The sequence below is a fragment of the Paraburkholderia sp. MM5496-R1 genome (assembly GCF_050436205.1).
GTDB lineage: Bacteria > Pseudomonadota > Gammaproteobacteria > Burkholderiales > Burkholderiaceae > Paraburkholderia > Paraburkholderia tuberum.
Genome location: NZ_JBNDLT010000002.1, coordinates 1143969 through 1201639, shown reverse-complemented (window position 1 = coordinate 1201639; position 57671 = coordinate 1143969). Strand labels below are relative to the sequence as shown.

At 62.1% G+C, this 57671-nt stretch carries 38 protein-coding genes and 4 pseudogenes (2 of these 42 cut by a window edge); 27 read left to right on the top strand and 15 right to left on the bottom strand.

Annotated elements, in window-relative coordinates; all coding sequences use genetic code 11:
- On the bottom strand, positions 1 to 1202 hold the 5' portion of the coding sequence (locus OKW38_RS12400; protein WP_090804014.1) for a putative bifunctional diguanylate cyclase/phosphodiesterase. It extends 613 nt beyond the left edge of the window; the window shows 1202 of its 1815 coding nt (coding positions 1-1202); its start codon is at positions 1200 to 1202; its stop codon lies off the left edge, out of view.
- A 353-nt stretch (positions 1203 to 1555) separates the two neighbouring features.
- Between OKW38_RS12400 and OKW38_RS12395 the strand changes: the two genes are divergently transcribed.
- The 3 genes from OKW38_RS12395 to OKW38_RS12385 all read left to right on the top strand — a co-directional run bounded on the left by OKW38_RS12395 (position 1556) and on the right by OKW38_RS12385 (position 4124).
- Positions 1556 to 2857, top strand: a complete 1302-nt coding sequence (locus OKW38_RS12395; RefSeq protein ID WP_429361708.1) for an EAL and HDOD domain-containing protein — start codon at positions 1556 to 1558, stop codon at positions 2855 to 2857.
- Positions 2858 to 3028: 171 nt separating this feature from the next.
- Positions 3029 to 3592 (top strand): peroxiredoxin, encoded by a 564-nt coding sequence (locus OKW38_RS12390; RefSeq protein WP_090805681.1) that lies wholly within the window; start codon positions 3029 to 3031, stop codon positions 3590 to 3592.
- Between the two features lie 67 nt (positions 3593 to 3659).
- Entirely contained in the window at positions 3660 to 4124 is a 465-nt protein-coding gene (locus OKW38_RS12385) for a hypothetical protein (protein ID WP_429361706.1), read from the top strand.
- 17 nt (positions 4125 to 4141) lie between these two features.
- On the opposite strand, the pseudogene OKW38_RS12380 reads toward OKW38_RS12385, so the two are convergent.
- From OKW38_RS12380 to OKW38_RS12360, 5 genes and pseudogenes are all read right to left on the bottom strand, one after another.
- A pseudogene (locus OKW38_RS12380) lies at positions 4142 to 7469 on the bottom strand (efflux RND transporter permease subunit).
- A 3-nt stretch (positions 7470 to 7472) separates the two neighbouring features.
- Positions 7473 to 10607 (bottom strand): MdtB/MuxB family multidrug efflux RND transporter permease subunit, encoded by a 3135-nt coding sequence (locus OKW38_RS12375; RefSeq protein WP_429361704.1) that lies wholly within the window; start codon positions 10605 to 10607, stop codon positions 7473 to 7475.
- A 23-nt stretch (positions 10608 to 10630) separates the two neighbouring features.
- Positions 10631 to 11998, bottom strand: coding sequence for an MdtA/MuxA family multidrug efflux RND transporter periplasmic adaptor subunit (locus OKW38_RS12370; protein WP_429361702.1), 1368 nt, complete (start codon positions 11996 to 11998; stop codon positions 10631 to 10633).
- Positions 11999 to 12430: 432 nt separating this feature from the next.
- Complete coding sequence (locus OKW38_RS12365) at positions 12431 to 13276, bottom strand: IclR family transcriptional regulator (RefSeq protein ID WP_090804023.1); 846 nt, start codon at positions 13274 to 13276, stop codon at positions 12431 to 12433.
- A 543-nt stretch (positions 13277 to 13819) separates the two neighbouring features.
- Positions 13820 to 15205, bottom strand: coding sequence for a hypothetical protein (locus tag OKW38_RS12360; protein WP_429361700.1), 1386 nt, complete (start codon positions 15203 to 15205; stop codon positions 13820 to 13822).
- 1129 nt (positions 15206 to 16334) lie between these two features.
- Between OKW38_RS12360 and OKW38_RS12355 the strand changes: the two genes are divergently transcribed.
- Positions 16335 to 17084, top strand: coding sequence for a peptidase S11 (locus OKW38_RS12355; RefSeq protein ID WP_429361698.1), 750 nt, complete (start codon positions 16335 to 16337; stop codon positions 17082 to 17084).
- A gap of 390 nt (positions 17085 to 17474) precedes the next feature.
- A pseudogene (locus OKW38_RS12350) lies at positions 17475 to 17697 on the top strand (putative Na+/H+ antiporter); the annotation flags it as partial.
- 71 nt (positions 17698 to 17768) lie between these two features.
- Here the strand turns inward: OKW38_RS12350 and OKW38_RS12345 are convergent.
- Both OKW38_RS12345 and OKW38_RS12340 read right to left on the bottom strand, forming a co-directional pair.
- On the bottom strand, positions 17769 to 18176 hold the full coding sequence (locus OKW38_RS12345) for a BspC domain-containing protein (RefSeq protein ID WP_429361696.1): 408 nt from the start codon (positions 18174 to 18176) through the stop codon (positions 17769 to 17771).
- A gap of 235 nt (positions 18177 to 18411) precedes the next feature.
- A protein-coding gene (locus OKW38_RS12340; RefSeq protein WP_429359704.1) for an IS3 family transposase occupies positions 18412 to 19595 on the bottom strand; the annotation gives its coding sequence in 2 pieces (ribosomal slippage) (positions 18412 to 19340 and positions 19340 to 19595; 1185 coding nt in all).
- A 471-nt stretch (positions 19596 to 20066) separates the two neighbouring features.
- Between OKW38_RS12340 and OKW38_RS12335 the strand changes: the two genes are divergently transcribed.
- A complete protein-coding gene (locus OKW38_RS12335) occupies positions 20067 to 21671 on the top strand; it encodes a peptidoglycan D,D-transpeptidase FtsI family protein (protein WP_429361694.1) in 1605 nt (534 codons plus the stop codon).
- Between the two features lie 94 nt (positions 21672 to 21765).
- Here the strand turns inward: OKW38_RS12335 and OKW38_RS12330 are convergent, their stop codons facing one another.
- The 3 genes from OKW38_RS12330 to otsA form a co-directional block, all read right to left on the bottom strand.
- Entirely contained in the window at positions 21766 to 23010 is a 1245-nt protein-coding gene (locus OKW38_RS12330; protein WP_090804028.1) for a cation:proton antiporter, read from the bottom strand.
- A gap of 256 nt (positions 23011 to 23266) precedes the next feature.
- Positions 23267 to 24391 carry a mechanosensitive ion channel family protein gene (locus OKW38_RS12325; protein WP_429361692.1) on the bottom strand — a complete coding sequence of 375 codons (1125 nt, stop codon included), beginning with the start codon at positions 24389 to 24391 and terminating at the stop codon, positions 23267 to 23269.
- 705 nt (positions 24392 to 25096) lie between these two features.
- Positions 25097 to 26530 carry an alpha,alpha-trehalose-phosphate synthase (UDP-forming) gene (otsA, locus tag OKW38_RS12320; protein WP_429361690.1) on the bottom strand — a complete coding sequence of 478 codons (1434 nt, stop codon included), beginning with the start codon at positions 26528 to 26530 and terminating at the stop codon, positions 25097 to 25099.
- Between the two features lie 835 nt (positions 26531 to 27365).
- Between otsA and OKW38_RS12315 the strand changes: the two genes are divergently transcribed.
- Positions 27366 to 27794 carry a hypothetical protein gene (locus tag OKW38_RS12315; protein ID WP_429361688.1) on the top strand — a complete coding sequence of 143 codons (429 nt, stop codon included), beginning with the start codon at positions 27366 to 27368 and terminating at the stop codon, positions 27792 to 27794.
- Between the two features lie 216 nt (positions 27795 to 28010).
- On the opposite strand, the pseudogene OKW38_RS12310 reads toward OKW38_RS12315, so the two are convergent.
- Positions 28011 to 28253: pseudogene (locus OKW38_RS12310) on the bottom strand (transposase); the annotation flags it as partial.
- Positions 28254 to 28590: 337 nt separating this feature from the next.
- On the opposite strand from OKW38_RS12310, the gene OKW38_RS12305 reads away from it, so the two are divergent.
- The 9 genes from OKW38_RS12305 (at position 28591) to OKW38_RS12265 (ending at position 41421) form a co-directional block, all read left to right on the top strand.
- The gene (locus OKW38_RS12305) at positions 28591 to 28908 is read left to right on the top strand and encodes a hypothetical protein (RefSeq protein WP_429336218.1); all 318 of its coding nucleotides are present in this window, start codon (positions 28591 to 28593) and stop codon (positions 28906 to 28908) included.
- Between the two features lie 267 nt (positions 28909 to 29175).
- Complete coding sequence (locus OKW38_RS12300) at positions 29176 to 30687, top strand: ATP-binding protein (protein WP_429361686.1); 1512 nt, start codon at positions 29176 to 29178, stop codon at positions 30685 to 30687.
- Positions 30688 to 30952: 265 nt separating this feature from the next.
- A complete protein-coding gene (locus OKW38_RS12295; protein WP_429361684.1) occupies positions 30953 to 31951 on the top strand; it encodes an efflux RND transporter periplasmic adaptor subunit in 999 nt (332 codons plus the stop codon).
- Positions 31952 to 31963: 12 nt separating this feature from the next.
- Positions 31964 to 35038, top strand: coding sequence for an efflux RND transporter permease subunit (locus OKW38_RS12290; protein WP_429361682.1), 3075 nt, complete (start codon positions 31964 to 31966; stop codon positions 35036 to 35038).
- A complete protein-coding gene (locus tag OKW38_RS12285; protein ID WP_429361680.1) occupies positions 35035 to 38187 on the top strand; it encodes an efflux RND transporter permease subunit in 3153 nt (1050 codons plus the stop codon). The genes OKW38_RS12290 and OKW38_RS12285 overlap by 4 nt, the downstream gene beginning before the upstream one ends.
- Entirely contained in the window at positions 38184 to 39602 is a 1419-nt protein-coding gene (locus tag OKW38_RS12280; protein WP_429361678.1) for an efflux transporter outer membrane subunit, read from the top strand. The genes OKW38_RS12285 and OKW38_RS12280 overlap by 4 nt, the downstream gene beginning before the upstream one ends.
- Before the next feature lie 421 nt (positions 39603 to 40023).
- The gene (locus OKW38_RS12275; RefSeq protein WP_429363725.1) at positions 40024 to 40485 is read left to right on the top strand and encodes a MipA/OmpV family protein; all 462 of its coding nucleotides are present in this window, start codon (positions 40024 to 40026) and stop codon (positions 40483 to 40485) included.
- Positions 40486 to 40604: 119 nt separating this feature from the next.
- Positions 40605 to 41051: a glycine zipper domain-containing protein gene (locus OKW38_RS12270; protein WP_090804059.1), complete on the top strand. Its 447-nt coding sequence runs from the start codon at positions 40605 to 40607 to the stop codon at positions 41049 to 41051.
- A 118-nt stretch (positions 41052 to 41169) separates the two neighbouring features.
- Positions 41170 to 41421, top strand: a complete 252-nt coding sequence (locus OKW38_RS12265; RefSeq protein WP_184062163.1) for an EF-hand domain-containing protein — start codon at positions 41170 to 41172, stop codon at positions 41419 to 41421.
- Positions 41422 to 41957: 536 nt separating this feature from the next.
- Here OKW38_RS12265 and OKW38_RS12260 read toward each other — a convergent pair.
- Positions 41958 to 42704: a response regulator gene (locus OKW38_RS12260; protein ID WP_429336223.1), complete on the bottom strand. Its 747-nt coding sequence runs from the start codon at positions 42702 to 42704 to the stop codon at positions 41958 to 41960.
- A gap of 731 nt (positions 42705 to 43435) precedes the next feature.
- Between OKW38_RS12260 and OKW38_RS12255 the strand changes: the two genes are divergently transcribed.
- On the top strand, positions 43436 to 44182 hold the full coding sequence (locus tag OKW38_RS12255; RefSeq protein WP_429361676.1) for a response regulator: 747 nt from the start codon (positions 43436 to 43438) through the stop codon (positions 44180 to 44182).
- A 223-nt stretch (positions 44183 to 44405) separates the two neighbouring features.
- Here OKW38_RS12255 and OKW38_RS12250 read toward each other — a convergent pair whose 3' ends face one another.
- On the bottom strand, positions 44406 to 45365 hold the full coding sequence (locus OKW38_RS12250; RefSeq protein WP_429363723.1) for a response regulator: 960 nt from the start codon (positions 45363 to 45365) through the stop codon (positions 44406 to 44408).
- A 10-nt stretch (positions 45366 to 45375) separates the two neighbouring features.
- Positions 45376 to 48804 carry a hybrid sensor histidine kinase/response regulator gene (locus OKW38_RS12245; protein WP_429361674.1) on the bottom strand — a complete coding sequence of 1143 codons (3429 nt, stop codon included), beginning with the start codon at positions 48802 to 48804 and terminating at the stop codon, positions 45376 to 45378.
- 181 nt (positions 48805 to 48985) lie between these two features.
- Here OKW38_RS12245 and urtA point away from each other — a divergent pair, with 181 nt between their 5' ends.
- The 10 genes and pseudogenes from urtA to OKW38_RS12195 all read left to right on the top strand — a co-directional run.
- Positions 48986 to 50260 carry an urea ABC transporter substrate-binding protein gene (gene urtA, locus OKW38_RS12240; protein ID WP_090804068.1) on the top strand — a complete coding sequence of 425 codons (1275 nt, stop codon included), beginning with the start codon at positions 48986 to 48988 and terminating at the stop codon, positions 50258 to 50260.
- A 55-nt stretch (positions 50261 to 50315) separates the two neighbouring features.
- On the top strand, positions 50316 to 51233 hold the full coding sequence (gene urtB, locus OKW38_RS12235; RefSeq protein WP_090804070.1) for an urea ABC transporter permease subunit UrtB: 918 nt from the start codon (positions 50316 to 50318) through the stop codon (positions 51231 to 51233).
- Between the two features lie 53 nt (positions 51234 to 51286).
- Positions 51287 to 52453, top strand: a complete 1167-nt coding sequence (urtC, locus tag OKW38_RS12230) for an urea ABC transporter permease subunit UrtC (protein WP_184039859.1) — start codon at positions 51287 to 51289, stop codon at positions 52451 to 52453.
- 3 nt (positions 52454 to 52456) lie between these two features.
- The gene (urtD, locus tag OKW38_RS12225) at positions 52457 to 53200 is read left to right on the top strand and encodes an urea ABC transporter ATP-binding protein UrtD (protein WP_090804072.1); all 744 of its coding nucleotides are present in this window, start codon (positions 52457 to 52459) and stop codon (positions 53198 to 53200) included.
- Positions 53201 to 53220: 20 nt separating this feature from the next.
- Positions 53221 to 53910, top strand: coding sequence for an urea ABC transporter ATP-binding subunit UrtE (gene urtE / locus OKW38_RS12220; RefSeq protein ID WP_187619074.1), 690 nt, complete (start codon positions 53221 to 53223; stop codon positions 53908 to 53910).
- Positions 53911 to 53962: 52 nt separating this feature from the next.
- Positions 53963 to 55201: a formamidase gene (gene fmdA / locus OKW38_RS12215; protein WP_090804075.1), complete on the top strand. Its 1239-nt coding sequence runs from the start codon at positions 53963 to 53965 to the stop codon at positions 55199 to 55201.
- A gap of 25 nt (positions 55202 to 55226) precedes the next feature.
- The gene (locus OKW38_RS12210; protein ID WP_090804077.1) at positions 55227 to 55562 is read left to right on the top strand and encodes an FmdB family zinc ribbon protein; all 336 of its coding nucleotides are present in this window, start codon (positions 55227 to 55229) and stop codon (positions 55560 to 55562) included.
- Between the two features lie 72 nt (positions 55563 to 55634).
- Positions 55635 to 56660: an aliphatic amidase gene (locus OKW38_RS12205; RefSeq protein WP_184039871.1), complete on the top strand. Its 1026-nt coding sequence runs from the start codon at positions 55635 to 55637 to the stop codon at positions 56658 to 56660.
- Positions 56661 to 56750: 90 nt separating this feature from the next.
- Positions 56751 to 57045, top strand: a pseudogene (locus OKW38_RS12200) (DDE-type integrase/transposase/recombinase); the annotation flags it as partial.
- 422 nt (positions 57046 to 57467) lie between these two features.
- Positions 57468 to 57671, top strand: the 5' end (the start) of a protein-coding gene (locus OKW38_RS12195; protein ID WP_429361672.1) for an acyltransferase family protein. The gene runs 1053 nt beyond the window's last position; only the first 204 of its 1257 coding nucleotides appear in the window; the start codon lies at positions 57468 to 57470; the stop codon falls past the right edge of the window.

Below are 57671 nucleotides of genomic sequence, written 5' to 3'. Positions count from 1 at the left end.
GCGAGCGGAATGAACATCGACGGCGGCACGAGGCCATGCACCGGATGCGTCCAGCGAATCAACGCCTCGACACCGACCACGCCCCGCGTGCGGCTGCTCGTGATCGGCTGGAAGTGTAGGGAAAACTCGCCGTTGCGTACGCCGTCGTAGAGGTCGGCCTCGAGCTTGAGGCGCTCGGCGTCGGCCGGGTTGTCGTCGGGTACGTAGAACGCCAGCGTGTTGCCGCCCGCGGCCTTCGCCTGCAACAGCGCGTGGTCGGCCCAGCGCAGCAGGTGCGTGTCGTGGCCGCCGGTGTCGTTGGCGTGGCGCACGTCCGGGTACAGCGCGATGCCGATGCTGGCCGACAGGTGCACCTGCTGACCCTTGAACACGTACGGCTGCTGGATCGCGGTCAACAGACGCCGCGCCAGCGCTTCGGCGGCCGCCGCCGCGTCGGTGCGGCTCGCGGCAGGCTTCACGAGGATCGCGAACTCGTCGCTGGCGACGCGCGCGATCGTTTCGTTCGGGCTCGTCATGTTCAACAGCCGCCGCGACGTGTCGCGCAGCATCTCGTCGCCGGCGTCGTAGCCGAGTGCGCGGTTCACGCGCTGATAGTCGTCGAGATCGAGCAGCAAGAGCGCGACCGGCGTGCCGTGCGCGTCGGCCTTCTGTTGCGCGTCGAGCAACGCGTGCAGCAAGCCCGACTGGTTCGGCAGGCTGGTCAGCCGGTCCAGATGCAGCGCCTGGGTCAGGCGCTCTTCGGTGGCGCGCCACGACGACACGTCGAAGCCGGCGATCGCGTAGCCGTCGACGCCGTCGTGGCTGCTGCGCACGACCCGCAGCTCGACCGTGATCGGATAGGTCAGCGACTTGACGAGCCCGAGCGTCGCTTTCTCGATGTTGCCCGAGGCCGCCGCGAGCTTGAGCAGCGCGTCGAGGCGCGGCACGTCGGCGGGCGCGACCAGATCGTGCAGCGTCGCGGTTTTCAGGTATTCGCGGTGATAGCCGATGAAGCGCAGGCTCGCGTCGGACACGTAGATGAAGCGCAGCGCATCGTCGACGTGCGCGAGCAGATCGACCGCGCCGACCACCTGTTCCAGTGGGGGCGGGCGGTTCGCGCTGCTCGGCTGGTCGTCGTCCTCGCGCCGGCCGAACGCCCACAGCCGGTCGATGACCGTGCGCAAGGAGCCCCGGCGGGGCGCGGTGATCGTGTTCGCTTCCATGTTTGTCGCTGGCAACCTGGGTTCGTCCGCAGGCGGGGCTGCTTGTCCGCCGCTCCGGGCGGCCAGGAGATAGCAGGCCGCCCCATCAGAACGAGATAACGACGCATGCGGGGAAATCTTTAGCGGCCCGTGGAGAAAAACATCTGGTAAGGAGAAGCCCGGCGCCGTCGCCGGGACGATTCGGTTAAAGTGACGTCGCCTCGCGGCCGTTAATACGGCGAATCCCCTTTATTTGGCGACGCTGATGACGTCGCGCTGCATAGACTTTCCGAACCTTGCACTGATGATCCATGTCCGAACGCCCCGTCGTCAGGTCCGCCAGAGCCCCACGGCCCGTCCCGCGGGACGTCGAGGTGCGTGATGTCCTCGCCGGCGCGTCGGCCGGCTATCGTGAGCACGGGGAGCTGGACGCTGCCCCACAGTACGTCTATGTCGGCCGCCAGCCGATTCTCGATCGCCATGGCGCGCTTCACGCCTACGAGCTGCTGTTCCGTGCCGGAACGTACAACTACGCCGAAATCAGCGACGACACGCAGGCCACCGCGCAGGTGGTCGCGCGCACGATCGGCGGAATCGGCGTACCCGCCGTGCTCGGCCAGCATCGCGGCTTCGTCAATATCGATCGCGCGCTGCTCTTTAGCGACATCGTCCATCTGATGCCGCCCGAGCGCTTCGTGCTCGAAATCCTCGAAACCGTGCGCTACGACGCCTCGCTCGCGCGTCGTCTCGGCGAGTTGCGCGGCGCCGGCTTCCAGGTCGCGCTCGACGACGTGCACGATCTGTCCGACGAGCTGAGCGCGATGCTGCCGTACGCCGACATCGTCAAGATCGATTTCGTGCAGACGCCGCGCCGCGCCGTCGCGCAGCTCGCGTCGACGCTGCGCGGCCACGGCAAGACGCTGCTCGCCGAGAAGGTCGAGACGCGCGAGGACTTCGCGCTCGCCCACGAGCTCGGTTTCGATCTGTTCCAGGGCTACTTCTTCGCGCGGCCGCAGGTGCTGGCCGCGCCGCGCAACCGCTCGCTGCGTCCGGGCCTGCTGCGGCTGCTCGCGCTGCTGTCGCGCGACGCCGGCATCGTCGAGCTCGAGGCGGAGCTGAAGGTCAATCCGGGCGTGGTCGTGCAACTGCTGCGGCTCGTCAATTCGAGTGCATTCGGCCTCGGGCGCAACATCGCGTCGCTGCGCGAGGCGATCATCGCGACCGGCACGCGGCAGATCGCACGCTGGGCGCAACTGCTGCTGTACTCGGACACCGGCGAGTTGCCGTGGCGCGCCGATCCGCTCGTGCAACTGGCGGCGACGCGCTCGCGCTTCATGGAACTCGCCGCGAACTGGCTGCGTCCGGCCGACGGCGAATTCGCCGACGCCGCGTTCATGACCGGGATTTTTTCGCTCGTGCACATCGTGCTCGACAGCACGCCTGACGCGGTGCTCGAGAAACTCGGCCTGGCGCCGCAGATTCGCGACGCGATCGTCGCGCGCAAGGGCGAACTGGGCGCGCTGCTGCTGATCGCCGAGGTCGCGGGCGAGGGCGGCGACGCGGCGCCGGTCGCGACGGCGGCGGGCTTACACGCGCTGACGCCCGACGTGCTGTCGGAGCTGAACCTGTCGGCGGCGGCGTGGTTCGGCGCGCACGTGGCGGAATTGGGCGTTTGATGCGTCGAGCTCGCGCGCCGCACCCTTTCGATTCGCTTGTGATCCGGGCGACGACCCACGCCGCGTGCGCATCCGTGGTCCAATAGAAAGTTCAGCGACGGCCTGTGACGTCGGCCGAAGCTGTCTCCGATGGACCCGATCAATTGCGTGCGCTCACGCGTGGAGGAGCAGATGAAGACAAAACACATACCGGCGGTACTGGCCGCCGTCATGGCGTTCGGATTCGCAATGCATTCGCCGCTCGCCTCGGCAACCCTGAAGCCCGGCGATACGGCGCCGATGTTTACCGCCGAGGCCTCGCTCGGCGGCAAGACCTACACGTATTCGCTCGCCGACGAACTGAAGAAGGGCCCGGTCGTGCTGTACTTCTATCCGGCCGCGTTCACGAAGGGCTGCACGATCGAGGCGCACGATTTCGCCGATGCGGTCGACCAATACAAGAAGTACGGCGCGACGGTGATCGGCGTGTCGCACGACAACATCGATACGCTGACGAAGTTTTCGGTCAGCGAATGCCGCAGCAAATTCCCGGTCGCGGCCGACGCCGACGCGAAGGTGATCAATGCGTACGACGCGGCCATGCCGTTCAAGGCCGGCATGGCGAATCGCGTGTCGTACGTGATCTCGCCCGACGGCAAGATCATCTACGAGTACACGAGCCTGTCGCCCGACAAGCATGTCGAGAACACGCTGAACGCGCTCAAGGAGTGGTCGGCCGCGCATAAGGCGCAGTGAGGGGCCGAACGCGCCGTCGCGTTTGCCCGCGCTAGCCGACTAAAACCATTTGCCGGATGAGCTTGCGATGCCGATTGTCGTTGCGTTGATTGCGCTGATCGCGCTGGGGTACGGCGCGGTGCGTGCCTTTTATGCGCTGCAGGCCGCTTTCGGGCTGGCGGTGGCGGAGGGTGTGGCTGTGCTGGTTGCGTTGCTGATCGCCGGTGCGCTCGCGTACTGGCGGCAGCGGCGCCGCGAAGTCGCGCCGAACGTGCGCGACGGTGACTGGACGCACGAATTGAAGGGCAGTTGGGGCTCGGTGCGGCTCGCGGCGGCCAAGCGGCTCTGCGAGATTCGCGTCGGCGACCAGCAAGGCGCGTATATCTTCGCCGATCTGCTCGGCGCCGAAGCACAGGACCGCGACGCACAGGCGCGGCTCGCGCTGAAGGTCAAGGACTCGCGGCACGGCGAGTGGCTCGTGCCGATGTCGAACGAGCGGGCGGCGCGCCGATGGCAGCGGATTTTCTCGCTGGCCATCGAGCAGAAGCTGTGAGCGCCACCTTCACTACGTCATGACGACGTCGGCGCCGCGCCACCCGCGCGGCGTGCCTTTCTCGCCTCCCAGCGCACGCGGATGCGATCCATGTACAGATAGACGACCGGCGTCGTATAGAGCGTCAGCATCTGGCTGACGATCAGCCCGCCGACGATCGAAATACCGAGCGGCGCGCGCATCTCCGCGCCTTCGCCGCTGCCGAACGCGAGCGGCAACGCGCCGAGCAGCGCGGCGAAGGTGGTCATCATGATCGGCCGGAAGCGCAGCAGACAGGCCTGGTAGATCGCGTCGCGCGACGACATTCCCTTGCGCGACGCGTCGATCGCGAAGTCCACCATCATGATCGCGTTCTTCTTCACGATGCCGATCAGCAGGATCACACCGATCAGCGCGATGATGCTGAACTCGGTCTTGAACAGCAGCAGCGCGAGCAACGCGCCCACGCCCGCGGACGGCAGCGTCGACAGGATCGTCAGCGGGTGGATATAGCTCTCGTACAGGATGCCGAGCACGATGTACACCGCCGCGAGCGCGGCGAGGATCAGGATCGGCTGGTCGGACATCGACTGCTGGAACGCCTGCGCGGTGCCCTGGAAGCTGCCGTGAATGGTGGCGGGCATGCCGATCTCGGCCATCGTGTCGTAGATCGTCTGCGTGGCGGTGGACAGCGACACGCCCGGGGGCAGGTTGAACGAGATCGTCGAGGCGACGAACTGGCTCTGGTGATTGACCGATAGCGGCGTGGTGCCCGGCCCGAAGCTCGCGATCGCCGACAGCGGCACCATCGTCTCCTTCGCGGTCGACACCGCCGAGCCCGACGACGCGCTCGACTTGCCGCTCGCCGCGATGGAGTTGATGGCCTGATTGCGCGCGGAGTCGGCTGCGATGCTGGCCGCGCTCGTCGCGGTGGTGGCGGCCATGCCGCCGGTTGCCGCGCTCGTCGTGGTCGACGTGCTGGTCGCTCTGGACGTCACGGTGCCGGCCGGCGCGTTGGTGGTCTGCGCGCCGCTCGCGCTGCCGCCCGACGTGCTGACGAAAATCTGCTTCAGCATCTCCGGGCTCTGCCAGTATTGCGGCGCGACTTCCATCACGACGTGATACTGGTTCAGCGGGTTGTAGATCGTCGACACCTGGCGCTGGCCGAACGCGTCATACAGCGTGTTGTCGATCTGCGCGGGCTTGATGCCGAGGCGCGATGCCGTGGCGCGGTCGATCGTCACCATCGCTTCGAGACCGCCTTGCTGCTGGTCGGAGTTCACGTCCGCGAGCTCCTTGCGTGCCTGCAGCGCCTCGGTGAGCTTCGGCCCCCACTTGTACAGATCGGGAGTCGAGTCGGCGAGCAGCGTGAACTGATACTGCGCGTTCGACTGCCGGCCGCCCACGCGAATGTCCTGCACCGCCTGCAGGAACGTGCGCGCGCCGGCCACGTCGCCGAGCGGCGCGCGCAGCTGCTGGATCACCTGGTCGGCGGAGAGTTTGCGCTCGCTTTTCGGCTTCAGCGACACGAACATGAAGCCCGAGTTGGTCTGCCGGCCGCCGGTAAAAGCCGACCACGCTGTCGACCGCGGGGTTCTTGCCGACGATCGCCATCATCTCCGAGAACTTGCCTTTCATCGCCTGGAACGACGTGCTCTGGTCGGCCTGGATGCCGCCGATCAGGCGCCCGGTGTCCTGCTGCGGGAAAAAGCCCTTCGGCACGATGATGTAGAGCGCGATGTTCAGCGCGATGGTCAGCAGCAGGACAAGGACGATCAGCAGCGGATGCCGCAGCGCCCAGCCGAGCGTGCGCTCGTAGCCGCGCTGCATCGATGAGAAACCGCGTTCGAGCCAGCGGCCGAAGCGGCTTTCCTGCTCTTTCTCGTGCGGCTCGCGCAGCAGGCGCGAGCACATCATCGGCGTGAGCGTCAGCGATACGACCAGCGACACCGCGATCGCGAGCGACAGCGTCAGCGCGAACTCGCGGAACAGCCGCCCGACGATGCCGCCCATCAGCAGGATCGGCAGGAACACGGCGACCAGCGAGATGCTGATCGACATCACCGTGAAGCCGACCTCGCGCGCGCCGATGAACGCGGCCTTCATGCGCGGCACGCCGTCTTCGATGTGGCGCGAGATGTTTTCGAGCACGACGATCGCGTCGTCGACGACGAAGCCGGTCGCGATGGTCAACGCCATCAGCGACAGATTGTCGATCGAGAAGCCCATCAAGTACATCGCGCCGAACGTGCCGACGATCGAGATCGGCACGGCCACGCTCGGAATCAGCGTGGCGCGCCAGTTGCGCAGGAACAGGAACACCACCATCACGACGAGCGTGACCGCGATCACGAGCGTGCGCTCGGTGTCCCTCAACGACGCGCGGATCGTCGTCGAGCGGTCCGAGGTCGGCGCGATGTCGACGTCGGCGGGCAGCGACGCGTGCAGTTGCGGCAGCATCGCCTTCACGCGGTCGACGGTCTCGATGATGTTCGCGCCCGGCTGCCGGTACAGGATCACGAGCACCGAGCGCTTGCCATTGAAGAGACCGAGGTTGCGCAGATCTTCGACCGAATCGACGACTTCGCCCATGTCGGAGAGTTTGACCGGCGCGCCGTTGCGATAGGCAATGACGAGGTCCTTGTATTGCGACGCCTTGCTCGCCTGGTCGTTGGTGTACAGCTGTACGCGGTTCTCGCCGAACTCGATCGAGCCCTTCGGGCTGTTCGCATTGGCCGCGGCGAGCGCCGCGCGCACGTCCTCGAGGCCGATGCCGTAATGCGACAGCGCGTGCGGCAGCAACTCGACGCGCACGGCCGGATTCGCCGAACCGCTGACATCCACTTCGCCAACCCCCTGCACCTGCGACAACGACTGCTGCAGCACCGTCGCGGCCGAATCGTAGAGCTGGCCCGCCGTCAGCGTGCTCGACGTCAGCGCGAGAATCAGGATCGGCGCGTCGGCCGGGTTGACCTTGTGGTAGGTCGGGTTGCTGCGCAGGCTCGCGGGCAGGTCGGCGCGCGCCGCGTTGATCGCCGCCTGCACGTCGCGCGCGGCGCCGTCGATGTTGCGGTTCAGGCCGAACTGCAGCGTGATGCGCGTCGAGCCGACCGAGCTCTGCGACGTCATCTCGGTGACGTCGGCGATCGAGCCGAGATGCCGCTCGAGCGGACTCGCGACGCTCGTCGCGACGGTCTCCGGGCTTGCGCCCGGCAGCGTCGCCTGCACCGAGATGGTCGGGAAGTCGACCTGCGGCAGCGGCGCGACCGGCAGCTTCGTGAACGCGAATACCCCCGACAACGCGATGCCGATCGCCAGCAGCGTGGTGGCGACCGGACGGGAGATAAACGGACGCGACAGGTTCATCGCTCAGTTCCCTGCATCGGTGGCGGGCGGCGTGGCGCTACCGGACGAATCGCCGCGGTTAAAGCGCTCGCGCAGCCGGCGGCCGAGCGAATCGAACGCGAGGTAGATCACCGGCGTCGTGAACAGGGTCAGCAGCTGGCTCACGATCAGGCCGCCGGCGATCGCGATACCGAGCGGCCGGCGCAGCTCCGAGCCCGCGCCGGTGCCGAGCATCAGCGGCAGCGCGCCGAGCAGCGCGGCGAGCGTGGTCATCAGGATCGGCCGGAAGCGCAGCAGACACGCCTGGTAGATCGCCTCGCGCGGCGGCTTGCCTTCCTCGCGCTCGGCATAGAGCGCGAAGTCGATCATCATGATCGCGTTCTTCTTCACGATACCGATCAGCAGCACGATGCCGATGATGCCGATGATGTCGAGATCGTGGCCGGTGATCAGCAGCGCGAGCAGCGCGCCGACGCCGGCCGACGGCAGCGTCGACAGAATCGTGATCGGATGGATGAAGCTCTCGTACAGCACGCCGAGCACGATGTACATCGTGACGATCGCCGCGAGGATCAGGAACAGCTCGTTGGCGAGCGACGCCTGGAACGCGAGCGCCGCGCCCTGGAAGCGCGTCTGGAACGACGCGGGCAGACCGACGTCCTTCTCGGCCTGCTGGATCGCCTTGACCGCCGCGCCGAGCGACGAACCCGGCGCGAGGTTGAACGACACCGTGGTGGCCGGGAACTGGCTCAGGTGCGTGACCAGCAGCGGCGCGGGTTGCTCGATGAACTTCGCGATCGACGACAGCGGCACCTGTCCGCCCGTCGACGTGGAAGAGGGCAGGTAGATCGAGTTCAGCGACGTGGTGTAGTGCTGCATCGTCGGCTGCGCTTCGAGAATCACGCGGTACTGGTTCGACTGCGTGAAGATCGTCGAAATGATGCGCTGGCCGAACGCGTCGTACAACGCGTTGTCGATCGTGGCCGGTGTGATGCCGAAGCGCGCGGCGGTCGCGCGGTCGATATCGATGAATACCGAGCGGCCGTTGTCCTGCAGATCGGTCGCGACGTCCGCGAGCTCGGGCGACTGCTTCAACCGGTCGACCAGCTTCGGCACCCACGTCGTGAATTCGCTGATGTTCGGATCGGTCAGCATGAACTGATACTGCGTCGGGCTGACGGTCGAGTCGATCGTCAGGTCCTGCACCGGCTGCATGTAGAGCGACGCGCCCGGAATATGCGCGACGTCTTTCTGCAACTGGCGGATCACCTCGCTCGCGGTATTGCTGCGGTCGTCGCGCGGCTTCAGGTTGATCAGCATGCGGCCGCTGTTCAGCGTGATGTTGCTGCCGTCCACGCCGATGAACGAGGTCAGGCTTTCGACGTCCGGGTTCTTCAGGATCTGGTCGGCGAGCGCCTGCTGACGCTCGGCCATCGATGCGAACGACACCGACTGCGGCATCTGCGTGATCGCCTGGATCACACCGGTGTCCTGCACCGGGAAGAAGCCCTTCGGCACGAACACGTACAGCAGGCCGGTCAGCACCAGCGTGAGCACCGCGACGACCAGCGTGGAGCGCTGACGGTTCAGCACCCACGTGAGCGCGACCGCGTAGCGCGCGATCACCCAGTCGATGAAGCGGTGCGCCTTCGCCTCGAAACGGTGACTGTCGTGCGGCGGCGTGTGGCGCAACAGCTTCGCGCACATCATCGGCACGAGCGTCAGCGAGACGACCGCGGAGATGACGATCGTCACCGCGAGCGTGATCGCGAATTCGTGGAACAGGCGCCCGACCACGTCGCCCATGAAGAGCAGCGGAATCAGCACCGCGATCAGCGAGACCGTCAGCGAAATGATCGTGAAGCCGATCTGCTTCGAGCCCTTCAGCGCGGCTTCGAGCGCCGTGTCGCCTTCCTCGACGTAGCGCGCGATGTTCTCGATCATCACGATCGCGTCGTCGACGACGAAGCCGGTGGCGATGGTCAGCGCCATCAGCGACAGGTTGTCGAGCGAGAAGCCGCACAGATACATCACCGCGAGCGTGCCGATCAGCGACAGCGGCACCGACAGGCTCGGAATGATCGTCGCGTAGATGTTGGCGAGGAACAGGTACATCACCAGCACGACCAGCACGACCGACATCGCCAGTTCGAACTGCACGTCGCGCACCGACGCGCGGATCGTCGTGGTGCGGTCGGTGACGACCTCGACGTCGAGCGCGGCGGGCAGCGACTGCTGCAACTGCGGCAGCAGCGCCTTGATGCTGTCGACCACCTGGATCACGTTCGCGCCTGGCTGGCGCTGCACGTTCAGGATGATCGCGGGCGTGTTGTCGACCCACGCGCCGAGCTTCGTATTCTCCGGTCCCGCCACGATGCTCGCGACGTCGGTCAGCATCACCGGACGGCCGCTCTTGTACGCGACCACGGCGCTCTTGTATTCGTCGGCGTCGGTCAACTGGTCGTTCGAGTTGATCGTGTAGTTGCGCGTCGGACCGTCGAAATTGCCCTTCGGCGTGTTGACGTTCAGGTTCGAGACGGTGGTGCGCAGGTCGTCGAGATTCAGGCCGTACGCGGCGAGCGCGCGCGGGTTCGCCTGAATGCGGATCGCCGGGCGCTGGCCGCCCGACAGGCTCACGAGACCCACCCCGGCGACCTGCGAAATCTTCTGCGCGAGACGCGTGTCGGCGAGATCCTGCACCTGCGTGAGCGGCAGTGTCTTCGACGTGATCGCGAGCGTGATGATCGGCGCGTCGGCCGGGTTGACCTTCGCGTAGATCGGTGGCGCGGGCAGGTCGGACGGCAGCAGGTTGCCCGCTGCGTTGATCGCCGCCTGGACCTCCTGCTCGGCGATGTCGAGCGGCAGGTCGAGGCTGAACTGCAGCGTGATGATCGACGAGCCGGCCGAGCTTTGCGACGACATCTGGTTCAGCGACGGCATCTGCCCGAACTGCCTCTCGAGCGGCGCCGTCACGGACGACGTCATCACGTCCGGGCTCGCGCCCGGATAGAAGGTCTGCACCTGGATCGTCGGATAGTCGACCTCGGGCAGCGCGGACAGCGGCAGAAAGCGCAGCGCGACGAGGCCGACCAGCATGATCGCCGCCATCAGCAGCGCGGTGCCGACAGGACGCAGAATAAAAGCGCGGGATGGATTCATGCGGTAAGTGCCGTGCCTTTACTTTATTGCGATGCTTGCGCCGCGTGCCGGCCGCGATGCGCGTGCGCGTGCGCGCCGGATGCGGCCGATGCGCCGGACGCGCCACGCGGCCGCTCGGCCGGAATCGTGATCTTCGCGCCTTCGCGCAGCCGGTCCGAACCGTCGATCACGACGCGCTCGCCGACCGCGAGGCCCGACTGGATGCTGGTGCGCTCGCCGTCGACCGGGCCGACCTTGACCTGGCGCACGGTGACCGTGTTGTCGGGCCTCACGACGTACACGAAGGTACCCATCGAGCCGTTGAGCACCGCCGAGGTCGGCACGATCACCGCGTTCCTGATCGTATCGACGAGCAGGCGAGTGTTGACGAACTGGTTCGGGAACAGGCCGTTGTCCTTGTTCTCGAAGATCGCGCGCAGTTTGATCGTGCCGGTGGTCGTGTCGATCTGATTGTCCATCGTCTTTAGCGAGCCGACTTCGAGCGGATGCGTGTTGCTGCGGTCGTACGCGGTGGCCGACAGCGACTCGCCGTTCTGCATGTGCTGGATGATCTGCTGCAGATTGTCTTCGGAAGTCGTGAACACCACGCTGATCGGATCGAGCTGCGTAATCACGACGATGCCGTTGGTGAGGCCCGAGGTCACGTAGTTGCCCGGGTCGACCTGACGCAGACCGACGCGTCCCGACACCGGCGCGGTGATGCGCGCGTACACGAGGTCGAGCTTGAAGCTGTCGACGTTGGCCTGGTCGGACTTCACCGTGCCTTCGTATTGCCGCACCAGCGACGCCTGCGTGTCGACCTGCTGGCTCGCGATCGAGTCCTGCGCGAGCAGCGTCTGATAGCGCTTCAGATCGAGACGCGCGGTGGCGAGCAGCGCCTCGTCGCGCACCAGCGTGCCCTCGGCGTTGCGCAGCGAAATTTCGTACGGGCGCGGGTCGATCTGGGCCAGTACGTCGCCCTTCTTGACCATCTGGCCTTCCTTGAAATAGACGTCCTGCAGCACGCCGCTCAGTTGCGGCAGCACGGTGACGGTGGCGAGCGGCGTGACCGTGCCGAGCGCGGTCAGCACGACCGGCATCTCGCCCTGCGTCGCGGCGGCGACGTGCACCGGCTGCGCCATGTTGGCCATCGCGTTCGGACCGCCGCGGCCGAAGCGGCCGCTGCGCGCGCCGCTCGCCGCCCCCGGCGCGCTCGCACCGCTGCCGGGCCCGCCCCACGGATGCCAGCGCCACAGCACGACGCCGAACACGACCAGCGCCGCGACGATCAGCGCGACGGTGCGGCCGCGGTGGCGTTTCACCGCGCCGGGCGCGCTCGATTGCGCGCCGTTCGCGGACGGCTGGGGAGCGGCAGGGCGTTCGGTTTCCGGGTGCTTTTGTTGTTCGTCCATTGGTTCGGTCGGGTGGCTGGCTTGATGATGTGAGCCGCCGATGCGGTCGCCGCCATCGAAGGGCGGTGGGCCGGCACATGGGCGGCATGTCAGGCGGTCGTGGCGGCGGGCGCCGCGCAATGTTCAGCGCGATGCTACCCGAGGCGCGGGACAGGGATGTTAACGCAATGCGGAATCATCACGGCTGGACGCGGCCGGTTCGACGAGGCTCACGGCTCGCGGCGCGCGGTCCCGCAACGGGATGCGTGATCGTACGTTGCGGCGTCTGTAACAGTCCAGCCGCGTATTTTTCGGTTGATTACGAAGGTTACAGCATGTCGGCGCATCGTCGGGCGAGGGCGGGCCGCCGTCGCCACTCTCGCAGATCACGGGCGGCTGGCGCCGCGTTCGATCCGCGCGGGGCGCCGTTTGGCGCCCGTTGCCGCCGACGGCTTATTCGTCGAGCCGGCGCCCCGGCGTGCCGCCGATCTCCAGGACGATCTTGTCGATGCATTCGAGCAGCGCGGGCGCGGCGCGCGCGATCAGCCAGTCGCGCGGACATTGGTCGGCCGAGCCGCCGCAATTGACTGCGTAGCGCTCGCCCGACGGCCCGACGAAGCCGAGCGCGATCGCGTTCAGCCCGTTGTACCACTCGCCGGTGGCGATTGCGAAGCCGCGCTCGAGGGTGTCCTGGATCGCGCTTGCGAGACGGCTGCCGATATAGCCCCAATCGTCACCTTCGGCCGTCTGCAGGCCGACCAGCAGACGGTCGCGGTCCGGTTGCGCGAGCGCCGCGAGGTACGCCCGGCCGACGGCGGTGCGCGTCAAGCTCATGCGCGAGCCGATTTCGAGTCGCGACACGAGCACCGCCGAACGCGGCCGGATCGCGTCGATGACGACCATGTCGTAGCGGTCGCGCACCGCCAGATGCACCGACAACGCGGTGCGTTCCGCGAGTTCGATCAGAAACGGCCGCGCGCGCGAGCGGATGTCGAAGTTGCGCAGAAAGCCGTTGCTCAGTTCGAGCACCGACGAAGTCAGCACGAAGCGCTCGCTGTCGGGTAGTCGCAGCAGAAAACCTGTGCCCACGAGCGTCGCGGTGATGCGCGACACGGTGGGCTTCGGGATGCCGGTCAACTCGGCGAGTTCGCGATTGCTGAGTGGTGCGTGTGCGGCGGCGACGGCGCGCAGTACGGTCAGGCCGCGCGCGAGCGCGGTGACTTCATCGCCCGGGCCGTCTCGGTCTTTGCTGGCGGTGACCTTGGCGGCGACGGGTTGGTTGGGAGTGGATCGGTTCATGCGTTTTTTTGGAACAGCATTTCAAATTGTTCGTGCGACAACCTGTTGATGGCCGCTCACAGAGGCAGGGACATCTCCAAACCGGGGCACCCATTCATGCATTTTTAAGAAAAATCATTGTATCGGAAGAAATTGCCGATCGATGGCCGACTACATCTTTTTGCTTGACTTAGTCAGCATAACCATAAAAAATGGAACCGCATTTCGAAAGTCGCTTGTCTCCGCTGCATTTTGGTGCGCGCGAGCGGAAAAATCCCGAAATCCAGGATCGATTGCCCGTCCAATGCGCTTGCGCCTTTCGAATGACCTTCTCTCAGGTTCTAGCACGGCCCTCGGAATGGCTAGAACTTTTTAAGGCGTCACGGCAACGTGACGCTTTTTTTTTGTTGTTACGGGTGCACAACAAAGTTTGCGGGAAGTGAGGGAGAGCGGTCCAGATGCAACAAAGTCTGCGGCGACGCGTATTCTTATTGTGCAATGCGCCAATTTTAATGGTCACAGATTGGAGCTCTGCCTCGGCGATGCAAACCGGAGCACTTTGTCTCAACGCCGAGATTCACGAGCGCGAATGCGGATTTCCACGAGTGGTTCAACCAAGTCATACGCTTGGGGCGACTCAATTGCGCTATCGCGCAATTGCTTGAGAACTCCAGAGGTAAAGGTCCGTGCAGAGGTGGCGGTTCGTGTCGCTGCCTTCAGGGTCAGCCATCCGTAAGTGACGGCATAGTCATCGGGGCTGCGAAGTATCTCGGATTTTATCCAAGACTGCCCTAACGCAGTCCAATTGGGACGGTGGCGATGCGCGCGAGCGGCATTTTGGAGTGACAAAAGTTTGCCACCGAGCTCAGAATCATCTCCTGTACTATTTCCAATAAGCGCTTCGATGTCATCCCAGAATCCCGCTGGGAGTTCCGGTTCTACATCGTCGTCCATATAGTTTCCATTAATTTTTGACGCGGCGAAAGCGGCGCGGAGGAACGCGTTCGCGTGGCCTTGTGTAGTTGCGAGAAGAATATCTCGATGGGGAAAGAGGTTGCCGCACGGCCAAGTATGGGCATAGTCGTCCCATTCTTGACCACTGACGGGATACGACTCGTTGAACAGCGCTGAAGCATCGATCGGGAATCCATACTCGGTTGATTTGAGTGCATTGAGCAAACCATCGCACAGCTCGGCAACTCGTTCCGGGGCGAAACTGCAGGCGGCCGCAAGTGCTGCATGAACAACGCGCGCGCTATTTTCGCCGTCGAGCGTAGTGCCGCTCAGAATTGCATCGTAGCCAGATAAATCGGGAGCATCAGCAGAGCCAACTGCGATATCGCACCGCGCGAGGTCGATATTCAGAAGTAGGTTCTGTGATGGGCGTGCGCTCTGACGCTCTCTCTTTTCCAGTTGGCGGAGGTAATCGATTGCCTCGTCGAATTTTCGCACTTCAGCAGCCACACAAGCAGATTCCCATTGGAACCTCGGGATTAGGTCGCTACTGTTCCAACCGCGCAACAATGCGTATCGTTCCTCTGCCGGAGAGTCGGAGCGTCGCAACTCGTTAAGAACTTCTAGGCGAATGCGCTGACTGGTCGGGTGAAGAGAAAGCAGCCTCTCGATTTCTCGGCGCCTCTGTTCGCGATTTTCAGCGTCTCCAGGCCACAAACCACGTCCGCGTGCCTCGTCAGCCAAAAGCGGTACGGAATCAGTCGTCGTAACGGCCTTAAGGCGCGGCCAAATCGCCTCCATGTGTGCACTACGATTTTTGTCACCATAGCGAGTACGAATCAACTCGCTCAGAAGGCCTACACCATCTGCGTCAAGTTCTTCGCCAAGCGACATGAGGCGATTGAATGCCTCTTCGTCGTGGCCAAGCATCCATTCACAGTACGCTACCTTCGATGCGATCCTCGGCTCAGATGCATCGAGCTTGTAATAACCCAAGGCAGCCTGTTCATACTGATGTTCTACCGGGCGGCGATGCACAGCCTCTTCGGCTACATCGACCTACGGCTTATGCGGTGGGCTCGACGAAAGTACAGGAGGCTGCGGCAGCGCAAGCGATGTAGTGCGGAATGGCTACGCAAGATGAATTTCGCCCACCCCAGGTTGTTTGTCCACTGGCGTGTCGTAGGGGTATCGGTTGGATAACGGGAGCCGAATGAGTCGAGAGGCTCACATTCGGTTCTGCGAGAGGCTCGGGGTGCAACTCCCCGGGTCTACTCACCTCATCACAGCAACGAACGGACGCTCGTCGTGAACGCACACTAGAGGAAACTGCTCAAGCCACGATTGGCACGGCGCGCTCGACCTTGGAAGGGGGTCTCAGCCAGCCACGATGATCCCGCCGGTCTCGGGTGGGCATCCTTTTGTTTTCGGAGTGTCCTATATTCGCGGCAGGTGATCCCGATCACCAACCTCGCTGCCGCGGCGGGCCGTCCGGGCCGGTTGCGGAACGCGCACGCTGCCCATTACTGAGTTCTCACGCTTGACCCCGGGCTTCGCTTTCGCGGTGCCGACCCTGTGAATCGATTGACGTTTTAAGTTTCGCTTAAGTTTCGATCTCTACGGTTACCCCTCCGAAGACACGGTCGCCCCGAAGGCATGCGGACAGATGTTAGGCAAGCGCACCGACAGCGGTATCCGAACAAGCCCGAGCTTCGCGACGCGTGCGTAGCGCGAATGAGCGTGGCGGGCCTGGCCATGCAAAGTTGGCATCGGGTCCGGCCTCTCTTCATTCGTGACGGCACGCGAGCCGAGTCGCCGTCGTTCAATATCACCGCTTCCCGCCGTTCCTTCATGAGTTTTCCCACATTCGAAGTGCCGGCAGCACGCACCGGCAAACTCCTTTTTTTCCGTTCGACCCCTTGCGTCCACGCGACGGATGCGCCGGCGCTTTGCTCGTCGCCACTCCCGCTGCCACGGACCGGGCGCGCCCGGCTCGCGCAGCAGGCAATACGTCCGGCAGATGTTTCGTGAGCGTCGGGACATGCGTGCGTGCATCCTGATCCTGGTTTTGTTCTCCTTATTCGCCGGTCCGGCGATGGCGCGCGCCCGTCATATCAAACGCGTCGTGGCGAAACCCGCGGTGCTCGCGCGCGCTGCGATGGTCGTCGATCTGACGACCGGGCGCGCGCTGTATATGAAGCATGCGGATCAGCGCCTCCCGATTGCGTCGTTGACCAAACTTGTGACCGCAATGGTGGTGATCGACTCGAAACGCTCGCTGGTCAAGCCGTCACGCATCACGGACGCCGATGTCGACCGCTTGAAGTGGTCGCGCTCGCGCCTGCCGGTCGGCTCGCTGCTGCTGCGTCGAACGATGCTGCATATCGCGCTGATGTCGTCGGAGAATCGCGCGGCATTTGCGCTGAGCCGTGATTATTCGGGCGGACGTGCCGGCTTTGTCAAAGCGATGAATCTCAAGGCGCGGCGTCTGCATATGACTCACAGCCATTTCGTCGATCCGACCGGACTGTCGCCGCAGAACGTATCGAGCGCGCGCGATCTGGTGAAACTCGCAAGCGCCGCGTACCGGTATCCGAAGATACAAGCGTATTCGACGTCCCATAGGCAAGTCGTTCTTGGCGGCGACGGCCCGCTGATGTATCACAACACCGATCCGCTCGTGCATCGCGCGTCATGGCACGTTGCGCTGCAGAAAACAGGCTTTACGAACGAGGCCGGTCATTGCGTGATCGTGATGACGCCGGTGAGCGGACACATGATGGTGATCGTGCTGCTCGGCGCTCCGAATCCGCACGCGCACTTTCAGGACGCGATCGAGCTGCGGCGCTGGATCCGAACCATGCGCCACCGCTGAGCGCGCAACGCGCTGGGGCGTTGCGTCCGTCGCCGAGGTTGCGTTTCGCAACGCCCACCGTTGACTGATTTGCGCGGTTTTGCGCGGGCGGCCTCAAAGCTCGGGTCGGCGATCGAACCGTTATTCCAGCGGTGTGTCAATGAAACAAGTTTCGCGAGCTAGCGACGGCAGGTGGATTTTGCCGCACGCCCGGATTGCGATGTTGTTGAAGGATCGAACGCTGGTCGCTGACTATGTTAGGTGCCTGACGTTCGCAGCTTCGCGGTATCCGAATCTTCGATCGACCACGTGACGTTATCGGCTTCCCGCCGAGTGATGGCTAATTTGACAGAGCGTCAAGGAAAGAATGCGAGTGTCGGCTAGGACAACGGGCACGAGATCGGCGGCAGGCTATCGCATGAAGCCAGATATCTGCTGGTTGCAGGCGCGGTGATCGGGGGGAGGGCTAACGGTCATCGCCAACGCACCCAGTCCGGCCGAGATCATCCTTGTGCGACGGGGATTTTCTGACGAATCCGTCAGTGCCCTCTGGCTGCTGGCCAGCCCCATTCTTCCGACTGCTACGGCGTGTGTAGCATTCGTTTTTCTGCAGACGCCTTGCCAATCGCGCTGACGCGCTCGGACAAGCATGACTACCAGTAAAGTCGTTAAAAGCTTCGAGTGCAACGGCAGCCAGCGTGCGCTTTATGGGCGTCGCTCTCTAGGCCTAAGTGAAAAGGAAACGACGTGCTTCTTCCAGACACCACAGGAAGCCGTGACGGGAATCCACACATACTTTTGTCGAAGCTTGGCGACTGCAGGCATATCTACCGTTGAATCGAGTGTTGCCGATTGCCCTGATTCTTGCGCGCCTCTCCAGGGCAATACTTTTGCGTGTAACGCATTGCCCGCCGAGACGATAATTGAATCGTAGCGCTGCCCGGTTCGAACCCATTGGTCGAACGCCGCGATGCAATTTACGACCGCTTCGCGAACATGGATGCGTCTGAGAAAGGCGTAGTCGGCTAGTGGTGAGGGTTTCGGTTGCGCATGAGCCAGGTGATAGGTCCAGCAACATACGACGAGAAAAAAAAGACTGGTGATAACCTTCATTCGGTAGCAAGCCCGCAGGGGGCACTTATCAATAGGGCAACAAACCGCGAGTATACACGCAGCCTTAAACCGGCTTTCTGCACGCTTTGCCCGAAGCGGGGATGCCCACGACAATTACGCAGCAGTGCTGCGAGTCGGGATTGCCGGAGCGGAGCGATACTCGCATCACCGCCGAACGAGAAGGAACTGGATGCTTGACCTTGCCCCTGTTTCGCGAATCCCATAGCTGAGAGATTTATGCGGCTCGCCCCTGTTGAGCGGCGAACCAGTTTTTCTCGAACGTCATGGGGCTGACGTAATCGAGCGTCGAGTGTAGCCGGCGCGAATTATAAAAGCCAAGCCAGTCGACGATTTCATCCATTGCCGCACGCCGGGTCGCAAAGTGCCGGCCATGCAGGCGTGCAACTTTCAACGAACCCCACAGGCTTTCGGTCGGTGCATTGTCCCAGCAGTCGCCGCGCCGACTCATCGACGAGCGCATGCCGTAGGCCTTCAGCGTGTCCTGGAACAGCCCGCTGCAATACTGGCTACCCCGGTCGCTATGGACGATGACGCCAGCCTCTGGACGGCGCCGGAACCACGCCATACGCAGCGCATCGGTGACCAGTTCCGCTTTCATGTGTGGCTGCATCGACCAGCCCACCACCTGCCTGCTGAACAGGTCAATGATGACCGCCAGATAAACCCAGCCTTCAGCCGTCGCACAGTACGTGATGTCGCTCGTCCAGACCTGGTTCGGCGCCGTTGCTGTGAAGTTACGCTCCAACAAGTTCGGCGCCACCGGCAGGTTGTGATTCGAGTTCGTCGTCGCGATGTACTTGCGCTTGTGTCGGGCACGGATGCCATGCTGCGCCATCAGCTTGCGAACACGCTCCTTGCCCACGCGCACGCCGCGCGCAACGAGCTCTTTCCACATGCGCGGCCAGCCATATTCGCCCTTGACCTGCACGTGAATTGCCTTGATGTGCGCGAGCAGGGCATCGTTGCTGATACGGCATCTGTGCGGCTTGTCATCACCGCTGCGCTGCTGACGCTGATGATATCCACTGGGACTGATTCCCAGTACTTCGCACAGCATCGAGACTGGCCAGTGGCGTCGATTCCGGTCGATGAACGCGCACTTCACATCAATTCCCTTGCGAAGTACGCCGCCGCTTTTTTTGTGATGTCGAGCTCCATCTTCAGGCGAGACACTTCCGCCCTCAACCGCGCCAGTTCCATCTGCTCGGGACTGACCGGCTTCGCCCCGGCTCCGACCAGTTTGCCTTCCCTGTCCGCCTTGACCCAGTTGTGAAGGGTCTGCTGCACCACGCCCAGCGTCGCCGACACCGCAGCCAAACTCTGGCCGTTCTTTACCAGTCGGACCGCTTCCAGTTTAAATTCGAGCGTGTACTGCGCCCGCTTTGCCTTGACCGTCATCGTTTCCTCTCCTTGCTTGAGCTTACACACTCAGCAAGGGATTCGTTTTTCGGGGGCAAGCTCAGCTTGCCGCGGCATTTGGATGCGCCATGCTCACATCGTGCTCACGAACGCATGATGTGTTTGAAGGTGCACCCATTTACTCGGGCGCGACTGAGCTGGACGACAGATCACATCTATATGTCGTTTGTGAAAGGCTGTGTGCGGTAGAGATCGAGCGCAGAGGGGCTCGTGCTAGTATTTCGGAGATCCTAGGCTCCGATGCTTCCTCGTACTGCCCATGTTGGCGGTCGTTCCCGTCCAGGTGGCGAAGGTCATTTCCTCTGAAATCACTCAATGCGTTTCCGCTCCAGGTCCATCAATTTTTCTCCAATTTCGACTAGACCACACGCGCTGCCGCGTTGGCGTTCGCACGCGCTGGGAGCGGCTTTCTCATTGGGGTTTCTCGTCCTCGCTGCGCGAGCGGCGTGGGTGCAGGGGATCAACGATAGGTTTTATCAGAAGCAGGGGGAACTTCGACAGGTGCGCGAGTTCAGCATTCATGCGACGCGTGGACGCATTCTCGACCGCGACGGGAGAGCGCTGGCGGTCAGCCTTCCGACGCGCACGTTATGGCTGGATGCGGACGGTGCGGACACGGTCTCGTCCGACCAGGCATCTGCACTGGGTAAGTTGCTCGACATTGACGCGGACTGGATCGGCGCAATGGCGGCGTCCCACAAATCATTTGTCTACCTCAAGCGGCAGGTGCCCCTGGATGTTGCGCAGCGGGCGATGCTTCTCGATGTGCCGGGCGTTTATGCCCAACCAGATTACCGTCGCTACTATCCGGAAGGCAGCATTGTGGCGCATGTCACCGGTTTCGCTGGCGTCGACGGTAATGGTCTGGAGGGCATTGAAAAAGTCGATAATCGCCTACTGACCGGTGGCAATGGCAGGCGCCGCGTGCTGCGAAACGCTCAAGGGCGGGTCATCGATACGCTTGCGCTGCAACGTCCCATCGCCGGCAAGGACGTGACGCTCACCATCGATGAGCCCGTCCAGTACGCAACCTTCAAAGCCTTGCGTGATGCCGTTGAGCGCACCGATGCACATTCAGGCTCGGCGATCGTTCTGAACGCACACACTGGCGAGATTCTCGCAATGGCAAACTGGCCGAGTTTCGATCCAAACACCCGCCGCAGAAGAACGGGCGAGGCGATGCGCAACCGCGCTGTCACCGATGTGTTCGAGCCGGGCTCGGTCATGAAGCCCCTGACGATCGCACTGGCGTTGCAACGCAATGAGGTATCGCCTCGCTCCGTGGTACCGACCAACGGTGGAAGGCTGCGACTCGACGGGGCCGTGATTCACGACGACAAGAACTTCGGCACTTTGACGGTTAGCGGCGTCGTGCAGAAGTCAAGCAACGTGGGCACGACAAAAATCGCGCTGCTGATGAAGCCACACGACATGTGGAACAACTTCCATGCTGTCGGGCTGGGTCGGGCGCCGCGCGCGGGGTTGCCGGGCGCGGCAACCGGCACGCTGCGTCCTTACCAGAACTGGCGGCGGATCGAGCAGGCAACGATGTCGTATGGCTACGGTCTGTCCGCGTCGTTGCTGCAACTGGCGCAAATGTACACGGTGTTCGGCAATGAAGGTCTGTTTGTACCCGCTACGATTCATCCGCGACATGGTATGCCGGCGCATGGTCGACGCGTTTATTCGCCACGCGTCGCGGCGGAAGTGCTCACCATGCTTGAGTCCGTGGTGTCCGAGGACGGTACAGCACCACAGGCAGCCGTACCGGGCTATACGGCCGCAGGCAAGACCGGAACCGCATATCGTTGGACCGCGCGCGGCTACGACCGCAGTCAGTATCGGGCGTCGTTCGTTGGGATTGTCCCGGCACAACATCCGAGGGTGATCATCGCGGTGTCGATCGACCGGCCCCACGTGGGCTCGCATTTCGGCGGCGCAGTCGCAGGACCTGCCTTCTCGGATATCGCGGCGAAGACCATGAATCTTCTGGGCGTGACGCCTGATGATCCTGGCGCACAATTTGTGCATGACAATCCAGGGCCGGTCACATAGACGATATGCTCGAGATCGCGTCTCACGCGCTGTCGTTAGCGGTCGACGCCTGGCAATCCTTTTGTCGTAACTGGCCACCGCATACGGACCGTTTTCATTCTTCCTTGACGCCTGCTGCCCGACGGATAATCCAGCCAACCGTGAGCCCCTGACCCAGGATCGACGAAACGACCACACAGTACGTCAACGCGAGGACGATGTCGCGCCCCGGTCCAGGCTGAATCGATAGTGCCAGTGCGACGGAAATGCCACCACGCAGCCCGCCCCATGTAAGCACGCTCCACGCTCCTTTCGGTAGCCGGGACGCCCGCCCAAGCAGCATGACAGGCAGTCCCACCGACACCAGCCGCGCGAGCAGTGCGACCAGTGCCGCACCGGCGCCAGCGAGTAGTATCCTGCCGGGGAACTCGACGAGCAGAACCTCCATGCCGATCAATACAAAAAGAACGGCATTCAGAATCTCATCGATCAACTCCCAGAACATGTCCACGTATCGCCGGGTCGTCTCGGACATCGCGTCGGCGCGGCCGCGGTTGCCGATCATCACGCCCGCAACCACCATGGCGAGTGGCCCGGAGACATGCAGATGATTAGCGAGCGCGTAGCCGCCGATCACCGATGCGAGCGTCATCAGGACTTCGACTTGGTAATGGTCGACGCTTTTGAGCAGCCGATATGTCAGATAGCCTACGACGCCGCCGAATAGCAGGCCGCCGCCGGCTTCCAGGATAAATGCAGCCAACCCCGTCTGGACGGATGGAGTGACGCCCGTGCTGGCCATCGTGAGCAGCAGAGAGAAAAGCACGACCCCGACGCCGTCGTTGAAGAGCGACTCTCCAGTAATGACCACCTTCAGGCCTTCGGGCGCGCCTGCGGACTTCAGGATGCCCATCACCGCGACGGGGTCCGTCGGCGAAATCAGGGCGCCGAACAGCAGGCAGAAGGGCAGCGCGAGTTCGACTCCGCAAAGGGGGAGCAGTTTCCACATCGCGAATCCGATCAGCAGCGTGGAGGTCGCCGTACTGAGCACAGCCAGACTGATGATCTGGGTCCGGAAAGCCTTCAGCTTGCGTAAATCCACATGCATCGCGCCGGCGAACAGCAAAAGCGACAGCATGCCTTGCAGAAGCACCTCACTGAAATTGATCGAGTTGACGAGATGCTCTTCTGCAACGCGCAGACCGTGCGCGACGCCAAGCTTGTCCAGTCCAACGATCGCAAGGGAGAGTCCGAGCGCCGTTACCATGACGCCGATCGTCGTCGGAAGCCTCAGAAAGCGGTGATTCACATACGCCAGTAGCGCGGTGACGACCAGACAGATAGCAATGATGTCGAGCATGCGGCGTGGTGGGGGATGAAGGTTCTGGGCTGGATTGAGCGGACCGGCGGCGCTGGATCAGGTGATCGGATTCGCACGGGAAATCTATGTTGAATTTTTTGCATCCGGACCCCAGCCGTGCTTTGGAAAACGGGAGTATGCGCGGTTGCCAAACAGGTCATCCGGCAGACGCGTGGGGCAGCCAGGCGCCTGAAATCCTGTCCCAGGCATAAACCCGAACACGCTCAGGAACGGCCCGGGCGGTATTCGGAAGCGTTTATTGTGCCTCTCGAGTAGCCAATTCCGCGTGCGGTGCGAACGATGACCTCTTTGCACCGTCCTCCGCCTGTTGCTTGCTCACGACGTGGAGCGTGCGCGTCGGGAAAGCGAATTCAATACCCCGTCTACCAAATTGCGTCATCAACTCGAGATTGATTCCCTGCTGTATGTCCATGTACAGGTTATAGGCGGGATCGGTGACGTAATACACGACTTCGAAATCGAGCGAGCTGTCGCCGAACCCCTTGAAATGCGCACGATCAAAGCGGGTCTTTCCGGCGGATTCGACTGCCTTCTGTACCATGGCAGGAACGGCGCGCAATTGCTCGGGACTCGCATCGTATGTCACCCTGAAATTGAACAGAATGCGCCGCTCGGCCATTCGCTTGTAGTTGTGAATCGTGTTTTTCAGCAGTTCGGTATTGCTGCAAACGATCTGTTCTCCACTCAGACTCCGGATGCGCGTGGTCTTGAGTCCGATGTGCTCGATGCTCCCGGCAATCTCATCGAAGACGATGAAGTCGCCAATCTCGAATGGCTTGTCGAGTCCGATGGCCAGCGATGCGAAAAGATCACTCAGAATGCTTTGTACCGCGAGTGCGACGGCAACACCACCCACACCCAGGCTCGCGACAAACGCGGTGATGTTCACGCCCATGTTGGCGAGCACCGCCAGCATAAGAACGGACCACAGCAGCGCGCGCAACGTCCACGACAGCATGGTTGTGATGACCGGATTGTGGGCGAGCGTCTCTGTCGCTTCCCGCCGCCTCTCGGTCCATAGCGTCACGCCACGGTTTATCCACAGGGCCAGTTGAAAACCGATGATGAGAAACCAGAGATGGCCAAGACGGGCGTCCCACCTGTCCGGCAATGTCAGAAACTTCGTGCCGACCAGCGCTGCTGCCGCGAGTAGCGTAAGCCGGTGCGTGCCTTCAATGACCTGAACCAGCATATCGTCGAGACGGGTTGACGTTCGTTGGGACAGCATCGAAAGGCGCGTGATGGCGAACTTCAGCAGATAGATCAACGCCAGGTAGCTGACGATGGTCGCGATCGCCGCATAGACCCACTCGCTGGCAGAGATACCCAGAAACGCGTTCAGGTCGAGCCACTTTTTCATCGATTTTCCTCCCCAATTGAATCCGCGTGACGGAACTTATAGACGTGAGCGGTGTAAGCGCTCGTACCGGTCTGTCAGGCCTCCAGGAAGATAGTTCCCCAATCAGCTCGAGTCGGTGGCATGGATGCGCATTCCCCGTTGACTCGATCTGGCGCGGCCCGGGCGCTCGTCCGGCTCACCTCTTTAGAAATCCAGTGTCGTGCATTTCCTGAGAAACTCGATGCATTCAGGCTGGTTTGGCCAGCACGACGAAGCCGTTGTACTCGTCAAGCTGCTCTCGCCGCTCAGCCATGTCGGTCTCCATCGTCAAGTATGCGGAACCGCCGTGCGCGGCTCAGTCCCAGTTTTCGTCGCACCATTTGATAGCCCACGCTTTCGCGCAAGATATGGCATCGGCCTCGTCGGCGAACGAATCGATATCACCTGAATCATGCGTTTCGACGCGGTCTTCCGCGTCGCCCGGTCCGCGACTGATTCTGGCTCTCGCAACGTAACGACCATCGTTAGCGCGGTGCGCCCGGCAATCGATGTGAAATGTTCCATATTCGTACTGCATCGCGGCACCTCAACATTCGTTTGTTACATCAGTTGTCACGCAATCAGTCTGCATGTGCTCTTCAGCGGGGCTGCAACGCGATGTCGCGTGGGTACTCGAGCCGATTGCGTCGTCGGCGTAGGGCGGCACGATGCGCCAATCGCCGTCGGTTAGCTCGCGCGATCGGCTGAATGTCCCAGCACCGGTTCACGGTCGTCACTGCGCTCTGCAGCCGAGAGATCCCTCAGAAAACTCGAACTCCACCAGTGCACATCGAACTGGCGGATCCGCCCCATCAATGCTGCGTGACGACTGATCCGTTCTTCGATTGACATCGTCAGCGCACGCTGAATGACCTGCGCTGTCCCGTGCGTATCGTACGGATTCACAAGAAGAGCTTCTTTCAATTGTTCCGCTGCGCCGGCAAATCGGGAGAGAACCAGCACGCCCGGATCGCCTGGGTCCTGCGCGGCGATAAACTCCTTGGCGACCAGGTTCATCCCATCGCGCAGTGGCGTGACAAGCGCGACGCGGCTTGCGCGATATAGTCCCGGTAGCCGCTTACGGGCGACGTTGCGATGAATATAACGAACCGGCATCCAGTCAAGTTCGCCGAAGTCACCGTTTATCGCGCCGCAGAGGCTGTCCATCTCGCGGCGCAGATCGTCATAGGCACCCACGTCTTCCCGGCTCGGGGACGCGATCTGGATGAGTGTTGCACTGTTGCGGTTCTCGGGGTAGTTCGCGAGAAGCTCACGAAACGCGTGCACGCGCTGCGGTAGACCCTTTGAGTAATCCAGCCTGTCGACGCCGAGAAGCAGGCGGCGTCGGGAGTACTCCTGTCGCATACGATCGAACATTTCGACACCCTCCCGGTCCTGCGCGAGAGCGGCGAACTCATCGACGTCGATTCCTATCGGATACGCCCCGACCCGCAACGTGCGATTGAAGGCCCGAAGCTGTGCGCCGGGTAGCGCGTCAGCACCGGCTTCGGACTCTACGTAGTGCGTAAAATGCGTTACATCCGCTTCGCTCTGGAAGCCGGCCAGATCGTAGGCGAATAGTGAACGCATGAGCCATTCGTGCTCTGGAATGGCCGCCATGATGAGAGGCGGTGGCATCGGGACATGCAGAAAGAATCCGATCCGGTTGCCGCACCCCATCGCTCTGAGTTCGGCAGCAAGGGGGATCAGGTGATAGTCATGGACCCAGATGATGTCGTCGGGCCTGAGCAACGGTAGCAGCTTTCGCGCGAACAGCTGGTTGACCCGCCGGTACCCTGCTGCGAATCGTACATCAAAATTCGCAAGGTCCAGCCGGTAGTGGAATACCGGCCATAAAACATCGTTCGCGTATCCCAGATAGTAGCTATCGTAATCCTGCTGGTTCAGGTCAAGCGTCGCCAGTTGTATGTTCCCGATTGTTTGCAGTCTGACGCTGGTCTCGCTGTCAGATTCGGGTGGCGCGTCGCGAATCTTGCCGCTCCAGCCAAACCACATCCCACCTGTCTGTTGCAGACTCTCTTTTACCGCTACAGCGAGACCTCCCGCTGCGGCCTTCCGGAGGTCAGCAGTGCGATTCGAAACAACAACAAGACGGCTCACTCAATCCCCCGGTTGGATACCGCAGCGCAAGGCAAAAGCGTGAGCGTGTTACCAGCAGGTCCGATTTGCCCAGCGCTACCGCTTGTCGCGAGGACAAAACCGCCTTTACCAAGCGTCCGTTCTTTACTACAGTGTGTAAGCAATCGTAACACAGTAGTGTTAGCGCTATTCAAAGCCGCAAAGTTCACTTCACGCTTGGCAAACGGCGAATTACTCGAATCAACCTTCGCAATATCGCCCTGATTGCAGAGCGGGACATCGAGAGAAATTTTGCACTGTATCAATTGTCGTTGCAAACGCTTATCGAGCGGCTGCGGCAACCTCGCATCATGACTTTGCCGCTGGCGGTACGGTGGCAGGTTCTTTTCGATCGCATGGCAACCCGGGGGATCGCTTGGAACCGTTCTGGTCGTCGATCGCTCGGGTCGCGTTTTGCTCGACTCGGATGATGCGACGCCTGAACAGGTAAGTGTGGCGAGTCAAAAATATTTCATCGTTCAACGAGACGATCCGCACGCGGGCTTTTATATCAGTGATCCCTATTCTTCCCCATTGCGTTTGGGCACGCCCAGCATAGCCCTGAGCAAGCGGATATCCGAGTCAGACGGATCGTTCGGTGGAATCGTCGTCCTGGTCGTCAGTCTCGACTACTTTCGCGCCTTGCTGCTTCGCTAATCGGGAAGGATGGCGTCGCGATCATGCGTCAACCTCTCGGTAATGGGATCCTTGGGAAGGACATCAGCCAGTCCCATACATTTCGGCGATTCATCTCGGCAGAGCGTCGTTCGCCAAGTCACGTAGCCCGCGCGAGTGATCGCTGGATATTTCGGTCTTCATGGAGAGTTACTCCCTTCGCGTTCAGTTTTGCGCTCGCCGACGAAGCCAGCATGACAGCCACTCCGGCGATCTCATCGACGTCGCCGAAGGCCCAGAAGCGCGCCTGGCGCGCCCCGGACTGCGGAGTACTCCATGCGCCCTCAGCTTTTCAGCATCCGTATTACCCAGCTTCTCGACATATGTTTTGGGGCTAGCCGATAGTCACTGCCGAAAAGACCCGTTAATTCCAGGCTCATGCGTGAAAGACACAACCGAATCTCCCTCATCGCGCGCTGACCATGTTTATTTCAGCGTGCGCGAACAGCGCGTTCGCGATGGCCGCGAGATGGTGGCGCTCGACGAAGCCTTTCACGAGGCGTTGGTCGTCGCCGCCGGCAACGCCGAGTTGAGCGCCGAATGCGTGGCTTCCGAGCCCCAGAGAAATTGATTAGGCATCGGATCGAAGCAACGCATTCAGATCCCGTCGACGTCGACCGAGCTTTCGTCGTGCGCGAGCAACTGGCTGTCCGGCAGGCGCAAGGGCACGAGGCTGTCAGCGAGTTCAGGCTGATCTGCGTGTTGACCGCCAGCTCGAGTTCGCCATCATGCCTCACACGCGCGCGAATGGACGAACGGGACGAACGGCCCAGCTGAGCCGCTTACGAGTCAATTGCCCGATCTTCGCGTGCAACACCTTCACATCGACCGGGGGCTTGGCCGATGTCTGGCCCGTCTCGAACACTTCGGCAACACGCTCTTGCAGTTGCTTCTTCCAGTCCGTGATCCGGTTCGGATGCACATCAAACTGCTGGGCCAGCTCGGCCAGCGTCTTGTCGCCCTTGAGCGCCGCGAGTGCCACCTTTGCCTTGAACGCCGGTGAGTGTGTCCGTCGGTTGCGTTTCGTCATCTTCTGGGTCCTTGTTGCCGGCCATGATGACCGACTCACGTCCCGGCTTTTCCACTTACCGACCTGTCCGAATTCTCTCGGCGCCACTTCTGGCGCCGCCATGCGATCAGCAGCAGTAGCTGTGAAGTTCGAAAAGAACTCCATATCCTCGTCCCAACAGGGGCGGATAGGTGTCGTAGTGCTACATGAGCAATCAATCATCGTCATGCACCCGCCAGTGCCAAAGTGACATCTTTTGACACACCTTTCCAACAGATTTGAGGTCGCGATCTCTGTACATTCTCTTCTCTCGGCGCGCGATCCACTTCGTGCGCCCTCTATGTAAAGGAGGATGCTCATGAAAATTCGAACGTTTGCCATGCTGGTGGGTGGGGCTTTGCTCACATCCATGACTGCTTCCGCATTCGCCGGCGTGGTCGTCGGTGTCGCCGTGCCGGCCCCCGTCGCTGTCGTTCCGGCGACACCTGTCTATGCGCCGCCGACCGTGGTCGTGCAAAACGGTTACGCAGCCGCCGCCGTGCCGGCGGCAGTCGCACCGGTTGTGACGGTTGCGCCAGCGCCCCCACCTCCCATGGCGGTCGTCGTCATGCCGCGTCGCGTCTGGATGCCTGGTCACTGGGTAGGTGGGGTTTGGGTGGCCGGTCACTGGTCGTGAAATCTCTGCGCCGAACCCGTCTCGTGCAATACATCACCCCGGTCCATCAAAGCAGCAAAGCCATGTTGCACATCGCTTCGGCGCCAACGCTGCTCGCCGCGGTCTAATGGTTGCCGACTTTGTGCTGCTGGGCGTCCTCGGTGCACTTACGGTTGGAGGGTGCATGAGGCTGAATGGACGTGCACCCAAACGATTGTCCCCCGCAGCGATAATTCACCATCGTTTAACAGCTTGGCATAGCAGTGCACAGTGCCGTATGCGGCGCTAATGAACCTGGCGGAGCTCGCGCGACGCTATGGCAATTCGTCCGCCATCCTTTGGGACGCGCTGTACGGCATGACCGCGCAAGTGGATGAGTGCCTTTCCCGGGCAAGGATGCAGAGGACCCACACTGCGATCCCGGGACCGGTCAATCGAATGCAAAAGGCATCTGACTGTTTTACGTATACCTGCGTAGCAGGTCATCGAGAGAGCGAGATGAAAGGAAGCGGTATGTCGGTATGGCGGGGTTCCCTTTTCGCGCGCAACGTATTGCTGTTGATTGTACTGATGCTGACAAGTCAGATCCTGGTCTTTGCCGTCTATCTGAACTTTATCCAGAAGCCAAGAGTTGACGATGGCGCAGCGCTCGTGGCATCGCAGATCCGGATCCTGGACCGGCTGTTGTCAGTCCTGCCGGACGACGAGCGAAACCGGCAACTGCTCGAAATGAACGGAGCGCCCCAAGGTGAACTGCCGCCGCCACAGGCTCGCGACGGGTTGCCTCCCGACTACATGGCGCACCGCTTTTTCGGTCGACTGGCATCGGAACTTGCCCCGGACGAACAGCTTCGCTGGGAGCGCGACGGGCACCGGATCTGGGTGCGTCTCCATGTGCAGGACGTGCGGTACTGGGTGGCGCTGCGTGGAACGTCGGCCATGAGCAGTACGCTGCCTTGGGCGCTGATCGGCCTGTTGTTAAGTGCGGCCACCCTTCCTGCTCTTGGGGCCTATCTGATCCACCGGCCGGTCGAACAGGCGCTGCGCCGGCTGGCGCGCGCTGCCGGCACCATCGAGCGTGGCGTTTGGCCCGAAGCGGTTCCCGTGAGCGGCCCGCGCGAGCTGGCAACAGTAGCGGAGGCGTTCAACCGGATGGCGTCGACGCTCGAAGATCTCGAAGCGACGCGCGCCGAAATGCTTGCGGGCATATCGCATGATATCCGCACGCCGCTGACCAAGCTGCGCATGGCCATCTTCGCGCCGGAGTCATTCGAGGCCCCGGTCGCCAGTGCGGAACGCTTTGTCGAGGAGATCGACACGATCGTCCAGCAGTTTATCGATTTCGCCCGTGGGTGGGATAGCGAACCGGCGACGCACGGCGATCTGAACGCGCTGATCGAACAGCTCGCCGCCGACTATGCAGGTCTCGGTCGCACGTTCGAACTGTCGCTCGCGGAATTGCCACCTGTTGCGTTCCGACCGGTCGGCATGCAGCGCCTGTTGATGAATCTGATGCAGAACGCGGTCGTGTACGGTCAGGTCGGGCTCGCAGTCCGGACTACCGTGGACGCGCGAAGTGTCACGATTGCGGTTGAGGATCGGGGGCCGGGCCTGCCTCAAGAGCTTCTGTCGTTAATAAAGCAACCATTCCGGCGCGGCTCAGAGGCGGATCGAAAGGGCGGGAGCGGCCTCGGCCTCGCGATAGCGGAGCACGTCGCACAGCAGCATGGCGGCACGCTCGATCTCTTCCAGAATGCGCCGTCCGGACTCAAGGCCGTGGTGCAAATTCCCATTCCTTAATGGGCGCTTGTCGGCGCGATGACTGCGCCGTCGTCGCGGTGTCGCACGGCCTTCGACTTAATGTGATGCTCGAGCACCGCCCAAAGGGTCTGGCAGGGCAGCGTGAGCATTTGATGAGATGGCCATTTTTCATGGTTGTGTGATGAAAAACCTTACAAGATACTTTGCGCTACTTAGTATATTCATGGCCGGCGTCGTGGCCGTTGGGTGGTTCCACCAGGCTCACGGTCACCGTCAGACGGCTGTCGCACCAGATCCGATCCCCGTGAGCGCGGTTGCGGCTTCGGTTACCGATGTTCCTGTCTATATCGACTCGCTTGGCACCGTGACACCGACACGGACCGTCACGGTCACCACGCAGGTCAACGGGATACTGCGTTCCGTCGATTTCAGCGAGGGGCAGACGATCAGGAAAGGACAGGTGATTGCACGCATCGATTCGCGGGCGCTCGAAGCGCAGTTGCTGCAGGTACAGGGTACGCTGCGTCATGACCAGGCTGTACTCGCAAACGCGAAACTGGACCTGCAACGTTATCAGCAGCTGATCAAAGCGGGCTCGATTACGCAGCAGACGCTCGATACGCAAGTTGCTACCGTCCAGGAGGACGAAGGCACCGTGCTGGCGGACACGGGCAACGTGAACAATCTGCAGGTTCAGGTCGGCTATTGCACCATCACGTCTCCCGTAGATGGCGTGGTGGGCCTGCGCCTCGTCGACCCCGGCAACTACGTGAGCAGCACCAGCACGACCGGTATCGCGGTCGTTACGCAACTGCAGCCGGCGACCGTGATCTACTCGGTGCCGGAAGACGACCTGGGACGGATCCGGCGGGCGATGTCGCACGGGGAGGTTCAGGTGCTGGCCTATGACCGCGACGGCAAATCGTTGCTGGCGAAGGGCTCGCTGCTTGCGGTCGACAACCTCGTCAATACGAGCGCCGGCACGATCAACGTCAAGGCCGTCTTCCCCGATTCCGGCAGCGCGCTGTTCCCGAACGAATTTGTGAATGTGCGGATGCAGGTCGACACGCTGCAGCGGATTCCGGTCGTGCCGACTTCGGCAATCCAGCATGGCGCGAACGGCGATTTCGTTTTCGTGATCGGCGGCGCAGGCGCAGTGGCATTGCGCAACGTGAAGACCGGACCGGTAAAAGGCGACGACACGGCGATTCTCGATGGCGGGGTGAAGGAAGGAGAGCGGGTCGCGACCGACGGTGCAGACAGGCTTGATACCGGCTCGCTCGTGAAAGTCGTGGCGCACTGAGCGGAGCCGACGATGAACGCTTCACGAATCTTTATCGAGCGACCCATTGCGACCGCGCTGTTGATGATCGCGTTGTTTCTGGCCGGGGTGCTGGGATACATCCTGCTGCCTGTTTCGGCGCTACCGGAAATCGACTATCCGACGATCCAGGTCTACACGCAGTATCCCGGCGCAAGCCCGGATGTGGTCAGTTCGTCCATCACCTCGCCGCTCGAAAGACAGCTCGGCCAGATGTCGGGGCTGAAGGCGATGAACTCGACGAGTTCGAACGGCACATCGGTGATCACGTTGCAGTTTGATCTGTCGTTCTCGCTCGACGTCGCCGAGCAGGAAGTGCAGGCCGCGATCAATGCGTCGTCGAGCTTTCTGCCGGCTAATCTGCCGTATCCGCCTGTCTACAGCAAGGTCAACCCTGCCGACCCCCCGGTGCTCACGCTGTCGCTGACATCCGACGTGCTGCCGCTGACGAAGATCGAGGACCTGGCCGATACCCGGCTTGCGCAGAAGATCTCGCAGATTTCAGGCGTGGGCCTCGTCACGATCAGCGGCGGTCAGCGGCCGGCCGTGCGGGTGCAGACCGATACCGCCGCGCTCAACGCACTCGGCATGTCGATCGACGACGTGCGTACCGCGCTCGGCAGTGCCAACGTTGACCAGGCGAAGGGCAGTCTCGACGGAAAATACCAGTCGTATTCGATCGGCGCGAACGACCAGCTGCAATCGGCGGCGGACTATCGCGACCTGATCATCGCGTACCGGCAAGGCGCACCGGTTCGGCTGGCGCAGATCGCCAGGTCGATCGACAGCGCCGAGAATTTGCAACAGGCGGCGTGGACCAACAGCACGCCGTCTATCGTGCTGAACATCCAGCGGCAGCCGGGCGCCAACGTGATCGATGTGGTCGATAGCGTGCAGAAGCTGTTGCCGCAACTGCGGGCGAGCTTGCCCGCATCGGTGAAGGTCGCCGTGCTGACGGATCGCACGAAGACGATCCGCGCGTCGGTTGCCGACGTCGAAACGGAGCTGGCAATCGCCGTGGCGCTCGTCGTGATGGTGATCTTCGTATTCCTGCGCAATGTGCCGGCTACCGTGATTCCCGCAGTCACCGTGCCGCTTTCGCTCGTTGGCACGCTCGCGGTCGCGTACGGGCTCGGCTTTTCGCTGAATAACCTCACGTTGATGTCGCTGACTGTCGCGACAGGCTTTGTCGTCGACGACGCGATCGTAATGATCGAGAACATTACGCGCTACATCGAGGCTGGGCAAACGCCCCTGAGGGCCGCGATCAAGGGTGCGAAGGAGATCGGCTTTACGATCGTCTCGTTGTCCGTGTCGCTGATTGCGGTGATGATCCCGTTGCTGTTCATGGGCGACGTGGTCGGGCGCCTGTTCCGCGAGTTCGCGCTGACGCTGTCGGTCGCGATCGTCCTGTCGGCGTTGGTGTCGCTGACGCTTACGCCGATGATGTGCTCGCGCATGTTAAAAGCGCAGCCACACCCGCATCGGGTCGATTTTTTCGACCGGCTCAACAGCAGGTACATACGCGGTCTCGACTGGGTGTTGTCGCATCGGCGCCTGACGATCGCATCGGTGGTGTTGACGGCCACGCTGACGTTCGTCGTGCTGATGCTGATGCCGAAGGGCTTCTTTCCCGAGCAGGACACAGGTCTGATCGAAGGTGTCGTGCAGGCCGCGCCGACCATTTCGTTCCAGCGCATGATCGGCCAACAGCAGCAGGTCGTCGACCGGATCGCACGCGATCCGGCAGTCGCAAGTCTCTCGTCGTTCGTCGGCATCGACCAGACGAGACCGACGATCAATCAGGGCACCCTGTTGATCAATCTGAAGGACAAGGGCGAGCGAGCGCGCATCGACGAGGTGATTCGCCGACTGACCGATGACACCGCAGGCCTCGCGGGCGTGCGCCTGTTTCTGCATCCGGTGCAGGATCTGACGCTCGACGACACCGTCTCGACGACGAGCTACCGGCTCGGCGTGCAGTCGACCGATCCGGCGCTGCTCACTCGCTGGACTGGCGAGCTGGTTGGCGCGTTGCGCGGCGATCCGGCGTTTGCCGACGTGCAGAGCGAGGCGATGCAGTCAGGCAATCAGGTGCAACTCACGTTCGACCGCGATACCGCGTCGCGCCTTGGCATCACGCCGCAGGCGATCGACGATGTGCTGTACGACGCGTTTGGTCAGCGCCAGGTGTCGACGATCTACACGCAGTTGAACCAGTACCACGTGGTGCTGGTCGCGAGAAACAACGCCGACGACCTTGCGCATCTGCTTTCAGGACTCTATGTCGATACGTCGTCGGGCAGCCTCGCGCCGCTCGCGTCGATGGCGACGATGAAGGTGATGCCCGCGCCGTTGCGGATTGATCGCAAGGGCCAGTTCCCGTATGCGGACGTGTCGTTCAATCTCGCTCCCGGATACAGCCTCGGCACGGCGATCGCCCGTCTTGAGCGGGTCAAGGAGCAGATAGGGTTGCCGCAGTCCGTCCAGGTGTCGCTGGAAGGATCGGCCGCGACCTTTCAGTCGTCGCTGGCGAGCGAAGGGTACCTGGTCGCCGCTGCCGTGATCGTGGTCTATCTGATGCTCGGCATCCTGTATGAGAGCTTCATTCATCCGGTCACGATCCTGTCCACGCTCCCTTCGGCGGCGCTTGGCGCACTGCTGGCGCTGCTGATGACCGGAACCCAGTTCGACATCATGGGCCTGATCGGAATCGTGCTGCTGATCGGCATCGTGATGAAAAACGCGATCATGATGATCGACTTCGCGCTGGACGGGCAGCGCAACCACGGCCTGTCCGCACACGCTGCGATCCGGCGTGCGGCTGAACAGCGCTTCCGTCCCATCCTGATGACGACGATGGCGTCGCTGTTCGGCGCGCTGCCGCTCGCGTTGGGCTCCGGCATGGGCTCCGAGTTGAGGCATCCACTTGGCATCGCGATTATCGGCGGCCTATGCGTCAGCCAGTTGCTGACCTTGTTCTCGACGCCGGTGATCTATCTGGCGATGCATCGTCTGGAAAGACGCTTTGCCGCGGACGAGCCGATCGTATCGGAGTATGTGCAATGAACCTGTCTGGCCCATTCGTCAGGCGGCCCATCGCGACGACGTTGCTGGCGGTCGCCCTTGCGTTGTTCGGTATCCTGGCATTCAGGCTGCTGCCGGTTGCGCCGCTGCCCGAAATCGACTTTCCTACGATCCTGGTGCAGGGGCAACTGCCCGGCGCCGATCCGACGACGGTGGCCACCTCGGTCACGACGCCGCTCGAGCGGCAGTTCGGCCATATTGCGGGCCTCGCTCAGATGACGTCGGTCAGCTCGCGCGGGCAAACGCAGATCACGTTGCAGTTCGACCTGAGCCGGAATATCGACGGCGCGGCACGCGACGTGCAGGCCGCGATCAACGCGGCGAAAACCAACCTGTCGCCCAACATGGACGGCAGCCCGACGTATCGCAAGGTCAATCCCGCGGATTCGCCCATCCTCGTGATCAGTCTGACCTCCGACACGGCCACGCCAGCCCAGCTTTACGACGCGGCGTCGACGGTGCTGCAACAGAAGCTGATGCAGACAACCGGCGTGGGCAACGTGGTGGTGGGCGGCGCCGCGCTGCCGGCGGTGCGGGTTGAACTGAATCCAGATCGGGTGAGCCACTACGGCATCAGTCTGGAGCAGATCCGCAGCACGATCGGGAATGCGAATGTCGATTTGCCCAAGGGATCGATGTCGGCGAGCGGGCAGAACTATTCGATCGGCGCGAACGACATGCTGTATTCGCCCGCCGACTACGGACGGCTGATCGTCAGGCAGAACAACGGCAACATCGTGCGTGTGTCGGACCTCGGCTATGTACGTCAGGATGTCGAGCAGCTTGAGAACTACGGCCTGTCGAACGGCAAGCCGGCCGTGTTGCTGGTCCTCTATAAGGAACCGGGCGCGAACGTGATCGACGCCGTCGACAACGTGAAGGCCGAACTCCCGGCGCTCGAAGCGGCGATCCCGTCGTCCATCAAGCTGGCGATTTCGGTTGACCGTACGAAGACGATCCGTGGCTCGCTGCTCGACGTCGAAATGACGCTGCTTGTATCCATCGTGCTCGTGACGGCCGTCACGTTCGCGTTCTTCCGCAGCTGGCGCGCGACGCTCATTCCGGCGATCGTCGTACCGCTGTCGCTGCTGGGTACGTTCGGGGTCATGTACGTCCTTGGCTACAGCTTGAACAACCTCTCGCTGATGGCCTTGACCATTTCGACCGGTTTCGTGGTCGACGATGCAATCGTCGTCGTCGAAAACATCATGCGGCATCTGGCGCGCGGCAAGAGGCCCATCGAGGCGGCACTCGCAGGGGCGCAGGAAGTGGGCTTCACGGTGTTTTCGATCAGCGTTTCGCTGATCGCGGTATTCGTCCCGCTGCTGTTCATGGGTGGCCTGATGGGCCGGCTGCTGCGTGAGTTCTCGGTGTCGCTTTCCGTAGCGATCGTGATGTCGATGCTGATTTCGCTCACGGTCACGCCGATGCTGACGAGCATTTTCCTGCGCGCAGGACAGCAAGCCGGGAACGGCGACGAGCATCACGAGAGCGGATTTTCTCGCCTGTACGGCACGTCGTTGCGCTGGGTCATCCGGCATCCGCTATTGATGGGTGGCGTGACGGTGCTGGTGTTCGTGCTGAACCTCTGGCTGTTCACCGTGGTTCCGAAAGGCTTCTTCCCGGAGGAAGACACGGGGCTGCTGCTTGGCACGCTGCAGGCGTCGCAAAGCATCTCCTGGCACGAGATGCAGCATCAGTTCCAGATGGTCAACAAGGCGGTGCAGGAGAATCCGAACGTCGCGTTCGTGGGTGGCTTCGTGGGGGGAGCGAACGCGCTCGACAACGCACTGCTGTTCGTCACGCTCAAGCCCCTGGGTGAGCGTCGCGCGACGGCCGATCAGGTGATCGCTCAGGTGCGCCGACGGCTTGCCGATATGCCGGGGACACAGCTCTATCTGCAGTCGTTGCAGGACCTCGCGGCCGGTGGCCGACAGAGCGCCGCGCAGTACCAGTACACCCTTACTGCGGACGACCAGGCGACACTCGATCAATGGGTGCCGAAGTTAGTCGCGCAGATGCATAAGATGCCGGCGCTGGCCGACATCAACACCGACCAGCAGGACAAGAGCATGCAGGTCGGCATCGACGTCGACCGCGACTGCGCCGCGCGAATGGGCGTGAGCTTCAAAGATATCGACGAGGCGCTTTATGACGCGTTCGGCGAACGGCAGGTCTCGGCCATCTACGGGAGCGCGAATCAATATCACGTCGTGATGGAGGTGGCACCCGAGTACTGGACAAGTCCTTCGGTACTGAAGGACATCCATGTTCCGGCGAGCCCGACGCTCGCCACGAGCGGCGCGTCGACGACCGCCGCCGGGGGGGCAACCGGCGCAAGCGCCGCTACGCCGTCGGCCGCGGCCCAGGCGAACGGTTCAGCGCTGGTGCCGCTCGCCGCGATGGCCCGGTTCTCGACCGGCCCCAGCGCCATTTCGATCAATCACCAGGCTACGTTCCCCGCCATTACCGTATCGTTCAATCTGCGCCCCGGTGCATCGATCGGACCCGTGACGCAGCAGATCAGTCAGGCCGTCGCTGCGCTCAGAATGCCGGCGAGTATCTCCGGCGCGTTCGCGGGCACGGCAGCAGCGTTTCGTGAGTCGATGGCGAGCGAGCCGCTGCTGATCCTCGCCGCGCTGTTGTCGGTGTACGTCGTGCTCGGCATGCTGTACGAGAATCTGGTTCATCCTTTGACGATTCTCTCGACGCTGCCTTCTGCGGGCGTCGGCGCTTTGATCGCGCTGCTGCTCACTCACACGGAGCTGTCGATCATCGCGTTGATCGGCGTGCTGATGCTGATCGGCATCGTGAAGAAGAACGCGATCATGATGATCGACTTCGCGATTGCCGAAGGGCGTCAGCATGCACTGCCGCCGGAGGAGGCGATCGTGCGCGCGGGCCTGATCCGTTTCCGTCCGATCATGATGACGACGGTCGCCGCAATTTTCGGCGCGCTGCCGCTCGTGCTGGGGTCAGGCTACGGATCCGAATTCCGCAAGCCGCTCGGTATCTCGATCATCGGCGGTCTGGTGTTCAGCCAGGCCATCACGCTCTATACCACCCCTGTCATCTATCTCTGGCTCGATCGGGCGTCGCAGCGGTTGCGGCGCCGAAGGAAACACGCATGAAATCGCCCATCGGATACCGGTCGGCCGTGTCGGTCGGCATGCGCTGCTGCGCCTGTGCGCTCGGCGCCACGCTTTGGCTTTCGGGCTGCGCGGTCGGCCTGGACTATCACCAGCCGGCCGTAGCGATTCCAACGCAGTTCAAGGAAGCGGGCACACAGTGGCGACTTGCGGCGCCCAACCCGCAGGCATCGCTCTCAACCCGGTGGTGGGACGCGTACGACGATCCCGAGCTGTCCCGGCTCGTCGACGCAGCGCTGCAGTCGAATCAGTCGATTGCAGGCGCGGCGGCCGCCTATCGGCTCGCGCAGGCCACCGTCGCTGCAGACCGGGCGAGCTTGTTTCCGACGCTCGGTGTCGACGCGTCGGCCTCGCACAGCTCGAGCACGACGGCGGAATACGCGAAGGCCTACGCGAGTTGGGAAGTCGATCTGTGGGGCGGCGTGCGCCGGCAGATCGAGTCGGGCAAGGCGAACGCGCAGAGCGCGGATGCGACGCTTGCCGGCGAGCGCTTGTCGATTGCCGCGACGCTGGCGACCGACTATTTCGACATCCGCCAGCTCGATATCGACATCGACCTGTTGCGGCAGCAGGAGGCGGTCAACGGGCGGATTCTCGCGATCACGCGCGCAGCGCTGGCACAGGGGACCGCGTCGCAAGTCGATCTGCTGTATGCGCAGGACACGCAGGAGGCGGTTGTCGCGAACCTGCAAATTTCACAGACCTCGCGCGAGCAGGACGAGCACGCAATCGCGGCGCTCACGGGTGTGCCGCCGGCTTCGTTGTCGATTGCACCGCGGCTCGACTATGTGTTTCGCGAGCCCGAGGTGCCATCTGTGCTGCCGTCTGCGTTGCTGGAAAGACGGCCTGACGTGGTCAGCGCGGAACGCACCGCTGCTGCTGCGAACGCGCTTATTGGGGTAGAGAAGGCCGCATTCTTTCCCGACCTCGATCTACGGGCACAGGGTCTCGTGCAACACAACACCTTCGCGACGCTGTTCTCATTGCCGACCCGGATGTGGTCGCTCGGTCCCTCACTTGCCGCCACGCTGTTTGACGGTGGTGCCCGCGTGGCCGCCGTGCACAAGGCGCAGGCGACCTATGACGAAGACGTCGCATCTTACCGCGAAGCCGTGCTCACGGCGTTCCAGAACGTGGAAGACAGCCTGTCGTCGCTGAACCATCTGCGCCAGCAGGAGCACGCGTTTGCCGACATTTACCAGCGCAACCGGCAGTTGCTGGAGAGCGTCGCCGCGCAACTGACGGCCGGAACCGCGAGCGAGCAGTCCGATTTGACTCAGCAAGTGACGCTACTGACGGCCAGACAGAACCTGAACGACACGCAGGGGGCACTGGTGAAAAGCGGCGTTGGGCTGGTGAAGAACCTCGGCGGCGGCTGGATGTCGTCGAAGAGTTAGGCTCGATCCCATGATGGCGGGCGCGCCGTTGTGACGTCGTCCGCCGATCTGCGCGGTCCAGAGTCCGGTAGCGCCCACGACCGTTTTTCAAAGTCCGTGTCTCGAACTGCGTGCAAGGCCCTGTTATGTCCACTCGTGCGGTATCGCTTCCCCGCGACGTGGCTTGACATGACATGCAACACATTTCCAACAACATGTAGCGCAGAGGTTCTCTACATTGGCGGCTGTGTCATGCGGGGTTCGCCAGTGGGGCGAATCCATCACATGGAGAGTGTGCAGTGAAATTTAAAATCGTTCTCGTGTCTGCTGCCAGTGCGGTAATTTCTATGGCTGTCGGCAAGGCGCCTGCGGGGTCCCTGGCGATTGATATCAGCGTGGGCGTTGCGGTTCGCCGGACAACCATCGATAGATGGGCTTGAACATGCATGACTATCGCTTTGTCGCCGCGGTTCTCAAGCGAGGCCGCGCACGACGGTGGCTGGGCGCGCTCGCCGTCATCGCCACTGAGTGCCTGCCTTACTCACCAGCGTTGGCGCAGTCGTCGCCGGACGATAGCGTGGGCATCAACGTGACCGCATTGCCCCACTATGAAGGCAGCAAGTCCTATCGTGTGCTGCCGTTGCCCATGCTGTCGCTGTTGAACGGGGCAATCTTCGTGCAGGGGCTCACGGGCGGCGTCGCCTACCCGTTGGGGCCGAGTGTTGCGGTGGGCCCGCTGATCGGCGTTCAGCTGGGCCGCAACCAGGACTATGCAGCGGTGCTCAACGGCATCGGAGATATCGCAACGTCCTTCGACTTCGGTGCGTTCGCGCGCTGGCACTATTTGGATCGGTGGGCGCTGCTTACCACTTCTGAGCGCTTACTTCGCGCCGCATCATCGTGAGAGCACTATCAATGAACCAGAATCTGACATCGACTCGTATCGCGCCACTGCTTGTCAGCCTCGCTGTTGGGTTGGGCATGGCGGGGTGTGCGGTTACGCCGCCGAGTGCGCCTACCGTCATGGCGGTCCCAGCGAACGGCAAGACCCTCAACCAGTTCCAGCAGGACGACTATAGCTGCCGCACCTACGCGACGCAGGTCGTGAATCCGGCGGCGGTCTCGCATCAGGCGGCAACCTCCGGACTTGCTGCTACCGCCGTCGGCACGGCTGGAGGCGCTGCGGCCGGGGCTCTGATCGGCGCCGGGGCAGGCAACGCCGGTGCCGGCGCCGCAATCGGTGCGGGTGCCGGACTGCTGCTCGGCAGCATGACGGGCTCGGCGCAGCACAATCAGACCGAAGCGTCGTTGCAGCAGCAATACGACAACGCGTACGCGCAATGCATCACGGCAAAGGGAGATACGATCGAAACACCTCGTCCGGCAGCGATCGTCGTGCCTGTACGCCCCGTGCCGCCCCGCGCCGTAATCTATGGCGCCCCCCCACCTTACTACTACGCACCGTACTGATTTCGCTCATATGGTCGTGGCATGGCTTGACCTGGAATTCTGCCGGCTGGAAATCTTCGGTGGAGCTTTGTCCCCTGGCTATTCCGTGCACGCCATTCATTTCTTAACGGAGTCTTTGATGAAACGTTTATTCATTATTCTGGCTGCAACGTTCGCCGTGTCGTCTGCGTTCGCGCAGAGCAGCATGCAGCAGATGTTGGAAGCGCGCTTTACTGCCGCGAATGCAACTCATGACGGCAAGCTCACGAAAGAACAGGCGGAGGCAGGTATGCCGCGCGTCGCAGCCCATTTCGATGAGATCGATACTACGCATCAAGGGTACGTGACGCTTGAGCAGATCGAGCAGTTCGCTGCGCAGCATCGGCAGTAAGCGCTTGCAAGGCAAGCTTCAATACCCTCGGGTGGTTTAACCGTGTATTGAATATGTCCCATCGGGTCGCCTCATCACGTCGAAAGATGGGGCTGCTGCGCGCTCCGGAGCGGCTGTGTAGTCGTTCCGGTGGGTCGTCCAATAATGGCCCGGCCACTGGTTGTAGTCCCTCGACCGCCACTGATCGTCGGCCCCGCGTACTATTGACCTGAGTCTATTCGAGTCCGCCCCGTGGGCGGGCGGGATGCATAGCGGCCGCTTTGTATCCTGTCCGAAGCTCGCCGCAGGGACGATGCGCAACTGCGTCCAGTTCACGGATAGCGACCAGGATATAACGGCCGCTCAAAAATCGTGTATATCTGAGTGAGTCAGTGAGCCGGCGCTCGACTTATCTTCGATTACCCTTGCCATGGCGTTCGCGGTGGTCACCACTTGGCCGCTGCTACCGTATAGTAGTTTGGCGACTGGTCGCGCTCGAAGCAATAAGCGCATATTCCGCGAAAGGCGCAACAGCAGCATGAGGGCAACCAGAGACCTCAGTTATGCGAATGGTGAGTCGATGTGCCGGCAGCATGCTCTTCGAGGTCCGGCACGAAGATGTATCCGCACCCGCGAACGGTCTGGATGAATCGTGGTGTCGACGGGTCAGTTTCCACGATGCGGCGCAGACGATAGACCTGAACGTCGATGCCGCGATCGGCGGACTCGGATTCCGCGCCATGAAGTGACTTGAGCAGACGCCGGCGGGTGAGTGTGCACATGGGAGAATTAACGAAAATCTGCAGCAGCGCAAACTCACTGGCAGATAAGGTAAGAGACGTCTCTCCGCTATTCAGAGTGCGCGACTGAAAGTCCAGCGTGAACGCGCCGAATGTGTAAGGTTGCCGTCGTTGGGGAATGCCCGCATCGGGTACGGCGCGCTGGCGCCGCAGCACTGACTGAATCCGTGCTACCAGCTCACGCGGGTTAAACGGTTTGCGGAGATAGTCATCGGCACCCAATTCAAGGCCAGCGATGCGGTCCTCTTCGTTGGCGCGGGCGGTGAGCATCAAGACTGGAATGTCGTCGCCTGATGCGCGCAACCTACGTAGTGCCGTCAAGCCGTCGACGCCCGGCATCATAAGATCGAGCACTATCAGGTCCGGGCGTTCGTGTTTGAGCCGGTGTTCGAGCGAACGCGCGTCATGTAGCACTGACACGTCGAAACCCCACCTTACCAGGTAGCGGCGAGTCGCATCACACAATTCGGCGTCGTCGTCGATTAGAAGAATCTGAGCTGACATAGGAAGAGAATAACGCTCACAAACGAGTGATGACCGGGGCCGCGACTAACCGCAATGCGAGCGCATCGCAGAAGCTGCAGCACACGATCGATCGAAGAAATGTAGGCGAATTTCATAACGCCAGGTGTTAGCAAATCATGTCAGGAAATGTCATCGACGGGGCCTGTTTTTCTGTCCGCAAACGCACGGGTGCACTCGCTTTCTCGCTGACCACGAGCGACCGCTGTAATATGAGCAGTCAGGATGGCATGCCCGGTACATACGGGCGGCGCCGGGCGGTCGTGGGCTTTCGCCAGTCAGTGTTGTGGCCAGCACAATCGATGACATCTTTTGACATACCTCTCCAACACATCCAGTGCGGAAATCCTTGTATATTCCGTTCGTCGAACCATACGGAACTTCTTGTGGCATGCAGATGCGCGCGAAGGCGTTAGGCGTGAGCGAGTTGCAAGTCGGTTTTCTTGCTAAAGAAGGTATTGACCATCGCTACGGAACTGCATGCCGCACTGGCACTGTCTGAGGTGCAACGTATCGCCGCAGACATCAAGCGGATTGGTAAGCAGTGCAGGCGCAACTGCAGGCTGGCAGGCCGCCCGGCGCAGCCCGCTTCGACGAGATTGTCGCCGCCCACCGAGGCACGTGACGGCTGTAGCAAAGCCAAGCGGTTCGCCGCGTAGCATCGGAAACAGGAACTAAAAGACAGGCGTTATTAGAGGTGTCTGCTTAATCACATGTCAGATGATCTGCCAACCGGTCGCATCATCGTGCTTGACGATGATGTTGAAATCCGCAATATGCTGCAACGCTTTCTGACGGCACAAGGTTTCTCGGTGCGCGCGGTGAAGACAGGCATTGAGTTGGACGTTTTGATCGAGCGCTACCCGTTCGACCTGTTGATTCTCGATATCATGATGCCAGGCGAAGACGGCCTGTCCATCTGCCGTCGGTTGCGTGCTCGGAGAGAGACAATCCCCATCCTCATGCTAACAGCGCGTGGCGATCCCGCGGACAAGGTCGTAGGTTTGGAGATTGGCGCCGACGACTATCTCGCGAAACCGTTTCTGCCGAGCGAGCTGATAGCGCGGGTTCGGGCGATGTTACGTCGGCAGCAGTTTCAGGTGCGCCTGCAAAACGTGCGGGGCGAGATGCTGCTCGCAGGCGAGTCGCAATGCTTGCGGTTCGGCGCCTTCAGGCTGGACGTTCGGCGTAGAGAATTGATGTCGGACGAAGCGGGCATCGTCGAACTCGGCCCGGCTGAAATGCGTCTCCTGTGTGCGCTTGCGGAGACGCCAAACCGTCCCGTAAGCCGCGCAAATCTGATAGAGCGCGCGCGTGGGTCTCAATATGAGGCGAGTGCCCGCAGCGTTGACGTGCAAGTTCTTCGCTTACGACAGGTGATTGAGACAGAGGCAAGCTCGCCCCGACATATCCGCACGGTGTGGGGCCTCGGCTACATGCTCGTTGCAACCTCAAACTAAAGCGTCACCTGTTGGACGCTCGAAAGTGACATTCAAGCCGCTTCCTCTGCTTTCCGTGTACACCGCGCGCAACGCCGTGGCTACAGCGTTCATCGGGTCTCTTGCGCTGCAACTCCCGCAACTCGTGTGGCTCCCGACGAAGCGTCGAGCGTGCCGCGGCTGCTCGGGTAATACAACAAGGCAGGGTAGTTTCCGTCATCGCTTGCGCGACCGTTCAGCTATTTCAGGCCCTGTCCAGCGCCTTGATCGCAAGCGCAGCGCCAGCCGCGCGCGTTTCGACGTGTAGCTTACGGAACAGATGTTCGAGGTGCTTGTTCACCGTGCGCGGCGCCATGCCGAGAATGTCGCCGATATCGCGATTCGTCTTGCCGCGAGAGACCCAGAGCAGCACTTCGGCCTCGCGCGCCGTCAAATTGAAGCGCGCCGCGAGTGCGCTGCTGTGCACAGTGTCATCGGTCTCCTTGAGGGTGAGGATCCACTCTCCAGGATCGGGAGCGGAGGTTGCGCTCGCAGAACGCCGCACGTGTCCCGCGGTGAATTCGAGGACGGCGCCGGCCGGACTCCCGCGCCCGAGCCAGTCCGCAAACCAGTCGCGCAACAGCGGCGGCAACATGGGGTGCGCAACCGCTTGCACGAGGTCATCGGCGTGGCTGGCCCGGTAGGCAGAAATTTGCCGTGCCGCTTGCGGACTCTGCCAGCGGATCGCGCCATCGGCGCCGACGATCAGCGCCGCCCGCGCATCGAGCGACAGTGCCGCGTGCGCATAGAGTTGCGCACGTGAGCGCTGCACGTGTGCGCCAATGCGCGCGCAAACCTCCTCGGGACGCACGGGTTTCGTCACATAGTCGATGCCGCCGACGCGAAACGCGCGCACCACATGCTCGCTTTCCGTCAATGCCGTCATGAAGATCACGGGCAGATGTTCGTGGCGAACGTCCTGCTTCAGGTGGCTGCAGGTCTCGAAGCCATCCATGCCAGGCATCATCGCGTCGAGCAACACGACGTCGGGCGTCACGCGTGCGAGGCGCTTGAGCGCATCTTCGCCCGAAAGCGCGACCAGCACCGCGTAACCATGCGCCTGAAGCGTATCGGAGAGAAATGCGAGGTTGTCCGGCGTGTCGTCGACAATCAACACGACAGGACGGTCGCGCAGCCACTCGGGCGACGCATCGGTGGAGTTCATCGCGCGTGCCTCAGACGTCCGCGACGCGAGACAGTCGGTCGAGTTCATGCTCAAGCTCCCTTAGCTGAAAGCGTTCCGCCAAAGCGCGCAACACGTCGATCTGCTCCTGTAGCGCGGGCCATGTCGCGCGCGCCGAGTCGAGTTGTTCGATCACGCCTTGCAGGTAGCCGACTTCGAGGTGTGCGCGCAGCCGCTCGAGCACCGCTTTCGGCCACGCGAGGTCCAGTGACGCGTGCCTGACGGGCGGCGTGGCTTGCGCGGACGTGGACGGCTCGGATGCGATCCAGTCGAGCACGAGTAACTGCGCGAGCTTGTCGAGCAACAAATTGATCTGCAGCGGCTTCACGAGATATCCGGCGCATCCGGTCGCGCTCGCGCGTTCCCGATCGTCGGCAAATGCATTAGCCGAAAGCAGCACGATCGGGGCGTTCGACAACTGGTTTTCGCGGATCAGCCGGCTGGCTTCGTAGCCGTCCATCAGCGGCATTGAGATGTCCATGATGATCACGTCGACGCTGTGTGTCGCCAGCCAGCGCAACGCGTCGGGACCGCTCTCCGCCTCGGCGACGTCGAAGCCGAGCGGCGTCAGCAGTTGCACGACGATGCCGCGCTGATCCGCGAGATCGTCGACGACGAGAATCGCGCGCTTCGGCCCGGTATAGCCGCGGATCGCCGCGAGTTCAGTGCGCGCGTCGGCTGCGCTGTTCACTGCTGGCGCGAACAGTCGCACGATGAAGCGCGTGCCGCGCCCGACCTCGCTGTCCACTTCCAGACTGCCACCGAGTGCCTGCGTGAGAAGCCGGCAAATCGTGAGCCCCAGTCCCGCGCCGTGATCGTGCGCATGCGCCGCTTCGCCTCGCTCGAACGGCAGGAACAGGCGCTCCATCTCGGCCGGAGGAATTCCGGGGCCGGTGTCGACTACTTCGAACTTCAACGTGTCGAGCACGTGACTCACACGCAGCGTCACAGTACCCGTGGACGTGAAGCGAATCGCGTTGCCGATCAGGTTGGTCAAAATCTGACCCATGCATTTCTGGTCGGTACGCACGGTGGCGGGCAGGCGGCCTACGGTCTGCACGTCGAAAGCGAGCGCTTTCTCGAGCGCCTGCGGGCGCAGCATTGAGGTGACGTGCGCGACGAAATCCGCCAGTGACACGCGTGCGATGTTCAGTTCCAGCTTGCCCGCCTCGATACGCGCGACGTCGAGCAGCCCATCGACGAGCGCAAGCAGATGTTCGCCGCTGCGGTGAATCGTTCGCACGGCGCTGTAGCGCGTCGGCGAAAACTCCTCTTTCGCCTGCAAAAGCAACTGTGCATAGCCGAGAATGCTGTTCAGCGGTGTGCGCAACTCGTGGCTCAAACCGGACACGTAGCGGCTTTTCGCCTGATTCGCCGATTCGGCGGCGGCCGTCGCGCGCTTGAGCGCGGCGTCGGTTTTCTGGTGCGCGTCGATTTCCTGCATCAGCAATTCGTTTTGCCGTTGCGATTCTTCCTGCGTGACGCGACGGCTTTCGCGCTCCAGCACGAACCACCACGCCGCTATGCAGCCGACGAGAGAAAGCGCGAAGAATATCTTCAGAAAACTGTGGCCGATCGCGCTGTCGATCGACGATCCGTCGACGGCGAGCGAGGTCACACTCTGTGACCAGATCAGATAGAGCACGCTCGCGAGCACCGCGAGTATCGCGCACATGAGGCTGGCATAGTGCATGAGACGCAGCGCGGCTGGGCCGAGCCGCACGCGGGGAAACACGCGATGTAGCGCGCGATCGGCTTGCGACGCGAAGCGTGCGTGCGGCTTGCAGCGATCGTGGCAGCGCGAATCGAGCGAACAGCACAGCGAGCAGATCGTGCCGCCGTAGGCAGGGCAGAAGGCTGTGTCTTCCGGTTCGAACGCGTTCTCGCAGATCGCGCAGCGAAGCGAAGTGGCGTTGCCCGTGGGTTGGGCGGCGCGCGCGATGTAGTAGCGTCCGCGCGTGACGATCGCGAGCACCGGAGCACAGGCGACTGCCACGCCGAACGCGATGAACGACGACATGGCTTGTGCCAGCAAGCCGAACATGCCGCTTCGCGCGAGCATCGCGGCGGCGGCGGCGATCAGCATCGCGCCTACGCCGACGGGATTCACGTCGTATAGGTGTGCGCGTTTGAATTCGATATGACGCGGGCTAAGCCCAAGCGGCTTGTTGATGACGAGATCGGCGAACAGTGCGCCGATCCACGCGATCGCGATGTTTGCGTAGAGCGACAGCACCCTGGCGATCGCCTCGAATACACCCATTTCCACGAGCAGCAGCGCGATCATCACATTGAACACGAGCCACACCACCCGCCCCGGATGGCTATGCGTCAGACGGGCAAAAAAATTCGACCACGCGAGCGAGCCCGCGTACGCATTCGTCACGTTGATCTTCAACTGCGAAACGATCACGAACAGCGTCATCGCGGGCAGCGCCCAGCTCGCGAGCCCAAACGGATCGAGCAGCAGGTGATAGGCGACGAGGTACATCTGGGTGGGCTGCGTGGCCTGCGCCGGACTGACTTCATACTGGATCGCGACGAAGGCGAGGAATGCGCCGCCGAGCATCTTGAGGGCGCCGGGCACGATCCAGCCTGGTCCCGCCGACAGCAGCGCGAGCCACCAGCGCGTGTGGTTCTTTGCAGTGAGCGGCGGCAGGAAGCGCAAGTAATCCACCTGCTCGCCGACCTGGACGATCAATGCAAACACCACGGTCGAGGCCTGCCCGAACGCGATCACGCTGAACGCGCGGCCTTGCGCAGCGAAGCCGGCAAAGGTCGTCCATTCGTGCACCAGACCCGGATGGTGCCACAGCACAGCCGCATAGGGCAGCGCGAACAGTACCAGCCACAGCGGCTGAGTCCAGCTTTGCAGCCGATTGATCAGCGTGATGCCGAACATCACGATCGGAATCACGACGAGCGAGCTCAGTACGTAGGCGATCGCCAGCGAGATATGAAAATAGAGTTGCAACGCGAGCGACATGATGGCCGCTTCGAGCGCGAAGAAAATAAACGTGAAGACGGCATAGAGCAGCGACGTGAGCGTCGAGCCGATATAGCCGAAACCCGCGCCGCGCGTAAGCAGATCCATGTCGACGCCATGGCGCGCGGCGTAAAAGCTGATCGGCAGACTGGTGAGCCAGATGAGCACCGATACGACCGCGATCGCCCAGACCGCGTTCGTAAAGCCATAGTTGACGACGAGACTGCCGCCGATCGCTTCGAGCACCAGAAAAGACACGGCGCCGATTGCCGTGTTGGCGACGCGCAGTTCCGACCAGCGTCGAAACGAACGCGGCGTGAAGCGCAACGCGTAATCCTCGAGCGTTTCGTCGCCGACCCACGCATTGTAGTCGCGCCGCACCTTGACGATGCGTTGGGTACTGGGCGTGCCCACTGACGGGTGACTCTCGGGCATGGAGATGATCTGGATTGGTGCGGAAACGATCGGATCGGTGTCTGATGCAAATTACATTCCAGTGCGACTGCGGGGAATACGTCAATCGACGTATTCCGGTTGCCAATTTGGCTTTCTACATTGCGTCCAACCTCGAACCAGCTCTCGCAAGAAGCGCAGGGCGACCGATAAGGAGAATGTGATGTCCGCAGACGATCGAATCGATGATGATGCTCGCACACCGTCGCCGTTGCGCCGGAAACTGATCGGCGGCCTCGCCGCCGCGCCGTTGATGGCGCTGGGGCTGCCACGTACTTCATTTGCTCAAACGCCGCCCACCGCCAAGGTGAACACCACCGGACTCGCGGTGACCGATACCACGGTGACAGTCGGCCAGTTGCATTCGGCGACCGGCACGATGGCGATCTCCGAAACCGGTTCGATCCAGGCTGAACGCCTGGCGATCGAGCAGATCAACGCAATGGGCGGCGTGCTCGGGCGCAAGATCCAGATCATTCAGGAAGATGGTGCCTCCGACTGGCCGACCTTCGCGGAGAAGTCGAAGAAGCTGCTCGAGAACGACCACGTCGCGGCCGTGTTCGGCTGCTGGACCTCGGCCTCGCGCAAGGCAGTGCTGCCGGTGTTCGAGAAGGACAACGGGCTGCTCTATTACCCGACCTTCTACGAAGGCCTCGAACAGTCGAAGAACGTGTTCTACACGGGCCAGGAAGCGACCCAGCAGATTCTTTGGGCGCTCGACTGGGCGTCGAACACGAAGAAGGCCAAGACGTTTTTCCTGATTGGTTCCGACTATATCTGGCCGCGTACGTCGAACAAGATCGCGCGCCGTCATATCGAGCAGCATCTGCACGCGAAGGTCGTCGGCGAGGAGTATTACCCGCTCGGCACGACCGAGTTTGCGTCGCTGATGAACAAGATCAAGCTCGCGCGGCCGGACTGCATTTTCGCGAGCGTGGTGGGCGGCTCGAACGTTGCGTTCTACAAGCAGCTCAAGGCGGCCGGTATCACTCCGCAGAAGCAGTTCCTGCTGACGCTGTCGGTAACCGAGGACGAAGTGCTCGGCATCGGCGGCGACAACTTTGCGGGCTTCTATTCGTCGATGAAATACTTCGAGGCACTCGATAACGAGAACAACAAGAAGTTCGTCGCTGCGTTCAAGGCGCGCTACGGCCAGAAGTCCGTGATCGGCGACGTGACCCAGGCCGCGTATCTCGGCCCATGGATCTGGAAGGCCGCCTGCGAACGCGCGGGCAGCTTCGACGTGGACAAGGTGGTGGCATCGTCGGCGGGCATCGACGTGGCCAATGCGCCGCAGGGCTATGCGAAGGTCGATGCGAATCACCACCTGTGGAGCCGCTCGCTGATCGGCCAGGGCCAGGCGGACGGCCAATTCAAGGTCGTCGCGCAGTCCGACCAGCCGATCCAGCCGAATCCGTTCCCGAAGGGCTACATGTAATCCGTCAACCGCAGCTGCGCGGCGACGCAACGCGCCGCCGCGCGAGGAGCGCTCGATGTCCGCCACCGACATTTTCAACATCACGCTGATGCAGGGCTTCGCCGGTCTGAGCCTGTTCAGCGTTCTGCTCCTGATGGGGCTTGGGCTCGCCGTGATCTTCGGCCAGATGGGCGTGATCAACATGGCGCACGGTGAATTCATGACGATCGGCGCTTATACCGTCTACATGTTTTCGTGGTTCTCGCAGAACGTCTGGCACGCGTTCACGCCGGTGTACTTTTTCTTCGCGATCGTCGCGGCGTTCGGCCTCGCGTTCGCGGCGGGCTGGCTCGCCGAATGGGCATTGATCCGCCATCTATACCGCCGTCCGCTCGACACGCTGCTCGCTACCTGGGGTCTGAGTCTCGGCATGCAGCAAGTGTTTCGCTCGACGTTCGGGCCGAAGGAAGTGAGTCCTGCGCTGCCCGACTGGCTGATGGGCTCCTGGGAGCCAGCGCCAGGCCTGGATATTCCAGTCAGCGGCATGTTCGTGATGGGACTCGCGCTGGTCATGACAGGTGGACTGCTGCTCGCGCTCTACCGCTCGCGCTGGGGCCTGCGCGTGCGTGCCACGGTTGCCAACCGGCCCATGGCCAACGCTGCCGGCATCAACACGCGGCGCACTGACCGGATGACCTTCGCGATCGGCTGCGGTATTGCGGGGGTGGCGGGCGCGGCGTTCACGGCGATCGGCTCGACCGGACCCACCAGCGGTTCTCTTTATATCGTCGATTCGTTTCTTGTCGTCACCTTTGGCGGCGCGGCGAGCCTGCTCGGCACCGTGGCCTCGGCGTTCGGCATCGCGCAGATGCAGTCGATCAGCGAGTTTTTCCTGTCGGGTTCGATTGCACGTGTTCTTACGCTGCTGACGGTCGTCGTGATCCTGATGCTGCGTCCGCAGGGACTCTTTGCGTCGAAGGTGCGGCGCGTGTGAGTGCGGGGCGCCGTGCACGGCTCATTCACTGATTAATTCGTATGGAGATGGACATGGAACCCATCCAAGCCGTGGCGGGGAGCGTTTCCCCGCGATCCGGTCCCAGCGCGCCGGGAGGCTGGCGCGCGCTCGCGATGCGGCTCGACGCGTCGGGTTACGTGGGCATCGCGATACTCGCGGTGCTGATCGTTGTCGTGTTTCCGCTTGTGCTGGATACGTTTCGCTTGAACCTGATGGGCAAGTACCTCACCTACGCTTTCGTGGCGATTGGCCTCGTGATCGCGTGGGGCTACGGCGGCGTGCTCAGCCTCGGACAAGGCGTGTTCTTCGGCCTCGGCGGTTACGCGATGGCGATGTTCCTCAAGCTTGAGGCGTCCGACCCGGCCGCCACCCACACGCAGACCACGCCCGGCATTCCCGACTTCATGGACTGGAATCAGCTCACCGCGCTGCCTACGTGGTGGAGGCCGTTTCATTCTCTACCGTTCTCGATCCTCGCCGTGCTCGTGGTGCCTACGGCTCTCGCGTTCGTCGTCGGTTATGCGATGTTCAAGCGACGGGTGGGCGGCGTGTACTTCGCGATCATCACGCAGGCGGTCGCCTTGATTCTTTCGGTGCTGATCATCGGCCAGCAAGGATATACGGGCGGCGTGAACGGGATCACCGATCTGCGCACGCTGCTCGGCTGGGACATCCGCACCGACCACGCGAAGCTGGTTCTTTATTTCGTCAATGCGGTGCTGCTGATCGGCGCGCTGCTCGCCTGTCGCTGGGTCCAGCGCAGCAAGCTCGGCACGCTGCTGCTCGCGATGCGCGACAAGGAGGACCGCGTGCGCTTCTCCGGTTACGACGTCGCGATGTTCAAGGTCTTCGCGTTCTGCCTCGCGGCGCTGCTCGCGGCTGTCGGTGGCGCAATGTTCACGTTGCAGGTGGGTTTCATGTCACCGTCGTTCGTCGGCATCGTGCCGTCGATCGAGATGGTGATCTATGCCGCAGTCGGCGGGCGCATGTCACTGGTGGGCGCGGTGTATGGCGCGATTCTCGTCAACCTCGGCAAAAGCTGGTTCTCGGAGAGCCTGCCTAATCTCTGGCTCTATCTGATGGCGGCGATGTTCATCGGCGTGGTGATGGCCTTTCCGAACGGGCTCGCGGGTCTCTACGAAGAGCATGCCCGGCCGCGTATCCGCCGGTGGCTCGGCGCAGCGAACAAGGAGATCTGACGCATGAGCAACACTGACTTTCTGCTTGCGATCGAAGATCTGAGCGTGTCGTTCGACGGTTTCAAGGCGATCGATTCGTTGAACCTCTATCTCGAGCGCGGCGAATTGCGCGTCGTGATCGGCCCGAACGGTGCGGGCAAAACGACGCTGCTCGATCTGATTTGCGGCAAGACCAGGGAAACCGCCGGCAGCATCAAGTTCCGCAACGAGGAAATCACGAATCTCGCCGAGTTCCGGCGGGTGCGCAAGGGCATCGGCCGCAAGTTCCAGACGCCGTCGATCTACGAAAACCTGAGCGTCGCACAAAACCTCGAAGTGTCGTTTCCGCGCGGACGCAGCGTGTTCGGCGCGCTCGCCTATCGCGAGGATGCCGAAGTGGCCGACCGGGTGCGTGCGGTAGCCGATGAGATCGGTCTTGCCGCTTCGCTCGATCTCGAAGCCGGGCTGCTGTCGCACGGCCAGAAGCAGTGGCTGGAAATCGGCATGTTACTGATGCAGGACCCCGAACTCCTGATGCTGGACGAACCGATCGCAGGCATGAGCGCGCGCGAACGGGAAGTCACAGCGGAACTGCTCGATCACATTTGCCGCAATCGCTCGATGATCGTGATCGAGCACGACATGGCCTTCGTCGAGCGGATCGCGCACAAGGTCACGGTCATGCATCAAGGCAAGATCCTCGCGGAAGGGCCGATGGCGCAGGTGCAATCCGATCCTCGCGTGATCGATGTCTATCTCGGCCACTGAATTTACACGGAGAACACATCATGCTGGAAGTCGACGATCTCGTGGTCAGCTACGGCCAGAGCGAGGTGCTGCACGGCATCGGATTTTCCGTGGCGAACGGCGAAAGCGTCGCTGTGATGGGCCGCAACGGCATGGGCAAGACGACGCTTTTCAAGGCGCTCATCGGCATGCTGCCCGCCAATCGCGGCACGGTGCGGGTGGGCGGCGCCGACGTGTCCAAAGACGAGAGCTACCGGCGCGTGGCGAAAGGGATCGGCTACGTGCCGCAAGGCCGGCAGATCTTCGCGTCGCTGAGCGTCGAGGAAAACATCCAGACGGGCCTCGAAAAGGCGCGCAGCCAGCTCGTGCCCGACGATCTCTACGCGCTCTTTCCCGTGCTGTTCGACATGCGACGGCGCAAGGGCGGCAACCTCTCGGGCGGCCAGCAACAGCAGCTCGCGATTGCGCGCGCGCTCGCGACCGATCCGAAGGTGTTGCTGCTCGACGAGCCTACCGAGGGCATTCAGCCGTCCGTCATCAAGGACATCGCGAAGGCACTCAATCAGATTCGCACGAGCCGCAACATCGCCATCGTGGTGTCCGAGCAGGTGTTGAGCTTCGCGCTCGACGTCGCCGACCGGCTCTTCGTGATCGAAGGCGGCCGCTTCGTACATCAAAGCACCCGCGATGCAGGCGACACCGACCGCATCCGCGAATACCTCTCGGTATGAGTGCGGCGCACCGAACCGCATTTACCGACTCTCGAACCATGGAGCGAACGCAATGCCCGAAACTCTCATCAAGGTGGATCTGAACCAGCCGGCCTACGAAAACACGCAGGTGCACAACCGCTGGCACCCGGATATTCCGATGGCTTGCTGGGTCAAGCCCGGCGACGACTTCATCCTCGAAACCTACGACTGGACCGGCGGCTTCATCAAGAACGATGACAGCGCCGACGACGTGCGCGACATCGATCTGTCGATCGTCCATTTTCTGTCCGGCCCGGTCGGCGTGCATGGCGCGGAACCCGGCGATCTGCTGGTCGTGGACCTGCTCGACATCGGTGCGAAGTCCGAGAGCCAGTGGGGCTTCAACGGATTTTTCTCGAAGTCCAATGGCGGCGGTTTTCTCACCGACCATTTTCCCGCCGCGCAGAAGTCGATCTGGGATTTTCACGGCGTCTACACGAACTCGCGCCACATTCCAGGCGTGAATTTCGCGGGTCTGATTCACCCCGGCCTGATCGGATGCCTGCCTGATCCGAAACTGCTGGAAACCTGGAACGCACGCGAAACCGGCCTGATCGCGACCGCGCCGGAGCGCGTGCCGCCGCTGGCGAATCCGCCGTTCGCCGCGACAGCGCATATGGGGCAACTCACGGGCGACGCGCGTGACAAGGCGGCGGCGCAAGGGGCGCGCACCGTGCCGCCGCGTGAGCACGGCGGTAATTGCGACATCAAGGATCTGTCGCGCGGCTCGAAGGTGTTCTTCCCCGTCTACGTGGATGGCGCAGGACTTTCCGTCGGCGATCTGCACTTCAGCCAGGGCGACGGCGAGATCTCGTTTTGCGGCGCGATCGAAATGGCGGGCTGGGTACACATGCGCGTGAATCTGATCAAGGGCGGCATGGCGAAATACGGAATTCGCAATCCGATATTCCAGCCGAGTCCTATCACGCCGAATTACAACGACTACCTCATTTTCGAAGGCATTTCGGTCGACGAGCAGGGCGCTCAACATTATCTCGACGTGACGGTCGCGTATCGGCAGGCTTGTCTGAACGCGATCGAGTATCTGAAGAAGTTCGGCTATTCGGGCGCGCAGGCGTATTCGTTGCTCGGTTGTGCGCCGGTGCAGGGGCACATCAGCGGCGTGGTCGATATTCCCAATGCGTGCGCGACCTTGTGGCTGCCGACACAGATTTTCGACTTCGACATTCGCCCGAATGCCGATGGGCCCATCCAGCACATCAAGGGCGGTGTGGATTTGCCATGCTCGCCGGATCTGGCGAACGTCTGAGCCAACGCTACCAGGAGAGCTTGTCATGCCGATCTACGACTTCGAATGCGTGAGTTGCGGTCCCTTTTCCGTCATGCGGCGCATGGCGGACCGCGAAAAGCCTTGCCGCTGTCCCGAGTGCGGAGGGGAGAGTGGCCGGGTGATCAGCGCGCCGTCGCTAGCCTTGATGGCGAATACACGGCGCTCCGCGCACGCAACGAACGAGCGCGCGCAGCACGCGCCGCGCCAGTCCGGTGACGGGGCGCCGTTGCGTCATCGGGCGGGATGCAGTTGCTGCTCGGGTGGCAGCGCGAAGCTCGCGGGATCGGCTTCGGACGGACTCAAACGGCCGGCAGGACGACCATGGATGATCAGCCACTAGTGAGCGTGTGCTGAAGCGGAGCGGGCGGCCCGAAGTCCGCCTGCGATCTGAGGGACTTAAGGAGGATATGTCATGCGACATGGCGATATTTCGAGCAGCAACGATTGCGTGGGCGTCGCGGTGGTCAACTACAAGATGCCGCGTCTGCATACGAAGGCGGAGGTGCTCGACAACGCGCGCCGCATCGCCGGCATGGTGATCGGCATGAAGCAGGGATTGCCTGGCATGGATCTCGTCGTGTTTCCCGAGTATTCGACGCACGGCATCATGTACGACCGGCAGGAGATGTTCGATACGGCGTCGACGGTGCCGGGCGAGGAGACGGAAATATTTGCGGCGGCGTGCCGCCAGGCCAACGTCTGGGGGGTGTTCTCGATCACGGGAGAGCGTCACGAAGAACATCCGCGTAAGGTGCCGTACAACACGCTTGTGCTGATCGACAATCGCGGCGAGATCGTGCAGAAGTATCGCAAGATCATGCCTTGGACGCCGATCGAAGGCTGGTATCCGGGCGATCGTACCTACGTGACGGATGGGCCGAAGGGTCTGAAGATCAGCCTGATCATCTGCGATGACGGCAACTATCCCGAGATCTGGCGCGACTGCGCGATGAACGGCGCGGAATTGATCGTGCGCTGCCAAGGCTACATGTATCCGGCCAAGGAGCAGCAGGTGATGGTGGCTAAGGCAATGGCGTGGATGAATAACACTTACGTCGCCGTGGCGAATGCCACGGGCTGGGACGGCGTGTATTCGTACTTTGGTCACTCGGCGATCGTGGGTTTCGACGGGCGCACGCTCGGCGAGTGCGGCGAGGAGGAGATGGGCGTGCAGTACGCGGAGCTCTCGTTGAGCATGATCCGCGACGCGCGGCGCACGATGCAGTCGCAGAACCATCTATACAAACTTCTGCACCGCGGGTACACGGGCACGATCAATTCGGGCGACGGCGCGAACGGCGTGGCGGCCTGTCCGTTTGGGTTCTATCGCGACTGGATCGAAGACCCCGACGGCACGCGCCGCCGCGTCGAAGCACTCACGCGCCCGACGCCAGGGACGCCGGAGTGTCCGATTGAAGGGATTCCGAACGGGGCGTGAGGATTGGTTCGCCGGGCGTTGTCACGCGCGCTGGTCAGCTACGATGACGTGACGAAGAAGACGAAATCGCTCTACCATGGCCATCGATTCCCGGCGTCAGTCATCAGCCACGCGGTTCGCAGCTACCCGGCCGCGAAAACAGAGCTCCCTGAGCTGGCGAATGTGAAGCACGTGTTCGTCAAGGCCTGCGCGCGGGTGAACAACCGCGCTGAAAACAGCCATCAACCCATGCGTGAACGCGAGCGCCGGATGCGAGGGTTTCGCTTGCCCGAACGCACGCAGTCATCTACTGAGCGCCTCGCTCTATCGCAAACAGCTCGCCGCGCGATTTGAAGGGTGGCGTCTCTTCACCGGCGTTGCCCAAGCTCCGTCCACCGTGTTCTGAGACACGACTGTCCCTGCCGATATCTCGTCATGGAGTCAGCAACGTGACAGCGCATTAAGCAGCGCTCAGGTGAAATCTTAAGAAACTGCCGCCTCGCGCAAAACACGTCACGCGAGAACTGCTGCTCGCCTATTGGTTGCGTTTTTTTACATCGCAGCTCTGCGCATTTATTTTGTCACTGTTTTCTCATTAACGGGATGGCGGGCGGAGAGACGCGCGCGCTGGTTTCGGGCGATCTTCGCACACAGTGTTTTTTTGCAGCTGCAATTGGTGCGGAAGCGCACATACCGGTTGCCGCGCCTCCATGAATCATGCTCCGCATATCGAGCCGCGTAAATGCTTTCAATTTAAAAATCAAAGAATATAAAAATGAAAGGAAACGCAATGAAGCGATATTTCCATGTAAGAAAAAGGAAAACAAAATGAAGGCGATGCTCCCGGGGCTGGACATCCTGCGGTTCCTGCTGGCCTGCTATCTGGTCGTCTTCCACACGCTCGTCATTTACCCCGAGGCGAGGGCGATGCCAATGGCCGACTTCTTCAAATTCGGTGGCTGCGCGACGAGTATCTTCTTTATTCTGTCAGGATTCATTCTATCGCACGTTTCGGTGGAAAAGAAAACTGGC

Coding starts and splice junctions, on each gene's coding strand:
- OKW38_RS12270 (WP_090804059.1), top strand. CDS start 40,605: ATGGCGGTCCCAGCGAACGGCAAGACCCTCAACCAGTTCCAGCAGGAC.
- OKW38_RS12365 (WP_090804023.1), bottom strand. CDS start 13,276: ATGAACCGATCCACTCCCAACCAACCCGTCGCCGCCAAGGTCACCGCC.
- OKW38_RS12345 (WP_429361696.1), bottom strand. CDS start 18,176: ATGAAGGTTATCACCAGTCTTTTTTTTCTCGTCGTATGTTGCTGGACC.
- urtC (WP_184039859.1), top strand. CDS start 51,287: ATGGAACCCATCCAAGCCGTGGCGGGGAGCGTTTCCCCGCGATCCGGT.
- OKW38_RS12280 (WP_429361678.1), top strand. CDS start 38,184: ATGAAATCGCCCATCGGATACCGGTCGGCCGTGTCGGTCGGCATGCGC.
- OKW38_RS12390 (WP_090805681.1), top strand. CDS start 3,029: ATGAAGACAAAACACATACCGGCGGTACTGGCCGCCGTCATGGCGTTC.
- urtB (WP_090804070.1), top strand. CDS start 50,316: ATGTCCGCCACCGACATTTTCAACATCACGCTGATGCAGGGCTTCGCC.
- OKW38_RS12315 (WP_429361688.1), top strand. CDS start 27,366: ATGGAGAGTTACTCCCTTCGCGTTCAGTTTTGCGCTCGCCGACGAAGC.
- OKW38_RS12265 (WP_184062163.1), top strand. CDS start 41,170: ATGAAACGTTTATTCATTATTCTGGCTGCAACGTTCGCCGTGTCGTCT.
- OKW38_RS12255 (WP_429361676.1), top strand. CDS start 43,436: ATGTCAGATGATCTGCCAACCGGTCGCATCATCGTGCTTGACGATGAT.
- OKW38_RS12205 (WP_184039871.1), top strand. CDS start 55,635: ATGCGACATGGCGATATTTCGAGCAGCAACGATTGCGTGGGCGTCGCG.
- urtE (WP_187619074.1), top strand. CDS start 53,221: ATGCTGGAAGTCGACGATCTCGTGGTCAGCTACGGCCAGAGCGAGGTG.
- OKW38_RS12210 (WP_090804077.1), top strand. CDS start 55,227: ATGCCGATCTACGACTTCGAATGCGTGAGTTGCGGTCCCTTTTCCGTC.
- urtD (WP_090804072.1), top strand. CDS start 52,457: ATGAGCAACACTGACTTTCTGCTTGCGATCGAAGATCTGAGCGTGTCG.
- OKW38_RS12245 (WP_429361674.1), bottom strand. CDS start 48,804: ATGCCCGAGAGTCACCCGTCAGTGGGCACGCCCAGTACCCAACGCATC.
- OKW38_RS12260 (WP_429336223.1), bottom strand. CDS start 42,704: ATGTCAGCTCAGATTCTTCTAATCGACGACGACGCCGAATTGTGTGAT.
- OKW38_RS12285 (WP_429361680.1), top strand. CDS start 35,035: ATGAACCTGTCTGGCCCATTCGTCAGGCGGCCCATCGCGACGACGTTG.
- OKW38_RS12290 (WP_429361682.1), top strand. CDS start 31,964: ATGAACGCTTCACGAATCTTTATCGAGCGACCCATTGCGACCGCGCTG.
- OKW38_RS12305 (WP_429336218.1), top strand. CDS start 28,591: ATGAAAATTCGAACGTTTGCCATGCTGGTGGGTGGGGCTTTGCTCACA.
- OKW38_RS12325 (WP_429361692.1), bottom strand. CDS start 24,391: ATGAAAAAGTGGCTCGACCTGAACGCGTTTCTGGGTATCTCTGCCAGC.
- OKW38_RS12385 (WP_429361706.1), top strand. CDS start 3,660: ATGCCGATTGTCGTTGCGTTGATTGCGCTGATCGCGCTGGGGTACGGC.
- fmdA (WP_090804075.1), top strand. CDS start 53,963: ATGCCCGAAACTCTCATCAAGGTGGATCTGAACCAGCCGGCCTACGAA.
- OKW38_RS12275 (WP_429363725.1), top strand. CDS start 40,024: ATGCATGACTATCGCTTTGTCGCCGCGGTTCTCAAGCGAGGCCGCGCA.
- OKW38_RS12250 (WP_429363723.1), bottom strand. CDS start 45,365: ATGAACTCCACCGATGCGTCGCCCGAGTGGCTGCGCGACCGTCCTGTC.
- OKW38_RS12370 (WP_429361702.1), bottom strand. CDS start 11,998: ATGGACGAACAACAAAAGCACCCGGAAACCGAACGCCCTGCCGCTCCC.
- OKW38_RS12375 (WP_429361704.1), bottom strand. CDS start 10,607: ATGAATCCATCCCGCGCTTTTATTCTGCGTCCTGTCGGCACCGCGCTG.
- urtA (WP_090804068.1), top strand. CDS start 48,986: ATGTCCGCAGACGATCGAATCGATGATGATGCTCGCACACCGTCGCCG.
- OKW38_RS12300 (WP_429361686.1), top strand. CDS start 29,176: ATGAACCTGGCGGAGCTCGCGCGACGCTATGGCAATTCGTCCGCCATC.
- OKW38_RS12330 (WP_090804028.1), bottom strand. CDS start 23,010: ATGCTCGACATCATTGCTATCTGTCTGGTCGTCACCGCGCTACTGGCG.